The 57,671-nt window shown below is 37.9% G+C and carries 53 protein-coding genes and 4 tRNA genes (2 of these 57 running past the window's edge); 10 read left to right on the forward strand and 47 right to left on the reverse strand.

Features of this window, described 5'->3' with window-relative positions; genetic code table 11:
* The 3 genes from MKX82_RS19690 to MKX82_RS19700 form a co-directional block, all read right to left on the reverse strand.
* On the reverse strand, window positions 1–226 hold the start of the coding sequence (locus MKX82_RS19690; protein ID WP_251647657.1) for a YdeI/OmpD-associated family protein. Its footprint begins 455 nt before the window's first position; 226 of the gene's 681 nt are visible here — the first part of the coding sequence; the start codon lies at window positions 224–226; the stop codon falls past the left edge of the window.
* Window positions 227–334: 108 nt separating this feature from the next.
* Window positions 335–1,798 carry a protein adenylyltransferase SelO gene (locus MKX82_RS19695; protein WP_341079269.1) on the reverse strand — a complete coding sequence of 488 codons (1,464 nt, stop codon included), beginning with the start codon at window positions 1,796–1,798 and terminating at the stop codon, window positions 335–337.
* 182 nt (window positions 1,799–1,980) lie between these two features.
* On the reverse strand, window positions 1,981–3,009 hold the full coding sequence (locus MKX82_RS19700) for a polysaccharide pyruvyl transferase family protein (RefSeq protein WP_233316085.1): 1,029 nt from the start codon (window positions 3,007–3,009) through the stop codon (window positions 1,981–1,983).
* A gap of 416 nt (window positions 3,010–3,425) precedes the next feature.
* Between MKX82_RS19700 and MKX82_RS19705 the strand changes: the two genes are divergently transcribed.
* On the forward strand, window positions 3,426–3,824 hold the full coding sequence (locus tag MKX82_RS19705; RefSeq protein WP_233316164.1) for a DoxX family protein: 399 nt from the start codon (window positions 3,426–3,428) through the stop codon (window positions 3,822–3,824).
* A 38-nt stretch (window positions 3,825–3,862) separates the two neighbouring features.
* Here MKX82_RS19705 and MKX82_RS19710 read toward each other — a convergent pair whose 3' ends face one another.
* The 3 genes from MKX82_RS19710 to MKX82_RS19720 form a co-directional block, all read right to left on the reverse strand.
* Complete coding sequence (locus MKX82_RS19710; RefSeq protein WP_341079272.1) at window positions 3,863–5,788, reverse strand: FUSC family protein; 1,926 nt, start codon at window positions 5,786–5,788, stop codon at window positions 3,863–3,865.
* Window positions 5,789–5,988: 200 nt separating this feature from the next.
* On the reverse strand, window positions 5,989–6,642 hold the full coding sequence (locus MKX82_RS19715) for a PspA/IM30 family protein (RefSeq protein ID WP_341079274.1): 654 nt from the start codon (window positions 6,640–6,642) through the stop codon (window positions 5,989–5,991).
* Window position 6,643: 1 nt separating this feature from the next.
* Window positions 6,644–7,051, reverse strand: a complete 408-nt coding sequence (locus tag MKX82_RS19720) for a hypothetical protein (RefSeq protein ID WP_237942144.1) — start codon at window positions 7,049–7,051, stop codon at window positions 6,644–6,646.
* 209 nt (window positions 7,052–7,260) lie between these two features.
* Here MKX82_RS19720 and MKX82_RS19725 point away from each other — a divergent pair, with 209 nt between their 5' ends.
* Window positions 7,261–8,559, forward strand: a complete 1,299-nt coding sequence (locus tag MKX82_RS19725) for a globin-coupled sensor protein (protein WP_237942146.1) — start codon at window positions 7,261–7,263, stop codon at window positions 8,557–8,559.
* 66 nt (window positions 8,560–8,625) lie between these two features.
* Here MKX82_RS19725 and MKX82_RS19730 read toward each other — a convergent pair whose 3' ends face one another.
* From MKX82_RS19730 to MKX82_RS19765, 8 genes are all read right to left on the reverse strand, one after another.
* Window positions 8,626–9,048: a MarR family winged helix-turn-helix transcriptional regulator gene (locus MKX82_RS19730; protein WP_341079611.1), complete on the reverse strand. Its 423-nt coding sequence runs from the start codon at window positions 9,046–9,048 to the stop codon at window positions 8,626–8,628.
* Window positions 9,049–9,119: 71 nt separating this feature from the next.
* Window positions 9,120–9,854 (reverse strand): SDR family NAD(P)-dependent oxidoreductase, encoded by a 735-nt coding sequence (locus MKX82_RS19735; protein WP_341079277.1) that lies wholly within the window; start codon window positions 9,852–9,854, stop codon window positions 9,120–9,122.
* A gap of 223 nt (window positions 9,855–10,077) precedes the next feature.
* Window positions 10,078–11,883: a carbon starvation CstA family protein gene (cstA, locus tag MKX82_RS19740; protein ID WP_233316091.1), complete on the reverse strand. Its 1,806-nt coding sequence runs from the start codon at window positions 11,881–11,883 to the stop codon at window positions 10,078–10,080.
* Window positions 11,884–12,076: 193 nt separating this feature from the next.
* Window positions 12,077–12,871, reverse strand: a complete 795-nt coding sequence (locus tag MKX82_RS19745) for a tyrosine-protein phosphatase (protein WP_341079281.1) — start codon at window positions 12,869–12,871, stop codon at window positions 12,077–12,079.
* 25 nt (window positions 12,872–12,896) lie between these two features.
* Window positions 12,897–13,670, reverse strand: a complete 774-nt coding sequence (gene phnC / locus MKX82_RS19750) for a phosphonate ABC transporter ATP-binding protein (RefSeq protein ID WP_251647680.1) — start codon at window positions 13,668–13,670, stop codon at window positions 12,897–12,899.
* Between the two features lie 10 nt (window positions 13,671–13,680).
* A complete protein-coding gene (locus MKX82_RS19755) occupies window positions 13,681–14,526 on the reverse strand; it encodes a PhnE/PtxC family ABC transporter permease (RefSeq protein WP_341079283.1) in 846 nt (281 codons plus the stop codon).
* A 1-nt stretch (window position 14,527) separates the two neighbouring features.
* Window positions 14,528–15,325 carry a phosphonate ABC transporter, permease protein PhnE gene (phnE, locus tag MKX82_RS19760; protein WP_341079286.1) on the reverse strand — a complete coding sequence of 266 codons (798 nt, stop codon included), beginning with the start codon at window positions 15,323–15,325 and terminating at the stop codon, window positions 14,528–14,530.
* A gap of 12 nt (window positions 15,326–15,337) precedes the next feature.
* Window positions 15,338–16,255: a phosphate/phosphite/phosphonate ABC transporter substrate-binding protein gene (locus MKX82_RS19765; protein ID WP_341079288.1), complete on the reverse strand. Its 918-nt coding sequence runs from the start codon at window positions 16,253–16,255 to the stop codon at window positions 15,338–15,340.
* A gap of 274 nt (window positions 16,256–16,529) precedes the next feature.
* Here MKX82_RS19765 and MKX82_RS19770 point away from each other — a divergent pair, with 274 nt between their 5' ends.
* Window positions 16,530–17,171, forward strand: coding sequence for a GntR family transcriptional regulator (locus MKX82_RS19770; protein WP_233316098.1), 642 nt, complete (start codon window positions 16,530–16,532; stop codon window positions 17,169–17,171).
* 286 nt (window positions 17,172–17,457) lie between these two features.
* Here the strand turns inward: MKX82_RS19770 and MKX82_RS19775 are convergent, their stop codons facing one another.
* Window positions 17,458–18,174 (reverse strand): VCBS repeat-containing protein, encoded by a 717-nt coding sequence (locus tag MKX82_RS19775; protein WP_341079290.1) that lies wholly within the window; start codon window positions 18,172–18,174, stop codon window positions 17,458–17,460.
* A gap of 219 nt (window positions 18,175–18,393) precedes the next feature.
* Here MKX82_RS19775 and MKX82_RS19780 point away from each other — a divergent pair, with 219 nt between their 5' ends.
* Window positions 18,394–18,954 carry a hypothetical protein gene (locus MKX82_RS19780; RefSeq protein WP_341079291.1) on the forward strand — a complete coding sequence of 187 codons (561 nt, stop codon included), beginning with the start codon at window positions 18,394–18,396 and terminating at the stop codon, window positions 18,952–18,954.
* 9 nt (window positions 18,955–18,963) lie between these two features.
* Here the strand turns inward: MKX82_RS19780 and MKX82_RS19785 are convergent, their stop codons facing one another.
* The 4 genes from MKX82_RS19785 to MKX82_RS19800 all read right to left on the reverse strand — a co-directional run bounded on the left by MKX82_RS19785 (window position 18,964) and on the right by MKX82_RS19800 (window position 23,761).
* On the reverse strand, window positions 18,964–20,370 hold the full coding sequence (locus MKX82_RS19785) for a PQQ-dependent sugar dehydrogenase (RefSeq protein WP_341079292.1): 1,407 nt from the start codon (window positions 20,368–20,370) through the stop codon (window positions 18,964–18,966).
* 221 nt (window positions 20,371–20,591) lie between these two features.
* Complete coding sequence (locus tag MKX82_RS19790; protein ID WP_341079613.1) at window positions 20,592–21,290, reverse strand: response regulator transcription factor; 699 nt, start codon at window positions 21,288–21,290, stop codon at window positions 20,592–20,594.
* Window positions 21,291–21,302: 12 nt separating this feature from the next.
* Window positions 21,303–22,772: a sensor histidine kinase gene (locus tag MKX82_RS19795; protein ID WP_341079293.1), complete on the reverse strand. Its 1,470-nt coding sequence runs from the start codon at window positions 22,770–22,772 to the stop codon at window positions 21,303–21,305.
* Between the two features lie 26 nt (window positions 22,773–22,798).
* On the reverse strand, window positions 22,799–23,761 hold the full coding sequence (locus MKX82_RS19800; protein WP_341079296.1) for a DUF4822 domain-containing protein: 963 nt from the start codon (window positions 23,759–23,761) through the stop codon (window positions 22,799–22,801).
* A 206-nt stretch (window positions 23,762–23,967) separates the two neighbouring features.
* Here MKX82_RS19800 and adhP point away from each other — a divergent pair, with 206 nt between their 5' ends.
* The 3 genes from adhP to MKX82_RS19815 all read left to right on the forward strand — a co-directional run bounded on the left by adhP (window position 23,968) and on the right by MKX82_RS19815 (window position 27,466).
* Window positions 23,968–24,990, forward strand: a complete 1,023-nt coding sequence (adhP, locus tag MKX82_RS19805; protein WP_233316106.1) for an alcohol dehydrogenase AdhP — start codon at window positions 23,968–23,970, stop codon at window positions 24,988–24,990.
* 336 nt (window positions 24,991–25,326) lie between these two features.
* Window positions 25,327–26,322, forward strand: coding sequence for a metal-dependent hydrolase (locus MKX82_RS19810; protein ID WP_341079299.1), 996 nt, complete (start codon window positions 25,327–25,329; stop codon window positions 26,320–26,322).
* Between the two features lie 4 nt (window positions 26,323–26,326).
* Window positions 26,327–27,466 (forward strand): MGDG synthase family glycosyltransferase, encoded by a 1,140-nt coding sequence (locus tag MKX82_RS19815; protein WP_341079301.1) that lies wholly within the window; start codon window positions 26,327–26,329, stop codon window positions 27,464–27,466.
* Between the two features lie 46 nt (window positions 27,467–27,512).
* Here MKX82_RS19815 and MKX82_RS19820 read toward each other — a convergent pair whose 3' ends face one another.
* Together MKX82_RS19820 and MKX82_RS19825 are read right to left on the reverse strand one after the other, a co-directional pair.
* Window positions 27,513–28,334 carry an alpha/beta fold hydrolase gene (locus MKX82_RS19820; protein WP_192486411.1) on the reverse strand — a complete coding sequence of 274 codons (822 nt, stop codon included), beginning with the start codon at window positions 28,332–28,334 and terminating at the stop codon, window positions 27,513–27,515.
* Window positions 28,335–28,502: 168 nt separating this feature from the next.
* Window positions 28,503–29,381 carry a radical SAM/SPASM domain-containing protein gene (locus MKX82_RS19825; RefSeq protein WP_233316168.1) on the reverse strand — a complete coding sequence of 293 codons (879 nt, stop codon included), beginning with the start codon at window positions 29,379–29,381 and terminating at the stop codon, window positions 28,503–28,505.
* Between the two features lie 250 nt (window positions 29,382–29,631).
* Between MKX82_RS19825 and MKX82_RS19830 the strand changes: the two genes are divergently transcribed.
* Entirely contained in the window at window positions 29,632–30,117 is a 486-nt protein-coding gene (locus MKX82_RS19830) for a hypothetical protein (RefSeq protein ID WP_341079302.1), read from the forward strand.
* A 200-nt stretch (window positions 30,118–30,317) separates the two neighbouring features.
* On the opposite strand, the gene MKX82_RS19835 is transcribed toward MKX82_RS19830, so the two are convergent.
* The 4 genes from MKX82_RS19835 to MKX82_RS19850 all read right to left on the reverse strand — a co-directional run bounded on the left by MKX82_RS19835 (window position 30,318) and on the right by MKX82_RS19850 (window position 36,446).
* Window positions 30,318–31,226, reverse strand: coding sequence for a dihydrodipicolinate synthase family protein (locus MKX82_RS19835; protein ID WP_341079304.1), 909 nt, complete (start codon window positions 31,224–31,226; stop codon window positions 30,318–30,320).
* Window positions 31,227–31,277: 51 nt separating this feature from the next.
* The gene (locus MKX82_RS19840; RefSeq protein WP_192486407.1) at window positions 31,278–33,260 is read right to left on the reverse strand and encodes a YjhG/YagF family D-xylonate dehydratase; all 1,983 of its coding nucleotides are present in this window, start codon (window positions 33,258–33,260) and stop codon (window positions 31,278–31,280) included.
* Window positions 33,261–33,453: 193 nt separating this feature from the next.
* The gene (locus tag MKX82_RS19845) at window positions 33,454–35,058 is read right to left on the reverse strand and encodes a glycoside hydrolase family 43 protein (protein ID WP_341079305.1); all 1,605 of its coding nucleotides are present in this window, start codon (window positions 35,056–35,058) and stop codon (window positions 33,454–33,456) included.
* 5 nt (window positions 35,059–35,063) lie between these two features.
* Window positions 35,064–36,446: an MFS transporter gene (locus tag MKX82_RS19850; protein WP_341079307.1), complete on the reverse strand. Its 1,383-nt coding sequence runs from the start codon at window positions 36,444–36,446 to the stop codon at window positions 35,064–35,066.
* A gap of 360 nt (window positions 36,447–36,806) precedes the next feature.
* On the opposite strand from MKX82_RS19850, the gene MKX82_RS19855 reads away from it, so the two are divergent.
* Complete coding sequence (locus MKX82_RS19855; RefSeq protein ID WP_192486404.1) at window positions 36,807–37,568, forward strand: IclR family transcriptional regulator; 762 nt, start codon at window positions 36,807–36,809, stop codon at window positions 37,566–37,568.
* Between the two features lie 219 nt (window positions 37,569–37,787).
* Here MKX82_RS19855 and MKX82_RS19860 read toward each other — a convergent pair whose 3' ends face one another.
* The gene (locus MKX82_RS19860) at window positions 37,788–38,750 is read right to left on the reverse strand and encodes a helix-turn-helix transcriptional regulator (RefSeq protein ID WP_341079310.1); all 963 of its coding nucleotides are present in this window, start codon (window positions 38,748–38,750) and stop codon (window positions 37,788–37,790) included.
* A gap of 109 nt (window positions 38,751–38,859) precedes the next feature.
* Between MKX82_RS19860 and MKX82_RS19865 the strand changes: the two genes are divergently transcribed.
* A complete protein-coding gene (locus MKX82_RS19865) occupies window positions 38,860–39,342 on the forward strand; it encodes a GyrI-like domain-containing protein (protein WP_192486402.1) in 483 nt (160 codons plus the stop codon).
* Between the two features lie 329 nt (window positions 39,343–39,671).
* Here the strand turns inward: MKX82_RS19865 and rlmH are convergent, their stop codons facing one another.
* From rlmH to ychF, 21 genes are all read right to left on the reverse strand, one after another.
* A complete protein-coding gene (rlmH, locus tag MKX82_RS19870; protein ID WP_341079313.1) occupies window positions 39,672–40,151 on the reverse strand; it encodes a 23S rRNA (pseudouridine(1915)-N(3))-methyltransferase RlmH in 480 nt (159 codons plus the stop codon).
* Between the two features lie 80 nt (window positions 40,152–40,231).
* Entirely contained in the window at window positions 40,232–40,486 is a 255-nt protein-coding gene (locus MKX82_RS30425) for a CxxH/CxxC protein (protein WP_445738835.1), read from the reverse strand.
* 113 nt (window positions 40,487–40,599) lie between these two features.
* Window positions 40,600–41,805: a S1C family serine protease gene (locus MKX82_RS19880; protein ID WP_233319055.1), complete on the reverse strand. Its 1,206-nt coding sequence runs from the start codon at window positions 41,803–41,805 to the stop codon at window positions 40,600–40,602.
* 242 nt (window positions 41,806–42,047) lie between these two features.
* A complete protein-coding gene (locus tag MKX82_RS19885) occupies window positions 42,048–42,836 on the reverse strand; it encodes an MBL fold metallo-hydrolase (RefSeq protein ID WP_192486398.1) in 789 nt (262 codons plus the stop codon).
* 7 nt (window positions 42,837–42,843) lie between these two features.
* Complete coding sequence (locus MKX82_RS19890; protein ID WP_237942180.1) at window positions 42,844–43,656, reverse strand: two-component system regulatory protein YycI; 813 nt, start codon at window positions 43,654–43,656, stop codon at window positions 42,844–42,846.
* Window positions 43,643–44,962, reverse strand: coding sequence for a YycH family regulatory protein (locus tag MKX82_RS19895; protein WP_233319059.1), 1,320 nt, complete (start codon window positions 44,960–44,962; stop codon window positions 43,643–43,645). The genes MKX82_RS19890 and MKX82_RS19895 overlap by 14 nt, the downstream gene beginning before the upstream one ends.
* Window positions 44,959–46,791 carry a cell wall metabolism sensor histidine kinase WalK gene (gene walK, locus MKX82_RS19900; protein ID WP_233319061.1) on the reverse strand — a complete coding sequence of 611 codons (1,833 nt, stop codon included), beginning with the start codon at window positions 46,789–46,791 and terminating at the stop codon, window positions 44,959–44,961. The genes MKX82_RS19895 and walK overlap by 4 nt, the downstream gene beginning before the upstream one ends.
* Before the next feature lie 9 nt (window positions 46,792–46,800).
* On the reverse strand, window positions 46,801–47,511 hold the full coding sequence (gene yycF / locus MKX82_RS19905) for a response regulator YycF (protein WP_233319063.1): 711 nt from the start codon (window positions 47,509–47,511) through the stop codon (window positions 46,801–46,803).
* 465 nt (window positions 47,512–47,976) lie between these two features.
* Window positions 47,977–48,049: transfer RNA gene (locus tag MKX82_RS19910), tRNA-Phe, on the reverse strand.
* 58 nt (window positions 48,050–48,107) lie between these two features.
* Window positions 48,108–48,183 (reverse strand) — tRNA-Asp (locus MKX82_RS19915).
* 19 nt (window positions 48,184–48,202) lie between these two features.
* Window positions 48,203–48,274: transfer RNA gene (locus MKX82_RS19920), tRNA-Glu, on the reverse strand.
* Window positions 48,275–48,285: 11 nt separating this feature from the next.
* Window positions 48,286–48,361: transfer RNA gene (locus MKX82_RS19925), tRNA-Lys, on the reverse strand.
* Between the two features lie 174 nt (window positions 48,362–48,535).
* Window positions 48,536–49,828 carry an adenylosuccinate synthase gene (locus MKX82_RS19930; RefSeq protein ID WP_233319064.1) on the reverse strand — a complete coding sequence of 431 codons (1,293 nt, stop codon included), beginning with the start codon at window positions 49,826–49,828 and terminating at the stop codon, window positions 48,536–48,538.
* A 253-nt stretch (window positions 49,829–50,081) separates the two neighbouring features.
* Complete coding sequence (dnaB, locus tag MKX82_RS19935; protein ID WP_233319065.1) at window positions 50,082–51,446, reverse strand: replicative DNA helicase; 1,365 nt, start codon at window positions 51,444–51,446, stop codon at window positions 50,082–50,084.
* A 144-nt stretch (window positions 51,447–51,590) separates the two neighbouring features.
* Window positions 51,591–52,040, reverse strand: a complete 450-nt coding sequence (rplI, locus tag MKX82_RS19940; RefSeq protein ID WP_233319066.1) for a 50S ribosomal protein L9 — start codon at window positions 52,038–52,040, stop codon at window positions 51,591–51,593.
* A complete protein-coding gene (locus MKX82_RS19945) occupies window positions 52,037–54,010 on the reverse strand; it encodes a DHH family phosphoesterase (protein ID WP_233319067.1) in 1,974 nt (657 codons plus the stop codon). The genes rplI and MKX82_RS19945 overlap by 4 nt, the downstream gene beginning before the upstream one ends.
* A gap of 296 nt (window positions 54,011–54,306) precedes the next feature.
* On the reverse strand, window positions 54,307–54,543 hold the full coding sequence (rpsR, locus tag MKX82_RS19950) for a 30S ribosomal protein S18 (RefSeq protein ID WP_233319107.1): 237 nt from the start codon (window positions 54,541–54,543) through the stop codon (window positions 54,307–54,309).
* A gap of 41 nt (window positions 54,544–54,584) precedes the next feature.
* Window positions 54,585–55,103, reverse strand: coding sequence for a single-stranded DNA-binding protein (gene ssb, locus MKX82_RS19955; RefSeq protein WP_233319068.1), 519 nt, complete (start codon window positions 55,101–55,103; stop codon window positions 54,585–54,587).
* 54 nt (window positions 55,104–55,157) lie between these two features.
* Window positions 55,158–55,448: a 30S ribosomal protein S6 gene (rpsF, locus tag MKX82_RS19960; protein WP_233319109.1), complete on the reverse strand. Its 291-nt coding sequence runs from the start codon at window positions 55,446–55,448 to the stop codon at window positions 55,158–55,160.
* 146 nt (window positions 55,449–55,594) lie between these two features.
* Entirely contained in the window at window positions 55,595–56,746 is a 1,152-nt protein-coding gene (locus tag MKX82_RS19965) for a glycosyltransferase family 4 protein (RefSeq protein WP_237942188.1), read from the reverse strand.
* A gap of 262 nt (window positions 56,747–57,008) precedes the next feature.
* A protein-coding gene (gene ychF / locus MKX82_RS19970; protein WP_233319072.1) for a redox-regulated ATPase YchF crosses the window boundary here: on the reverse strand, window positions 57,009–57,671 show its 3' portion. The gene runs 438 nt beyond the window's last position; 663 of the gene's 1,101 nt are visible here — the last part of the coding sequence; the start codon falls outside the window, past its right edge; the stop codon is at window positions 57,009–57,011.

Below are 57,671 nucleotides of genomic sequence, written 5' to 3' on the forward strand. Positions count from 1 at the left end.
AGCCGCCTTTGTTAAGATAGCTGTTCTTTACAACTTCCAAAGCAAGCTGTTTCATGGAATCCATATTAAATACGAAGGCAAATATCAAGTCGTAAGATTCCTCAGGCACCAGCTCTGTCCCATAACTTTTAAGCTCGTCCAAATACGCGCTATCTTGAGGCATATGCAGCACTGCTTTTTTTTCGTATTTATGTAAGTTAAGTTTATCTGTAATCGATTTAGCCACTGCTTTCTACACTCCTTACTTATAAGAATAAATACAATTAAACAAAAGAAGTGATGCTGCCCTCATTATAGGCAGCATCACTTCATATATGCAAGGCATTACAGATGTTTAAGTGCCGCAGTAAGTCTGGTACGGTGCTTTCAGCGCAGGCAGCTCTGCATACTCAGCCTGCTCTGGAGTATGCGCATATGGTTCGGTAATGACAGCCACAAGCTTCTCCATAACTGTGTAATCACCACGCTCAACCGCTGCCTCTAACGCTTCCTCCACCCGGTGATTTCTAGGAATAACAGCCGGATTACTTTTTCGCATCAGCTCATCTGATTGAGCCTTTGTTTCCTCCTGCCTGTTGAGCCTTTCCTGCCAGCGCTTATGCCACTGCTCGTATTCCTCGCTTACCAGCAATGCAGAATCATCCTTTTTAGAAAAGGTAAGTGTCAGGAATGTATTTGTGTAATCTGCTTGATATTTCTCCATTAAATCAAGCAGACTGTTAACTAAAGCTTCGTCTTCCTTCTCCTCATTAAAGATTCCAAGCTTTGCCCTCATCCCAGCAAGCCAATTCTCTTTATACATATCCATATAGCCTGATATTTTTTGCTGCGCCATCTCAAGTGCAACAGCATCATCTTCATGAAGGAGCGGCAACAGACTTTCTGCTAACCGGGCTAAGTTCCAGCCGCCAATTACCGGCTGGTTTCCATAAGCATAGCGGCCCTCCACATCAATCGAGCTGAATACGGTGTTAGGATTATAAACATCCATAAACGCACAAGGTCCATAATCAATCGTTTCGCCGCTGATTGTCATGTTGTCTGTATTCATGACACCATGTATGAAACCGACAAGCTGCCATTGAGAGATAAGCTTAGCCTGCCTCTTAATCACTTCCTCAAGCAAAGCCAGATATCGGTTCTCTTCTTGTTCCAGCTCAGGGTAATGTCGTTTAATTGCATAATCAGCAAGAGAACGAATATCGTCTACAGTTCCCCACTGAGCAGCAAATTGGAAGGTCCCAACACGAAGATGGCTTGCTGCCGTTCTCGTTAAAATGGCACCAGGCAGCCTTGTTTCACGAAGGATGCGCTCACCTGTTTTCGTTACCGCCAGACTTCTCGTTGTCGGGATTTCAAGCGCATGCATTGCTTCGCTGATAATATACTCCCGAAGCATTGGTCCGACTGCTGCACGACCATCCCCACCGCGGGAATACGGTGTTCGGCCTGAGCCTTTCAGCTGAATATCAATCCTCTCTCCAGCTGGAGTAATCTGCTCTCCCAAAAGGATGGCACGACCATCTCCAAGTCTGTTAAAATAGCCGAATTGATGACCTGCATAAGCTTGAGCCAGCGGATCTGCTCCGTCAGGACTGACATTTCCGGCGAAAACCTCTGCGCCCTCTTGTTTTTGAAGCTCTTGAACATTTAATCCTAAATCTGCTGCTAGTCTTTCATTGAAAAAGATAACCTTGGGAGCTGCTACTGGGGTCGGCTTTGTTCTAGTAAAAAACATTTCTGGCAGTTGAGCATAGTTATTATCTAAGTTCCATCCAGCTTCATTGCTTTTTGTCATGATATCTCCTTTTTAATGAAGTAATATTCTTTACTAATGTTTACATCCATACACTTATTATACTGTTATCTAGGAGTGTTAGCTTTGATTCTGGCTTATTGATTGATATAACTTACACGGATGCTTTATTCCTATAATTCACCCACCAAAGAGGCCGCCTTTTGGCAGCCCCCTTTTTTATGTTAGTTCGCGAAGAAATCCTTTAAAGGCTGGAAATCGTCTGTTAGCTGAACACGATTCGGCTCTGCCTGCATAAGCTGCTCAACCAGCTTTTCCAGCTCACTAATATTCTGTGTATCTGTATATTCAATGAAGTTTAGCCCATGAAGCCAGTCTGTATAGGAATGCTTTGCTTTGCCGTAACTATTACCGAATACTAAGCATGGGGTTTTGGTAATGATGGAAAAAATCATCGCATGTAATCGGTCTGTTATTACTATTTTGCTCGAACCGATTTTCTCGAGTGTTTTCAGAAAATACTTCTCTCGTTCATCATAATCAATCATATCTACTTCTGAGAGCACAGTATCTGTTCGCTCCACAGGACCCTTTTTTTCTGCCCATGCCATCAATTCAGTAATAAAATTCTCATCGGTCACTTTTTCCTTATCTGCCCTTAATATAAACAATACTCCATCTCTGTCCAGCTCTTTCGGCACGATATCAAGGGAAAGAACCATATCTGGTGTATAAATAACATTCGAATCAAATGTTTCTTTAACAACATCAAGAGTTTGTGACTCTCTTGCCGCAATCGTTAAATTTCGGTTTTGATGATAGGCATCTTGGGATTTTTTCTTTTCCTCATTACCTGCCTCGTTGTCTTCAAAATAAACAGATTGTGGAAGGGAAATGGTTTTATAGTCCTTAAATACTTCAAATACCTTCCGTCTGTCTTCTTCAATTTCCAAATACAGACTGCCGAGATTTCCTCCGCCTGTAAAGCAAACTATATCATCCTCCTTGATTATCTCTTTGACTAGCTCTATCCCTTCTTCTGTTGCATAATCCATAATTTCAATATACTCATAATAAGGGAAATGATTTTTTATAAACTTTTCCTCCGCATAAGCAATCGCCTGATCACCAATGTTTGTATAGCTTGGTGAACCGAATAAGAACACCTTTCTTTTGTCATTTAACAAAGCTTGCGGATCAACATTCGGTGCAATTCCCTTTACTAATTTTCCTGTTAAAGTTTCTGTATTCATTGTTGCTACCTCCAATCAAACAAGTTGCTCATAGAAGCTCTTTACCCTTTAAGGGAGGAAGTATGCATTTTTTTTAAGAGGTGTGCTTCACTCGTTTTGATAATATATTAGTAAAATGTATCTATTTCCGACTAATTTTATTTACTTTCAAAAAAAGGAATGTTTATAATTACAACTGGTTATTTAAATAGCTTTTTGATTATGGGTATTAATGTGATTAGATTAAGGCTTATTAGGGAAAAGAATGGTGAATGAATTGCTTTTCTCAACTGGCGGAACATATTTTAGAAGAATAATGTTCTCCGGTCTATTAGTCGTATAATCTTGACCATTTGTCCATATACTAAGCTATCAGATCATTCTATAACGATAAACATATATTGGAAGAAGGTAGAGGCATGGCTCATAATATCGCAATGGTAAATATCGGGCTTTTAATTATTCGCCTTGTAGTTGGCTTGACCTTTGTCGGGCATGGTGCCCAGAAGCTGTTTGGCTGGTTTGGCGGTACTGGCATCACTGGAACTGGAAACTGGCTGAAGACGATTGGTCTTGAAAAAGGGGCGAGAGTTTGGGCAACCTTGGCAGGATTGTTCGAGCTTATCGGCGGACTCCTGTTTGCTTCAGGTGCTCTTACATGGCTCGGAGCAGCAATGATTGTCATCGTTATGATTGATGCCATAATCGCTGTTCATGGCAAAAATGGCTACTGGATGACGGAAGGTGGATTTGAATACAATTTCGTCTTAATTGCAGTCGCTATTGGTGTAGCTTTAACTGGACCTGGTGACTACGTTTTGTTCTATCAACCATAATACATAAAAAAAGCTGGCAGCCGCCAGCTTTTTATTTATTACTCAATATGTTGAAGCCCCTTCTGTAAATCAAGCATTTCGTTGCGCAGCTGAGCAAAGCCTGCAACAACAGGAAGTTGCTTTTGTGCCGGCACCATATTATTCTCAATAGACACTGCCATTGTTTCCATGACATAAAGCCATTGAGCGAGCTCCTTCTCAGGAAAATCCTCTTTCTGCTCAGACTTTAAACATACAATTAAATAATGGCTAATCTGCTTTATAGAGAAAATGACAGGCCATAATGCTTCCAGCCTACTTTTGTTTATAAACACTTCCCCTAATGCCGACTGGTAAACTGTCATTAAGTTTGTAAGATTTGTCTGCATTTTACTTCTCTCTTTGCTGTTTGCATATTCAAGCCCTCTGTTTTCAGCAAACAGTGCCACCAGTAATTGACTTTGGCTTCTGATTGTTTTGGCAATAAAGTGATTCAATAAATTTGAAGCTGATTTCCTGCCAATCAGCAGTGCCCCAGCAAGACCAATAAGACTTCCGATTAAAATATCAGTGGCTCTTACAACTGCAAAATAGGAGTAATCAAACATTTGAGAAGAATATTCTGCCATAGTCAGAGCTGAAGCTGTAAAGAATATGGCAGCTAATCCATAATTACGAACAATAAACAGTTCTGTTAAAAAGGTCAGACAGAGGATAAGAAGAGCAACTATATAGCCATTATGGACCGTCAAGAGAATACTTCCTGCAATAAACAGACCAAGGACTGTTCCAATCATTCTTTGGACTGCGCGATGAAATGTCGCAATTATTGTTGGACCTGACATGACTGCTGCACAGGACAGTGGAATCCAATAAGCTCTTTCAAAAGGAAAAGCATAAGCAATAAGCGCTGCTATCATCAAGACTGCTCCATATTTTATGGAGGATAGAAATACAATAGAGTTCTTATCAAAGGCTCCTAAAAGTACTGTCCTTAAAGGTGGTTTCACTAGCTTTACGTCATGCTGTAACTTTTCAACTGTTCGATTAAGGATACTATTGGCCTCATTAATTTTATGTACTAATTCCTCGAACTCTTGATTCCTATAATCAGGAAAATCTAAATTATTGCTGCTTCTCCCAGAACCTATCATTGCGCAGATAGACTGCACCGCTGCACTAAATTCAGGTGGAATTTTAGTTTGTGTAGATATACTGGCAAGATGGGAATAAATTGCGTTGGCATGCTCATTTAATAGAAATAATTGATTCCACAATAATGTCGCCGTCTTAGAAGAATAACCAGCAAACAGGACGGATTCCGCCTCGCTCAAAGCAGTAACAGCTTTATGCTTGGCATTATTAATACCACTTGTGCCGACAGCTTCCATTAATTCTGCAAGTGCACTATAAACTTTTTTCACCGCCTTTATTTCAGGGTCATGAGGCTGAAAGAACCAGCCAAACATTGCAATAGCCCACGATAAAGCACCTCCTAAAAATACAAAGCCTGCACGCATTAGAGCTAAAGACGGATCTACAGGCATGCCAGTTGCCATCGCAAAGCAAAGTACAAAAAACAGCGCAGATGGTCCGGTTATTTTCAGTGCACCAAAAATAAAGACAGAAACGGCACCGATTATACCCAGCATTAGCACAGACAAAGCTTGATATGGTGCTAATATGGTACCGATAAACACGGAAAATGTGATTCCTAACAGGGCAAAAAAGATTTTTTTTGCTCGCTGGACATATGGAATATCAAATACATATAAATAGGTGAATCCCCCTATTCCTGCCAGTAAACCATATTCAAAGCTGCCGAAAAGGACACCAATGAATACAGGCAAAGAAGCGGCCAAGCCGGCACAAAAAGCCTTCAGCCATGGAAATGGGTTTTTGCTCACCTTAAAGGATTGTTTAAAAACTGCAAACACCTTCTGAAAATAGATTTTAGAAGAAACTTTTTCATCAGAATTATTCATTTTTGCAAAACTCCTTTGTGTAAAAATACATATAGAAAGGATTATTAGAGGATTAAAGAGGTTATATTTAGTGTATCATAATGAGCGGCGAGCATATGGGTGAAAGCTTTGCGCCATGAGCTTAGTATTCCTTTTAACAGGAACGATATTCCAAAGTAATAAGGAAAGACCACTTCAAAATGAAGAGGTCTTTCCTTATTTTATGCCTTTAATTTCGCTAGTTCTTTTGAAACTTCCTCATCACTGACATTTGTGAAGCTTGTTGCAGCAAAGCTGTTAAGCGGAGCTTTTGTAAAGCCTCCTGCTTGTACTTCCGCTTCCATAAACAGGATTTTCTCCTCCGCTCTTGTAATGCCTCTAACTACATTGTCTGCGTTAAAGGAACTTGACACCTGTTGGATTTGCTTAATTGATTTTGCCACATTTGCACGGGATGCCAGCAGAATCTTTTTATGCTGAAGCTCATTATATGTTACTTGCAGTTCATTGTACTTGTCTTTGAGGATAATCGTTTGCTCCTTTATTGCTTCTAGCTGCTGCTCATACACACTAAGCTGGTGGTCATGGTTGATTTTTTCCTGTACAGCAAGCCTCGCAATCCCTTCCTCTCCCTTTTCAAGAGCAAGCTTAGCTTGATGTGTTCGTTTTTCTATTAACTCTTTCGTTTGTCCAATTAGTGCTGCTTGTTTATTTTCTACGAATATTTGGCGGGATAGTGCTGCTTGCGCCTTGCCAAGCTCCTGCTCCATTTCCCTCGTATATTCATTTAACATTGCTATTGGATCTTCCATATTATCCAGCAATCCGTTAATATCAGCACTTGCAATTGTTTTTATTCTTTTAAAAATACCCATTTTATAGTCTCTCCTTTGAGTTTGTGTTATTTTTTTCCCATTCATCTAAGATAGAAGCATTATTAACGTTCACTGACGGTTTAGGTGTACTCATAGCTGATGTATTAATGAAGTGCTCAACAGATGATGATTGTGATTTCTTTTTGAAAAGTTTAATCACAAATGTGATCACTGCAGCTGCTATGATTACGAAGAATAAAATGCCCAGCCAAGAAAAACTCGGTTCATGGTGGAAACCACCCATCATTTGGCCATGACCAAACCCGCCTTGTCTCATGCCTCCGCCGAATCCATAACCGTGTGCAAGTGCGGCGGCCCCTCCAATCAGATTTTTGATGATGCTAATTGCCAATAGGATGGAGGCAATTAACACACCCCAGAAAATACTTTTTTTAACTCTAGCATTCATTGTTTTCTTTCCACCTTTCCTGTTGATAGTTTGTAGTTTAATAGTCTTTGGTGAAAAGTCGGTGAAAGCAAAAAAGAATGTAAAAGTTTTTTCCGTTGATAGACAGGAGCAACGAGCTACTATTTAAAAATAATTATTTTTACCGATATATTACATGTAAATAATTCCTAATAGTTCGGACACATTTAATTTTCACAGGGGTGGTATACATGAATATTTTTGCAAAAAAACAAAAAGCAAGCAGTTTAAGAGAGGCTGCTGAGCAGGAACGGGACAATGTTTTAATAGATATAAAAAAAGAAGCTAATCTTCTTAAGCAGCTGGAAGTAATTAATCTCACATTAGACGATTTAGCAGTAGCAAGAGTACTGCAGCCCTTCATTCGAGAAAATATTGAGGCCATCTATAATCCTATTTATCATCATGCTAATCCAGGCATACGCAAGGTAGTGGACATGACTTCAATCGGTGTAGACTTGGCTGGATGTCAAGAATATGTAATTGGCTTTTTTGATGGAATCATAGATGACCAATTCGCAGAACGAAGAATGAACATCTCAAAATATTATTTAGCGGTAGGTGTAGAGGCTCGTTGGTATCTTTGTACAAATGCTGTATTTGTTAGCACCATTCTTGACCTTCTAAAGGAAGTTTATAAAGATGATGTAGACAGCCTTATCTTAGCTGCTAATGTCACTACAAAAATTTATAATCTGGAGCTGCAGCTGTGCCTTTCTTATCTACAAGAGCTGCAAAACGAAGCTTCTGCGAAGAAGGAAATGGAAGCAAAGCAGCAAGTAAAAGAAACAATTGGGTCTATTACAGAGGAGCTTGCAGCAATGTCAGAGGAAGTTGGCGCATCTGTTGCCGATGTTGTTGTCCGCTCTGAAAACATGAAAACAGAACTGGATGAAGGCTTGAAATCCTCTATCATTACATCCGAATCTTCTATAAAAGGAAGAAAGCAGCTCGATCAAGTTATAGAAGAAACGGTGGCATTGAAAGATAGTGTCAATGAAATTAAGACTAGTGTAGGTTCACTTGAAGCTAACTCAAGGGAAATTGGTGATATCGTGGCCGTAATTACATCCATTGCAGAGCAAACAAATCTTCTTGCTCTAAATGCTGCCATAGAAGCTGCAAGAGCTGGGGAACACGGAAAAGGATTTTCTGTCGTAGCAGCAGAGGTAAGAAAACTTGCTGAGCAGACTAAATTATCTTCAAGCAATATTACTAATTTAGTTCTTTCTACTACAAAGCAGATTGAAGATGTGGTGAAACAAATAAATGAAGTAAACTCTAAAACCTTATCAGCCAATCAGAATGTTCAAGAGACAGTGAACAGCTTTGATGAAATTCTGTCAGCAAGCATCGTAAGCACCGAAAAAAATGAGCAAAACAATAAAGAAATGAGTAATTTCTCTAATATTTTAAAAGAAATTGGCGAAGCCGGCTCTAAAGTAGCTGAACTGGCAGATGATTTAAACCAGACAATGCAAGGGTATTAATCTATATAAACAAAAGGAATAAATCAGCAGACGAATAATTGACTTTTATTCGTCTTTTCCCTTTCTCTAAGCTTGTGCGTCATTCAGCTTCTCAAATATCTTTAACATCTGTAATCGTTCTTCTTCTGTCAGTTTTTCAAACAAGTTTCGGCGGAGCATTTGCCCTTCTTGGTGGGCTTTAACTACTATCTCACTGCCTTTATCTGTAATTCCTAAATAAATGATTCGGCGATCCGTTTCATCTACAATTCTTATGGCCAATCCTTTGTGCACTAGTTTTTCTGATAAATGTGTCAAGGTGGGCGGAGTCAGACCTAGAGACTTCGCAATATCAGATGGACGGCTATTTCCCTTTTTCTCCAGATGGCTGAGAACAAGAATATGGGATATGCCAAGATCCTCATTAAACATTTTATTCCACTGAATGATTAAATTATTGGTAACCTTGTCCATGTTATGAATAATCTCGAAAATAGTTTGTTCTTCCATCAATCATATCCCTGCTTTCGATAAGTGTAAAAGCTCCTGAATTTATTCAGGAGCTCTCTTATCATACATTACTACTGAGCTGAGAATCCACCGTCAATCACTAATTCTGCACCTGTAATGTAATCCGAGTCGTCTGAGGCAAAGAACAATGCGGCTTTCGCGATATCGTTAGGCTGTCCCAACCGTTGAAGAGGTGTTGCCTGGATTAATCGGTCAAGCAATTCTCTAGAAGTGCTCAAGGACTGTGTCATTGGTGTTTCAATGATGCCCGGAAAAAGTGCATTTACACGTACACCATCATGTCCAAAGGTTGTAGCCGCTGCTTTAGAGAAAGCACGAACTGCCCCTTTAGATGCAGAATAATGATTAAATCCTTGACCAATTTGAGCTGTATAGGATGAGATATTGATAATAGAACCTTTCTTTTGAGCTGCCATGTATGGAGCAACATGCTTAATCCCTGCAAAAGGACCATATCCATTAATGGAAAGCATTTTATGCCAGTCGTCAAAATTAATATCCTTATACATTTTTTCAGAAGAAATACCCGCATTATTTACGAGAATATCAATCTTTCCAAACTTGGTTATCACTTCTTTCACCAACGCCTGCCAATTTTCATCGGAAGCTACATTTAATTTCAGCCCATACACATTTTCCTTTTGGCTTACCTTTTCTAGTGCTGCCTCATTAATATCTGCAGCAATTACCACCGCACCTTCTTGCTGGAATAAATCGACCATGCATTCACCAATGCCTGATGCTCCACCAGTGATGATTGCTACTTTATTTTCTAATCTTCCCATCTTTATATACACTCCTAACTGTCATTCGTTTTTTATTTAGACATCTAAATATTATTTCTAATCTTCTTTAACAGCGGAGATTAACTGCCTCCGTATTATTATTTAGATATCTAAATAATAGACATCTAAATAATAACAGAATGACTTTTCTTCAGCAATTAATTTAAACTAGCCAAATAAAATGAAGAGAGCCTGCTTAAATGAATGCAGGCTCTCCTCTAAATTAAGCAGAAAGGTATTTATCTCCTCTTAAACTTGGAGTCTTCCAAATTTCCACCCACTTCTTAATGGCTGCCACTACAATTATAATTCCGAGAATAAGCATAATAATCGACAAAACACCGTTGACGACATTATAACCAGCCGCTTCTGGGTTCAAATAGACATTAGTAATCATCCAGTAGCCTGCCACATTTACTGTAGCAAAAAGATAAGCAAGCGGGATAAGACATGTAAGCATATAAGAGCGTTTATCAGCTATTTTCAAGATAACAGTAGCTCCAACAATTAAGCCAATTGATGCCATCAGCTGGTTAGACACACCAAATAATGCCCAAACAGAACCGATATCCCCTGAATACAATAAGTACCCCCAAGCTACACATGCTAATGCACTGGCAAAGATATTTCCAGGCATCCAATCGACCCTTTTCAGCGGCTTATAAACTTCACCGAAAAAGTCTTGAATTAAATAGCGGGCCACACGAGTACCAGCATCAATAGCGGTTAAAATGAATACCGCTTCAAACATAATAACAAATTGGAAAAAGTGCGGTGCTAAATTATCAAACCAAGGAATGCTGGTGAAAATATAGGTCATTCCGACAGCTAACGAAACAGCCCCTCCCGTTCTGCCTTCCAAATCCAGACCAATTTCCTGGCTCAATTCTGGCAAATGAACGGCAGACATTCCTAATGTTTTAAAAACCTCTGGTGTTGAGTTAATGGCAAAATAATCTCCTGGATGCAGGGAAACGGCTGCAATCAAAGCCATAATTGCTACTAAGCATTCAACAAGCATGCCGCCGAACCCGACTATTTTTATATCCTGCCAGCGATCAAGCATTTTCGGAGTCGTTCCAGAACCTACGAAGGCATGGAAACCGGATATGGCACCACAAGCAATGGTGATAGAAATAAACGGCCAAACAGGTCCTGCAATGATTGGACCGCCGCCGTGAATAAATTCAGTAAAGGCAGGCATTTGTACATCTGGATTTATAATGAACACACCGATAATTAAAGCGATAAAAACACCAATTTTCATAAAGCTGCTTAAATAATCCCTTGGAGCCAACAGCAGCCATACTGGCAGAGCAGCTGCAAAAAAAGCATAAATCGGCAGGATGATTGCCAATGTTTTTGAGTCAAATGTCAAGAACTCTCCTAATGCAGTCTCTTGGATAGAGGGACCGATAAAAACACCGATCATAAGGAGAATAAAGCCCACTGTGCTGGCCAGCTTTAAATTTCCTGTCTTTTTATAAAATAAACCAACACCCATCGCAATCGGAATAGTGATACCTACTGCGAATGTTCCCCACGGATTTCTCTCAAGAGCATGAAGGACAACCATTGAAAGACCTGCCATCGTAATTGTAATAATGAACAGCATGGCAAGTCCTGTACAGAAGCCGGCAACTGGACCTAGCTCCTCTTTGGCAACCTCGGACAAAGACTTTCCTTGCTTACGCATGGAGGCCATAAGCACAACTGCATCATGAACCGCTCCCCCGATAACTGCCCCAATTAACAGCCAAAGCAATCCTGGCAAATAACCAAATTGAGCAGCCAAAATGGGACCAACAAGGGGGCCAGCTGCCGCAATTGCCGCAAAATGGTGCCCAAAGGTAACCCACTTATTTGTCGGCACATAATCCTTCCCATCATTGAGCTCATGAGCAGGAGTCTTTTTTCTTTCTTCCATTTCCTTTAGCTTCATTACCTTAACCGCCATGAAAGTACCATATAAACGATACGCAATCATTAAGAAACACATCGTCCCAATTACAATCGTAATTGCATTCATTTCATTTCAGCCTCCTTCAGTAATTATTGCTATTACATGTATATACTACCTTATAGTAAACGTTTTCATTTTTTATTTCAATATCGAGTATTGTCATATTTTAGGGATTAGGACAAACGGACTTAAGACTGCTAAGACAGAATAACTAATCAACAAAAAAAGGCCCTTTTAAAGCGCCTTTTTTCAGAAACTCTTATTCTAACCATAGATTTTGCAGTGCTACTCGGTCTGCTGCAGTCAAGTTCAATTCCTTCTCAAAGTAAATGTCCATGTTTCCATAAGTATCCTTAATAACCGTAAATACTGCTTGTAAATATTCTTCTTTCGCCGCCATCATTACATCAAACAACAAGAGTTCTTCCTCTGTCAGCTGTCCAGACAGCTCTGCTTTGATTATTTCCTGGAATTCTCGCATGGTTTCGTTTGTAATTAAGTAATCCTCTATGATTGTTTCTTTAGGAACACCCAATGCTGATAAAATCAAAGCAGCTCCTACCCCAGTCCTGTCCTTGCCTGCTGCACAATGATGAACAATCCCTAGATTTTCAGGGTTTTGGATAACTTCGAACAATCTTTTGTAGGAAGAATTATTTAAGGTCATTTTTCCGTACATTTCAGCTAATCCAGTTATATTTATATTTTTAAATAATTCACTTTTTACTATATCCTCCATTGATTGAACAAGCCCCTGTACTTCTCCAGCAATTGCAGGAATTCTCTCGTTTATGATTCCCTCTATAACAGGATCTGGTTTGACGGAAGCTTCCCCATCATCACGATAATCAAATATATACTTTATTCCCAGTGTGCTGAAAATCTCTTTATCTCTTTCCGTCATTCCCGTCAATTCGGCTGAACGGTAAAACACTCCATATTTAACTGTTCTTCCATCCGTGGTTTTATATCCACCCATATCGCGAAAATTGCGGATTCCTTCAAATGGAATAATTCTGCTTTTTGGACTTGCTGTTACTCCTTGTTTCTCCATTTACAACTACACCCCTTCTTTTAGCTTAATTGGCTTGCTCCAACATCTCTTGCTCTTTTCCTTCATAAAGGTATTTAATCATTGCATCTGTTAATTCACTTGCCTCTCCATCAAAGATAATGGTGCCTGCTTTTACTGCTACAATTCTAGTTGCATATCTTTTGGCCACATCGACTTGATGGAGGTTTACTAAGCAGGCAATTCCTTGCTCCTTACAGTTTTTATAAATAGCGTCCATCACAACAGTTGATGATTTAGGATCTAGGGAAGCGATTGGCTCATCTGCCAAGATAAGCTCAGGATTTTGCGCCAAAGCACGGCATACGCCAACGCGCTGTTTTTGGCCACCTGACAGCTCGTCCGCCCGCTTGTAAATTTCAGCTTCTAATCCTACCTTTTCAAGGAGCATGATTGCCTCCCTTTTATCCGCTTCCTTATAGCGGTTAAAGACTCCTGCCAGTGAACCCATATATCCTAATCGGCCATGAAGAACATTTTCGAGGACACTTGATCGGTAAATCAGGTTATAATGTTGAAAAATCATGCCCATTTTTGATCTGATTTTTCTCAATTCATTTTTATTTACTTTTTCAATATGCTGATTAAGGAACTCAATCGTCCCTTCTGTCGGTTCAATTAAACGATTGATACTGCGCAGTAAAGTTGATTTTCCAGCACCGCTTGGTCCAATTACGGCTATAAATTCCCCTTTTTTCACCTCAAGATTAATATCTTTTAACGCTAATGTGCCGCCATTATATGTTTTTGCTAGATTCGTAATTTTAAGGATGGTTTCCATCATATTCCTCCTAATTAGACATGCGCTTGCGAATTTGAGTTGTCATGAATTCAAGCATAAACATTGTGATAAAGACCATTACTATTCCTAAGCTTAGACTACTGAAATCATAGAAGGATATATATCCTTGAATTAATAGTCCTATACCGCCAGCACCAACCATTCCCAAAATAACAGATTCAGCTACATTCATTTCAAATCGAAAGGCTGTAATAGCCAGAAAGCTAGTGAGAAGTGTAGGAATTAAGCCTCTAAAAACAATATGCCACCATGTTGCCCCAACTGATTGCAGTGCTTCAATTGTTTCTTGGCCCACTTCTTCAATTTGAGCAGAAAAGGATTTCACTAAATAAGAGCAGGTTGGAAAAATAAGACCTAACACACCTGCCATCGTTCCAAACCCAATGCTGGCTACAGCAATTAAGACCCACACAGTTGCTGGGATAGCACGGATAACCATAAAGAGGAAACGGAGCAGCATTCCAAAGTATCTGTTCGGAGTAGTGTTTCTTGCTGCGAGAAATGCAAGTACAACTGCAAAGATAATACTAAGAACAAGACTTAAAAAGGCTGTTACTAAGGAAACTACCATTTCACTTGCCAGCTCAGGAAATTCGGCAAAAGACATTTGCAGCATCATGGACAGAACAGATGGAATTCTTGCTACTCCCTCTTGAAACTGGGAGAAGCTTATATCTATCTGAAAAACACAAACAATAAATAAGATACCGACTGTTGTGAAAAAGTATTGTTGCTGCCTCTTAGTCTGTTTATGTGCTATTGGTATTTTTTTCTTCGTTAGCATACTTTCTTTCATTACTAATGTATTAGGGATCGGCATTTGGCTTTTTGACATGTTAAATTAATCTCTCCCTTACCCGGTTTGTTACATACTCGACCATTAAAATCAGGATGACCATTATGGCAATGACGGTAGAGGTTTTGCCATATTGAAACAAATCCATCGTTTGCTTTAAGATGCTTCCCATTCCCCCTGCTCCTACCAGCCCAAGAATGGCGGAAGCGCGGATGTTAATTTCGAACATAAACAGCGTCCATGAATAAAAGCCCGGCAGGAACTGCGGAATAATTCCATGTTTAATCTTTTGGAAATAGGAAGCACCACAAGCATCAAGAGCCTCGATGCCTTCCTTGTTCAGCTCTTCAATCGATTCTGCATAGACACGGGATAAAAAGCTTGTCCCAAACAAGACTAGCGCAAACAGCCCTGGCATTGTTCCAACCCCAAATATTACTACCAAAATAGATGCCCATACTAAGAAGGGAATATTTCTTAAAAAGGCAATTATCCCTCTGAAAAACAGCCGAACAGCTGAATGCGGCGTCGTATTGTGCGCCATACAAAATCCAATGACAATTCCCAACAAGGATGACAAACATGTCGTCACTACGGCAAAGATAAGTGTATCGACAACAGGTCCAAGGTATGTGCTCAGATCACTAATATTCGGTGGAAAAAAATCTGTAAATAAAAACTGAAAAAATAAAGGGATGCTTTGGATAAGCTCAAATATATCCATTTCTACAAACCAAACGGAAAAAGCAATCAGGATGGCGAAGAATATAAGGGACAATGTCCCTTTCATTTTGCGCATTTCAGCTGTTTTCAGCGCAGGGTTATTGTGTGCTGGCATATCAGTTCCTCCTTAGCTTTCCAATAGTTGCTCAGGACTTAAGTTAAGCATTTCAGCTATATCACGCAATTGGTCATAATCACTATCAGATGCTTCCATAAACTTTGCATTTTCCGTACCCAAAATATTTTTAAAATACTGCGGATCATCGTAGCTCAATAAAAACTTTTTAATATTGTCTTTCATTTCTTGATCTAAGCCGCTTCTTACTGCAAATGGTGCTCCAACAGGAATTGATTCAGACTCTGCAATAACACGGTAGGAACCTTTTTCAATTATTCCTTTTTCCTCTAGCATTGCCGGCATCATCGCAGAAACCCCGGCAGCATCATATTGGCCGCGCACAACACCTATAAGAGCCTTATCATGTCCTCCAGCGAATTGCACACTTTTAAAGAAACTTTTTTCCAGATCTTCTACACCAATGCCCAGCTCTTTAACAATCGTTGATTTAGGAAGCAAATGCCCTGTTGTGGATACTGGATCAGCAAATCCAATTGTTTTGCCTTCCAAATCGGCAATTGTTTGAATGTCTGAATCTTTAGGAACAACAATAACAGATGGCGCCTGTCCTTCTAATTCTGGATTATTTAGATTAGCAATAAGCTCTGCATCTGCTCTTTCCTCCGCAACTATGTAGGAGAACGGACCAAACATAGCCATATCTGCTTTATTATTCTTCATCGCTTCGATTGCAGCATTATAGCTGTTGGCCTGATAAGCCTCCACTTTAACGCCAATTTTTTCAGAGAGTTCCTTTTCAAAATTACTGTATGTTTTTTGCATTTGTTCATCAGACTCCTGTGGCAGATAAGCAATAACAAACTTATCCTTTTTTGCAGAACCTGACGAACTGCTTGTCCCACAGCCAGCTAAAATCCCCGATATGATAAGCATGAACACTAAAAATGAAAGAAGTTTTTTCATCATTTCCTCCTGAAATTATCGATTTTTTTCCTGTATGGCCACATCTTTATTTTTATAAGGACTAAGAACATCACTTCAAAAAACCGGAAAGACAACCTCCTTTGAATGCAACTTGTATACAACTTGAATGCAATAATAGAATAACGCCTTAACGTAAAGTCCATATTAACGAACTATTAAGTTAATGTAAGTAAATCACTTAGCTTTTGTTTGTTGCGGTTGCATAAAGTATCAGGTAAGATAAGTGTGCAATCCTATTTTGAAAGGAAATGGAAATATGTCCTCCTTAGTTGACATCGCCTACAACAAAATCAGGGAAAACATTATGACTGGTATTTATATGCCTGGATCCCTTTTATCAGAAAATGAACTAGCTGAACTGCTGAACATGAGCCGGACACCTATTAGAAGTGCCATCTCCCGTTTAGAAACAGAAGGGTTCGTCTCCTCACTAAAAAACAGGGGCATTTTCGTAAAAGAAATATCTTTCAAAGAAATGTTAGATGTAATGGAAGTATTCCTATTTTTAGAAGAGTTTTCCGTGGATTCCGTTAAGGAAAAAGGCCTTACCTTTAATATAGAAGAATTAAAAACCCATTTAGATCAGCAGCTTGAAGCGGAAGAAAGGGATGATTATCCTTCCTATGTGCACTCATCCATGATGTTCACACGAAGTATGATCACTTCAGCTAATAACCACAGAATGCTGCAAATCATGGATTCTGTTAAGGATAAGCTTATCCATTTCGGCATTATCAATTGGAAGCTGACACCTCATCAAAAACATTACTCTGCCAATCTACTAAACAAGGCTATTTATGAAGCGGTTTGTGCCGAAAATTATGCGGAGGTCAAGCGGTTATGTAAAGAGGCTTATGGGAGAAATCGGGAACGATTTATTCGATCTGGAATTCAGTAAAATCAGGAAACGGCCGTTGTTGCGGCTGTTTATTTTTATTTTGGAACAAACAAAAAGAAAAGCTATTCTAGCTTCTCTTGTACGGCACTTTTTAGTTTTACCCATTAACCTTCAGCTTTCTCTTTAATCGAATTGCAACTGCAAAGATTAACACCTATAATACTGTCGGCACAGCCCTTATAAAAGCAACCACTCCTACTATCACAGTTTTAAGGGTAACTTGGTGCCAAGTTGGTTGTGTTAATTGGAGATAAATTGTTTGTAAAAAGAAGGGAGAGATGCTAGTTTAAAATCCCAAAATAGCAACATACTGATTTTGCAGCGCAAATCTATTATTTGACCAGCCTAAAGTATTCAGCACATAACCTAAAGAATCGGCATTATATCTGCCTGCGACTTTTTGATAGGCTAATAGTTCATAAACATTATTTAAATCAAAATCTACAGGATACAAACCGCTTAAAGGATTTACAAAACCAGTGATAGGACTCTTCAATTTACCATTAGGATCATAAATTTCATTTAAATAATCTGCATCTCTTGTTGATATATCGATTATATAATTTTGATTATTAAACTTGCTGAAAACCTTCACTTTATAATGATCTAAATACGTAACCTCGTACTGGTATTGTTCATTATAGACATTGAAATCAAATAACAGTTTTGCAGTATTCCCTGCCAAAGAATATATATAATGATACATAATTCCACCGCTGCCGCCGGTGGCAATACTTATAAAAATATCGTCGATGCCATCTCCAGTGAAATCTCCTAAAAATAACACAGGATTGTAGCCTGCATTTTCACGTAGGGAAACACTTATTACCTGGCCAGTTCTTCCATCTTGAACATGAAGCGTAATATTTTGAATAAATGGACTGTCTGCTGTCTTCGTTCCAGTTAAATAGACATTATCAGGCATTCCATCCCCATTAACATCACCACGTGCAAAGGAAACAACTTCCGGCTGATTAACCCCAGTCCTATAATAATGATACATACTATCCCTCTTTTCAGCTTGGCGATTCCTTATATATCTCGTTTTTACTTCGTTCCTACAGTCTATGGTGTTTGATGACAATAGAGTCTGTACGATAAAATATATCTCCTAAAATAACGAAACTAAAAGGAGGCAAATGTCTCCTTTTAGTTTCGTTTATTAATATTAAATTCACCTCTTCTATATAATGTATAGACGAATATAAAATGAGGTGAAATTGTGTACCATTTCAAACCTGTTTCTAATGAGGTTCGTTTAGCTCAAAAAACATTTATAACCTATAAAAAGACGAAAAAGCTTATTTTAGGAGCGATTTTTGCTTGTATAGCAGCTGTTCTCCAATCTGCGGGCGGCTTTATTCCCGGAATAGGCTATCTTTTAAGCCCCCTTGCCACAGCACCTATTCTGTTATATTCGATGCTTTCTACTCCATTTGGAATTCTGGCTTATTTTCAAACAATTTTATTGCTATTCATCCTTCAGCCAACAGAACTGATTGTATTTCCTTTTACAACAGGATTACTAGGGCTTGGCATTGGGGCAGCCTTTTACTTCTTTAAACACAGATTAAGTATTATTGCTGCTGGAACTTTGTCTTTAATGCTAGGCATAAGCACTCTGTTGTTTTTACTGCACTATCCTATTCTAGGGCCAGCCTTCTCAAACTCCCTTTCCTATCTTACTATTGGCCTTATTTTTTTCTGTTGCTTCCTTTACAGCTGGATATGGGTCGAAATTGCCTTAATTATTTTTAAACGATTAAAAGTGTTTGCTAGCTAGCTATAAAGGTTATGGAATTATTTCAAAAACAGTGCCCTGGTTATAATCAGCTACCTTCATAGACCCATATACTCCTAAATATAAGGTAGTTTGATTTAGATTTGATCCTAAGCTAACATAGTATGCTGACTGCGGCCCAAAGTCATAATTAATATCAATGACATGAAAATCATTTTGTTTCCCATCTGGTCTTGCACTTGTATATGCTAAAGCACCTCTTTTTCGTGCAGAGTTCTTGCGCATAACATCAGTAAAGATAACTCTTCCCGTTAAACTAGGAATTTCATTTCCTAAGTATGGCTGAACTCCAGTTAGTGCTGTTCCACTAAATTTATCCGGTCTAGGGTCTTGATGAAAGTAACTGGTTAAAGGCGGAAGTCGACTTCCTGAGAGTGTCACAGCTTCCTTATAAAAGCTCCATATTTGCTCCTTAGTTTCTGGGTTAATCGTACAATCTCTTATAATGGATGTAGGAAAATCTCCTTCCCAACCCCGCCAGCCGAAATTTATCAGTCCTTTTTGGCTTGATTTGATATTTCTATCATAAGCTTTAACAAGCTGAGTAACCGCTATTGGCTTATAATGGACAAATGCAAAAATAGACTCTACCAAATCTTGTCCGACATTTCCTGCATATTTAATAAACTGATGATAATAACTTTGAAATGAAATACCTGTTATATTTCGAACTCCTTTTGCCATAACAGTGAGCATCTCCTGAATGTCTGAAGGCAGTTCATGAAAACGAGTAACGACAGGTTGATTATTGGTAGATGTATACTTATTTATATCCACTTCAATAATTTTACCGGCGATTTCCATATCATCTTGACTTAAATTATATGGGTCATAACCTGATCCACCATCCCCAGTTGTTAAAATAAGTTTGCCTGTTTCAGGTGAAAAGTTTAAGCTGTTGACACCATTATGATTTGAAAAAGGCCTTCTTAAGTTAAGCAATGTCCGTCTTTTTTTAGGTTGGCCACTAGATTGTAAACCCCATTCTTCTACCTTATCTATATGGTCATACTGAGATTCTCGATTCGTCCACCTTAACTTTAAAGTTTCAGGCTTGCATGGGTCAGGTTTAAAATCTTCTAGTTGAACACCTGGCCCCTGTGTTCCAGCTGCAGAATAATGAAGGTAAAACAAACCGTTATACCTAAAATTAGGATGAAAAGCTAGCCCAAGCAATCCTCTTTCATCATATCCGCCACTATTGCCTAATTGTATGATGAGCGGGCGAATATCTAAAAAAGTGTTAATCCTCCCGTTACCCACATAAAAGATTTCTCCTACCTGGGTTGCAATAAATAAACTTTCAACAGAATCACCTGGAAGTACAGCTGTTTTCATTACAGTGGGCAAATTTATCTTACTTACAATCGGGCGTAAACCAACTTTAACTTTTTTCAACTGCTTTGACCTCCCCCCATTTTCTTTTATAAGAATATGTTTTGAGCTGTTTTATAAGTACTAAATTAAGATGGGAGATTTTATGAGAAAAAGGATCGCACTTAGCTACCTCCTCTAAACAAAAAAAATGAGTTCGATATATAACGAACTCATTTTAACCAAGCTGTCTAATGAAACTAAGCACTAATAGAAGTTAAAATGTTTCATGTGAAACATTTCTGCTAGCTATTAAAGCGATAACCACTTCCCCAAATAGTCTCTATCGGCAACTCTGATAATTTCCCTTTTTTTAACTTTTCTCGAATACGCCCAACATGAACTACAACTGTAAATACATCACCATCTAAATCATCCATATACCAAACTTGCCTGAAAAGCTGCTCTTTTGTCCATACGCGGTTTGGATGCTCCATAAAGAACACAAGTAAATCAAATTCCTTCGTAGGAAAAATAAACTCCTGCCCTAAAATAAATACTTTACGTGCACCTTTATCGACTAGAATATCCTTCACTTCTAGAATATCCTGTGAATATTCAGCACCTGTCAGCTGCTTAAACCGTTTTATATGGGCCTGTACACGTGCAACGAGCTCACTCGGGCTGAATGGTTTGGTCATATAATCATCTGCACCTAAGCCGAGTCCCCTTATTTTATCAATATCTTCCTTTTTCGCCGAAACAATCATAAGAGGAATATTTTTCTTTTCACGAATCCGCCGGCAGATTTCAAAACCATCCAAAGAAGGCAGCATCAAGTCAATAACAATTAAGTCAAAGGGTTCATTTAATGCCCGATTTACACCTTCTAAACCATCTACTACAATCTCAGCCTCCATTTGATGTATCTCTAAATAATCTCTTTGCAGCTCAGCAATACTAATATCATCTTCAATAATTAATACTCTTGGTGACAGTATGATAGACACCTCCCTTTAAGCCCTTGCCAATATTATTGTTACAGTCGTGCCTAATTGCAACTTACTTTGAATCTGCACTTTTCCATGGTGTTTATCGACGATTTGTTTAACGATAGCAAGCCCTAAGCCGCTGCCTCCTGTCGTCGTTGTACGCGCTGCTTCTCCACGGTAAAAATGGTTAAATACATAAGGAAGCTGAAAATCTGCAATTCCCTGTCCATTATCTGTGACATATACCTCAACATTATCAGCAGCTGCCAATGCTTCTATTGTTATAGATAATGGCTCTGCTAGCTTCTTAAACTTTAAGCTATTTTCAAATAGATTATTAAATGCCCGATTCATTTGCATACGGTCAATAGAAACATATACCTCATCAGCCGCATTTATCTGGAACTTAACATCTTGGTTGTATAATTGAAACTCTTCTGCCATATGCACAAGAAAATCGGAAAGCTGAATACGTTCAAATTGGAAAGGAACTGCTTCTGCATCAAGCTTGGAGTACAGAAAGAGCTCTTCTATTAACTGATTCAAAGCAAGTGATTTAGAATGAATTGTTCTCAAATACTTTTCCTGCTTTTCAGGAGTATCAGCAACCCCCTCTCGCAAGCCTTCTATATAACCGATAATAGATGTAATTGGAGTTTTTAAATCATGAGATATACTCGCAATTAATTCTTTTCGATTATTTTCAAGACCTTGCTTTTCCTTTTTAGAGGCTAAAAGTGTTGCGCGCATACTCTCAAAATTTTCTTTCAGCTGCTGCACTTCCTTTGCAGTACTCTCCGGTAAGGCTGGTGTTTCAATTATTAAGTTTTCCTCGCGCAGCTCAGACATGAACTGTCCTAAATTTTCTAAAGGCTTAATAATAGTCCTGCGTAATAGCTGATTCAAAAACAGCACAGCTCCAAATGATGCAAGTAGGATAATGATAATAATAGCAATTCCCCATTTAGTAAAAAACTCTAATAGATTATTTTCCTTTTTTAACACGAGAATACTTCCCTTTGTCTGATCACTATAATAAAAATCAAACTTAATAAAACGATATAATCTTCCTGCGTTATCTATTGTTCCTTTTGTTTCAATATTATTTGCATCAAAAACTGGAAAATGAACAACTAGCGATTTTTCAACTAAGCCTTTGGAATAATACAAAATATCCTTATCATGGCGTATGACAACACCGAGTGACTTTTTCTCAATATCTTGGAAATTTGTTTGCACATCTTCTACTAAAAGCTGGTCTGGATCTGTTTTTGCAATATTGCGCAGCTCAACGTAAGCAAGCTCCTCTTCTGGACTCAAGGAGCGCTGCTTCGTAAAGGTTTGATACCATGTTTTCGGTGTCGGAACAGTACCGGTCATTACATAAAACAAAATACATAGGATTGCGAGAATAGAGATACTCGCAATCACAATACCGCCAATATATGAAATTAAAAACCGATTTTTAATGGTCATCTTGATTCCCTTCTCCATTTATAAAGGAGATAGTCAATGCTTTCTTAAAAGCTAAAGGACGGTTTTGATTCTCCTTTATATGGTTCATGCTCTACAAAAATGGTAATGTCTTTTCCTTCAGCATCCTTCCCGACACGTTTATAAGTAAATCTATTTTCATTCAACTCAGTAAGCTCTAACGCTGCACCATATTTATTTTCACCGATTGAAACATGTGCACGGATTTTATTATCATTGGTTACATCAAAGTAACCAAAATCGCCGCGGCTTTCCCCTGTTTCCAGATTAAAAAATTCATATTGATTTGTATATTTATCAAACTTTGCTAAGCTGATAAAGTTTTCATTATACATAGTAACATCATTGCCTTCTTCATCAACAGCCTTTGTACCTTGCCATAACGTACTGCCAAGAATATTATCTCCATCTTCCTCTGTAACAATATCCCCTGTAGAAGCCGTTAAATTTTGCGCTGGTGTTGTGAAGGTTAGCTCATTTTCATCATACGGTATATGCTCAACAAAAACTTCTATATCATTGTTATCCGCATCTTTCCCCATGCGTTTATAAGTAAATATATCCGCTTCCAATTCTGTTATATCAACAACTGCCTGATAATTCATTGTACTGGAAATAAGTATACGCTTTGCACCATCATTTGTCATAAAGAACGTGCCTTCATCACCGCGTGTCTCACCAGTTTCGGCATTAAAAAATTCATAATGTCCAGTCACTGAATCATACTTTGCTAAGCCAATAAAGTTAGCATTCTCCTTTGTAAGATCATTATTATCTTTATCATAAACACGAGTACCCTGCCAATTTGTGCTGCCTAGTATATCGGCCATCTCTTGACCTTTTGTTTGTTGGACCACACTTTCCTGTTCTGTCTGCTGATTCTTTGCAGAGTCTGATTTCGCTTCATTATTTGTTGTATCACTGCATGCCGCAAGAATAGTAATTGAGCTTAAAAAAGCTGCTGCTGCCAATTTAAATTTTTTCTCCATATTTATTCCTCTCCTTTATCATTTGCTTACCTTTATTTTAGAGACCAATACTAAACTCCTTATATCGCAAATATAAACAAAATATAAATTCATAAATTGTTCAATATTTCACAATTTTATGGTGGATTTCCGTGTTATGATGAACCCGTAATAAGGTTAAAGGAAACTAGTAATATTCTTAATCACTAAAGGAGTGAATCACATTTATGAAAGCAGTAGTAGTTAATCCAAAATCTAAAGCAAACATTGAGATTATTGAAAAGGAATTGCGACCGCTAAAATCTGGTGAAGCCTTGGTAGATGTTGAATACTGCGGAGTATGTCATACTGACCTGCACGTGGCTGCTGGTGATTTTGGTAATGTGGAAGGCAGAATCCTTGGACATGAAGGGATTGGAGTTGTATCAAAAATTGCAGATGACGTCACTGGCTTAAAGATTGGCGATAGAGTCAGTATTGCCTGGATGTTCCAAGCCTGCGGCAGATGTGAATACTGCACAACAGGCAGAGAAACATTTTGCCGCAACGTCCAAAACGCTGGCTACAGTGTCGATGGAGGGATGGCTGAACAGTGCATCGTAACAGCCGATTACGCAGTTAAAGTGCCTGAAGGACTAGACCCTGCACAAGCTAGCAGCATCACGTGCGCAGGTGTTACTACCTACAAAGCGATTAAAGTTTCCGACATAAAAGCTGGTCAGTGGATTGTAATATATGGCTGTGGCGGATTAGGAAATCTTGCTATCCAATATGCTAAACATGTATTTAACGCAAAAGTTATTGCAGTAGATATTAATGATGATAAATTAACATTAGCTAAAGAAATAGGAGCAGATATGACAATCAATCCTGTCACACAGGGGGATGCTGATAAAATCATTCAAGCACAACTCGGTGGAGCATATGCAGCAGTTGTAACAGCTGTTTCAAAAACAGCATTTAACTCTGCCGTCAACGCAGTCCGCGCCTGTGGTAAAGTTGTCGCAGTCGGCCTGCCATCAGAGACGATGGACTTAAATATTCCACGCCTTGTACTTGATGGGATAGAAGTAGTCGGATCATTAGTTGGCACACGCAGAGATTTAGAAGAAGCGTTCCAATTCGGAGCAGAAGGAAAAGTAGTTCCAATTGTGCAATCTCGCTGCTTAGAGGAAGTACAGGATGTCTTTGAGGAAATGGCGCATGGTAAGATTCAAGGACGGATGGTGATTGATTTTAAACAGTGCTAGTGTGATTGCTGAAACCATGAATACGTGCATTCTGACATAAGCTTAGGTTATATATTCCCAATATTTATCAACAAAAAAGGCAGGCGGTTTACAAGTAAAAAGATTGTAACCTCTGCCTTCCCCTATTTAACTCCTTTTATCAATCCAAAATCATAGACTCACCGTTTGAAATACTATCCTTACTTTCTATCAATCTTTAAAAAGCCATTTTTCATACAGAATCTCTACATAATCTTTACATTAAATCACGAATGAAGGAACACATACCAAATATAATGAAGAGGACTTACCTATATACAAAGTGGTTTATATTGAAAAATGATAAGGAGTGATTATATGGATACAAGTTCTCACATTATTATGGGTTTTGGATTAGCTGCCCTTGCTCATATTGATCCTGTTATTGCTAATCAACCTGCCCTGTCACAAGCTGTTATGTTTGGAACAGTAATTGGTTCAAATGCTCCTGACTTTGACTTCATCTATCGTATGAAGGGCAAAGGAAGTTATATCCGAAATCACCGTTCCTTATCCCATTCTCTCCCAGCATTGCCATTATGGAGTCTCGCTGTTTCAGGTATTATTTATGCCTTTTTCCCGGAATCTTCCTTCCTTCATTTACTTTTATGGACATTTTTAGCTGTTATTTTGCATGTGCTTTTTGATTTATTCAATGTTCATGGAACTCAAGTTTTACTGCCCTTCTCGAAAAAATGGATTGCCTTTGACTCCATTCCATTAGTAGATCCTACTATCCTATTCGTACATTTGCTGGGCTTTTGCCTGCTGCCGTTTTATGAAATGGGCAAAGTGTTTTTAATTATTTATATCTTTATTATTCTATATCTTACTGTTCGAACTCTGTCGACCGTTTTAATTAAGAGAACGTTGCATCTGCATTTTCATCACTCTATTCGAATTAAATTAATCCCACGTATTTCCTTGTTTCATTGGGACGTTATCATTGAGACGAAAGAAGACTTTTTATTTGGGGTTTACTCAAATGGCATTCTTAAGGTCGATCACTCTCTTGTAAAGAAAATAGAATATCCAAAAATAGTCACAGACAGTAAAAGCCACCCGCTTATTTCCGATTTTCTTTCTAGCACCCAATATGCATACCCATTTGTTCTTAAAAGAAAGAATGGATATTTGGTCTATTGGAAGGATCTGCGTTTTCGTACCAATAAGTTTTTTCCCATTCTTGCCATCCTTTCTGTATCATCCGATCACAAGATTAGAGACTGTTTTATCGGTACACTGTACTCCTTGAAACAATATAAGCAAGTTATAAAACAATTAAAAAATACAACAATCTTAAAGAAGGGCTGATTCTATGGAAAAGACATTACTGATAATCTCCTCTGATATTACAGGACATGGGCATAAAAGCATCACAGAATCATTGTGTGAAAAAGTTCAATCTCATAATGATGTGAAAATTTTTGTAGTAGATGGATTTTCTCTCGGTAAACGGTTGCTTTTAAAAATTGGCCAATCCTATGGCCCTATCACAAGAAACTCTGAAAATCTTTGGAAAATGATTTGGAAACTATCTGCATTGAAGCCCCATCTAGTAGACAATTTTATTGAATCACTAATTAGAGATAATTTTCTAAAATTACTGGAAGATGTAAAACCAGACATGATTTTATCGGTTCATCCTAACTTTAATGGTTCTATCTTAAATATTTTAGAAAAGCAGGATATTCATATTCCTTTCTTTACTCTCATTGCTGATCTTGTGAATATTTTTCCTCTTTGGGCAGACAAAAGAGCACACTATATTATCAGCCCTACCTCTGAAGCTCAAAATAAATGCATTGAATTTGGGATTCCAGATGAAAAAATAAAGGTTTCCGGTTTTCCTGTCCGATCCCGATTTTTCCCTAAAAGTTATAATCATCGTAAATTTTATAAAAAAGGCCAATCTTTAACATGCTTAATTATGAGCGGTGGTGAAGGTGTTGGTAATATGAAGAAAATAGCTGAAAATTTACTGAACCATTTTGATTGTAACGTTAAAATAGTAGCTGGAAAAAATCTCAATCTAAAAACCAAGCTGGAAATGTCCCTTAAGGCCAAATATGGTGATCGAGTAGAGATTTATGGTTTCACGAAAAACATCCAAGATCTCATGCTTTCAGCAGATATTGCCTTTACTAGAGGAAGTCCTAACGTCATGTTTGAAGCAATAGCTACCAATACGCCACTTATTATTACGGGAGCATTGCCAGGTCAGGAAGAGGATAATCCAACCTTTGCAGAGAACTTTAATTTAGGCGTAGTCTGTAAAAAACCAAGGGAAATTAAATATACGTTAACAAGTTTACTTGAAAATAATGGTGAGAAACTAAATGAAATGATTGTTAGTCAACGCAATTTTATCAATACAAAAGCAGCAGAAGACATTCTGCAATTTATTCTAGAGGTTGGCGACCCTTACTATGAAGCAGCCAAAGAAAAACTATCTTAATGAATTAACAAAAAAGGTGCTTAATCAAGCACCTTTTTTTCCTTTATCAGTTTATATGCATCATGATATTCTTAAAAACAAGCTCTGGACGTTCCTCTGTAATTAAATGTCCTGTCTTTTCATAGGTAATTAACTGTGCATCGGGTAAATCACTAACAAGGCGTTTTCCTACCCCCACTGGAACAACACGGTCTTCCTCGCCCCATATCAATAATGTTGGCACTTGTATATCATTCAGCTGTTTTGGCAGTAAATCTCCCTCACGATGTCGCAGGAGTCGGATTAAAGCCTTATAAAATCCCATATCATCCAGCGGTTTACCGAATTCTCGAATCATTTCATCATTGATTAATGTTTGGTCAAAAAAGACATTTTTCAAATGATGTATGACACCCCTTCTTTGAATATAATGATAAACAAGCTTCTCAAAGTAAGGTAAATATGAAGTGAAAACGAGCGGTTTTTTCGCCCGTTTCAAATATCCAGAACTACATAATAAAACTAATTTATTAACTTTCTCAGGAGCCATCATGGCCATATAAAGCGCTATTTGACCTCCCATCGAATGAGCAACAATATGAGCATTAGAGTATCCAAACTGTTCCATGCATTCTAACATTAGCTTCGCATAATTTTGAAAACTGTATATAAACGAAGTCGATTTCTCGCTTTTCCCAAATCCAGGGAGGTCAACAGCAACGACAGAATAATGCTCTTGCAATAAAGGTACAATGCGTCGAAACGTATAAGTTGAGGATGCAAAGCCGTGGATCAAAAGAATTGGTGGTTTATCATTCAATATGTATTCACAGTATAAGTTGATACCAGATACTTTAAGATAGGTTTGTTTTAATCCACTGACAGTCATTGTGTTCCACTCCTCCAGCTCCAATTGATTTTATTATTAATCAATTGGAGCTGGAGGATACAGGAAACATTATTTTTTCCAAATATATTCACCTGTTTTTAGTCTATAAAATCTAAAGGAGGTAGTGAGTTATCTAACTAACTCACTACCTCCTACTCAATTGCCTCTCTATTTTCCAAATCTTTTACGATATCCGCATTTTCTGCAGAGTTCCTCTACTGCCACTCTTCGTGAAAAACCCTCTACAAGATTTTTTGCTCTATCCATTTCGATAATATCAGAAAATGAATTATCATTAATGTTACCAAGGTTAATAACTCCCTCACCATCTAAACAACAAGGAATAACCGTTCCGTTTGCTAAAATACCTGCTTGATTACGCATACCATAGCAAAAGCCCTTTCCATCATCTTCTTCCTCATGTAATGCAGGCCACTGAAACTCGTAATCTTGATTAATAAAGATGCGTTCCGCTAGTTTAACACCACTTCCTGGTGTGACCTTCTCTTCAATTTTGAAGTCTAACTCAAATTCTTTCTCAATAATTTCAAGCAACTCTCTGTTTCGTTTTCTTTCCAAATTCGTCGTATTATCTTGAGTGAGATTCCATAATCTCAGGGAAACTATCATATCAGATTGGCTCGTAGCTTCTTTAATAAAGGAAAGAATACTTCTCACATACCCTTCCTTATCTTTAGAACCAATATGGCCATCAAAGCTATGGAGTGAGAAATTCATTTGTCTTAGCGCAGGCTTATTTAGTAATTTTTCTCTCTTTTTATTAATTAATGTTCCATTTGTTGTAATATTAACTTTAAACCCTTTTTCATGGCTTACGTCTAACAAATCGCCTATTTTAGGATGAAGCAGCGGCTCACCCTTTACGTGTAAATAAATATAGTCTGTGTGCGGTTTAATTTGGTCTAATCGCTTAGAAAAATCCTCCACAGAAATGAATTGCTTCTGTCGTTCTGTTGGCGGACAAAAGCTGCATGCAAGATTACATACACTTGTAATCTCTAAGTAAAACTTCTTGAATTTTTTCACCATTAATTCCTCACTTCTTTAACTACTCACATCTGTATGAACTATTATCTATCCCTATTAGAGCATATTTGTTCATAAATAGAAACATACTTATTCATGGAAACTAGCGTTATTATTTTTGTTATGTATAGATTCCATTATATATGGAATCACAATTATATTTTAGTTACTTTTAAAGGATGCATCCGAATAAATATAAGAACCGAGAGCAACACTAATCATAAAACTATTGTGTGAGGTATTAATAAACATGAAACAGATCATCCTCTGGTCACTCTTGATAGTGCCTTGGCTTTCCTTGTTTTTTTTGAAAATGGATACTGTCCGCAGATACATGCCGGTCGCTCTTTTTATGACCGTTATTCATACCTTGGCCTATCAAGCGGCTCATCATTATGGATGGTGGAATGAGACAGGTTCTAGTCTGTTCGGATGGGATAAAATCATTCCGGTTCCTTGGGTATATGGAGCCTATTTAGTGATTGTTATCTGGGTATTTCATTTTACTTATGAGAAGTTTTGGATATATTTGATTGTTAATATCCTTTTGGACGGGGGATTTATGTACATAGTTTACCCAATATGGCAACGGCTAGGAATGGTTTCAAGTAAATCGAGTTTGCCTACAATAGCTGTTGTCGCTATGATGGTCGGTTTTTCGTTAATCATCTATTTGTTTCAACTGTGGCAGGACGGCGGGTTTAAACGGTCTAGTGCAAAACGTGTAGATGATTAAGAACTGACTTAGTGTCACATTTTAAAAATGGATTTTGAACTCTTAATTCTCTAAACGATTTCCATTTGTTTAATAAATGCTTAATTTGAGTATTGAAATATATTTAGAATAAATAATTTTCAACAGCTAATGGCTCTAAACTAGTTAAAAATAAGCCAAACTGATAATAATCAATTTGGCTTATAAATTCGACTTACAATTTATTCTATAGTAATCAATCCATCTATTTCTTTTATTAGAGATTCAATTACTTCTGTCTGTTTTTGATTAGGACTAATTAATGGCTTCTGACAAAATTCTTGTAAGGAGATACCTCTAATCATCATCGCCTTTTTTGTAATAGGGATAAACGGATTACCAATATCGTATAGCTCCATCATTTTATTAACGATCTTTTGTATAAAGGCTATTTTTTCAAAATTATTCGCGTCAACTGCCTTTACCCATTTTGAAAAGATTTCTGGATATACATTTGAAAGTCCACCGATGCATCCATTTCCTCCACTGAGAATATTGTGGGCAAAATTCTCATCAAAACCAGAATAAATGATAAAGTCAGGAAATTCATTTCGTACTGTTTGAATTAACTTTCTCGTATGGGCCATCTCTGTAACTGTATCTTTGTATCCTTTAATATTTTCATGCTTCCGTAGGAGACTAAGAGTAACCTCTGGGGACAAATCATGACCAGTTCTTACAGGGAAATTATATAAATAAATGTCACCTTTTACTGCATTTGCAACTTGATCATAATAATATTCAATACTTTCATCTGAGAGTGCAAAATAGTATGGGCTAATAATCATGACTCCATCCGCACCAGCATCTATTGCATAATTAGAAAGAGCAATCGTTTCTTCCAAGCACATACAAGTAGTTCCTATATATATTTTTGTTTGATGCCTTACATGGTTAACCACTAGGTCAATTAGTTCAACCCTTTGATTGTACTGCATAGAGAAAAATTCCCCGGTACTCCCCATAATAACTAAGCCGTCTATTCCCCCGTTAATTAAGAAATCATAAATACTTTTGTTCGCCTGATGATCCAAATTCCCTTCAGCATCAAAAGCAGTAACTACAGGTGTTAAAAACTGAGCTTTTTTCATAGGTCTCTCCTTTTTCTTATTCTTAACCCCATAACTCCTAACATCTATTTTTTATACTTCTTTCTCAATCTTTTCATTTAAAGCTTTCATACCAGCATTTAAAACTTCGATGATTCGATTCGTATCGTAAACACTACCCTTCCAAGTACCTCCGCTAGCCGCTTGAAGCGCAGCCCATAAACGTGTGTCATCTGGCAAACCAGGATTCGGTTTAAGGTCTGGATGCAGCTTACGTGCTTCTAAAAGACTTTCTGCCTCTTCATTATTCAAACTTTTGTCTTTTGTTCCAACGAAGTTAACAGATCCAACTAAATTTTCCCGATCTACAATAATCTCAATCATATCCCCATGGCGTAACTTACCTATCGGCCCCCCTGCTAGGGCCTCTGGTCCAACATGACCAATGCATGCCCCTGTTGAAACACCAGAAAATCGTGCATCTGTTATCAAGGAAACATGCTTTCCATAAGACAAGTGCTTTAAAGCAGATGTTAATTGATACGTTTCTTCCATCCCTGTTCCTAATGGGCCCCCACCCATCACAACCATAATGTCCCCAGCTTCAATTTCACCTAACTTAATTGCTCTTATAGCAGATTTTTCAGTGGTAAAAACTTTAGCTGGTCCTGTATGGCGATATACGCCATCTTCCCCAACTACAGTTGGATCAATAGATGTTGACTTTATAACAGAACCCTCTGGTACTAAGTTTCCTTTTGGGAACGTTACCGTTGAAGTTAAGCCCCTGTTTTTAGCCTGAACGGGACTCATGATGACATCATCCGGTTGAACTCCATCATGTTCGAATAATAGGTTTCTAAATATTTGACGGCGTTCAGATGTTTCCCACCAATCAAGATTTGCTCTAAGCGTTTCTCCCGTCACTGTAAGAACCCCTTCGTGAAGGAGTCCTAATTTTCTTAGTTGAAGCATAACCTCAGGTACCCCTCCAGCTAAGAAAACCCGAACAGTTGGGTGATTAGTTGGCCCATTTGGCAATACACTAACTAAACGAGGAACTTTTTTATTAATTCTTTCCCAATCATCGACTGTCGGTACTTTACATCCAGCTGCATGTGCAATAGCTGGGAGATGCAGCAACAAGTTTGTAGATCCTCCAAAGGCAGCGTGAATAACCATCGCATTTTCAATTGCATTATCTGTAATAATATCCTTCGTAGTAACTCTTTTCTTTTCCATTTCCAATGCCGCTCTTGCTGACTGTTTTGCAATTTCTTCCCAGACCTGCTGACCAGAAGGTGCCAAAGCAGAGTGGGGCAATGCCAATCCCAGTGCTTCTGCAACAACTTGGGCTGTTCCTGCTGTTCCTAAGAATTGACATCCTCCTCCAGAAGATCCGCATGCTACACAACCAAGTCTTGCAGCCTCCTCCAATGAAAGCTCATTATTTGCAAATCTCGCACCAATTGTTTGAACTTGTCCAGCATCCTCTCCTTTTGTAGGAGGGAGAGTAGAACCACCTGGAACAAGGATAGTTGTACGGTTATGCATGGAAGCGAGCGCCATCATTGTCGCCGGCAAGCCCTTGTCACAAGTAGCAACACCTATTACAGTACGTCCAGTTGGGAGGGAGCGAATTAACCGTCTCATTACGATAGCTGCATCATTACGGTAAGGAAGCGAGTCAAACATTCCTGGTGTTCCTTGAGACCGACCATCACATGGGTCACTTACGAAAGATGCAAAAGGCACCCCGCCCAACTTAGAAATTTCTTCAGCAGCAGCCCTCATTTGAAGTCCTAATTCGTAATTACCGGTGTGGAAGCCTAAAGCAATCGGTGTGCCGTCTTGATCACGAATGCCACCCAATGTTCCTATGATCAATACTTCTTTTCCAAGTAATTTGGCAGGGTCCCACCCCATACCAGCATTCATAGTCATCCCAAAAATATCTCCGCTCGGACGTTCTCTTAACATTTCAGGAGTTAATGGTAAGGAACCCTCTGGTCCAGCTGCATGTGTCCTTATTTTATAAATTGCTTTATTGGTACCGAAAATAGAATCTATCGCCATAGTAAACCTCCTCTGATTTTTTTATTTAATGAACGTAACAGAGAATGCTGATTTAAAAATGACTATAATACCTTTTGTAATCAGCATTTTTATAATCAACCACTATTATTGGATTTTTTATTTCGTTTGCTTTTTTAAGATATTTAGAATGATAAGATAAATCACTTCTTCTACCTAAATGACCAGCTAACTACTATAATTCTTCATAGGCAAAATAATCAAAATCAGCAGGTACACTTCCCCCGCTCGTGTCCTGACAGTGTAAACCAACAAATGCTCCAGTAAATCCATTAAGTCTGACATAATCATCTGACAACTTATAAGACTCAAAGATTGCAGGAATATCCGTCCAAGTTTTGTTGTCAAAAGAGTAGGAAAAATGGTAGGTATGCACCCTAACTTTTACTCTTAAATGAACATACTCAACCGTATCTGGAACTTGAATTTCTGTACCTTCAAGCGGTTGTGAGAAAATAAAGTTATCGCATCTAACAATATCAAGAATTCTTCCCTTTTCTTCATTCCAAGTGATTTGTATAGATGTCCAGTTCTCGGTATTGTAATAACAAACTAAACCTGCAGCCTGCTGGTAAGTAGTAGGTTGGAAAGAAACTGCTGTACTCGCATTGAAGTGAAGCGACTGCCAGCGACGGGCAACCATTGCTTGCGTAAAGCAGGACGTTAACGATTCTTTACCATAAAGTCGTAGATTTCCTGGTTTATCTGTCAAGGACATTATATCTTCTGTTAAAGGAATCCGTAGTGACTGAAAGTGATGATTAAGGGTAGTGCTATCAAAGTGGTCAATTGGTTTAAAATCCTGCTCCCACTTTACTTCCTCCATTTTTGGTGCTTCTACGTCATTTGAGCCTTGTTTTCCACCAACAACATATGGCCAACCGTCTCTCCATTCCAGTTTTTGAATAGCCGTTTCTCTTCCAAGTGGGCAAAACCCACGAAAATCCAACACAGGTTTATCATCATGTGGCAGTGGTCTACCAGTCAGGTGGGCTAAATACCATTCATTTGTATGTGTTTGTACAATTGAAGCATGACCACATTTTTGCAATAGGTTTCTTGGGTCGTGCCAAGAAGTAAGAAACGGGTGATCTGGATGCAGTTCATATGGTCCATCAATATTTTTAGACCTGACTAGAGTTGCAGTATGCGCATATCTTGTTCCACCTTCTGCTGTTAGTAAATAGTAATAACCGTCAATGTAGTATAAATGCGGTCCTTCTGTCAGCTTGATGTCTGTACCTTCAAAAATCACCTGTGACTTCCCAATTAAACGTTTTTTCTCAGGGGAGTATTCTTGCATAACAATACCGCCAAATGAGTGTTTATAGGTCCTCTGATCCCAAAGCATATTAACAATATATTTTCTTCCATCTATATTATGGAAAAGAGAAGGATCAAAGCCTGAACTATTTAAATAAATCGGGTCTGCCCACTCACCATCAATTGTTTCACAGGTTGTTAAATAATTATGGGTATCTTTCCATGCACCTGAATGCATTTTTACATCAGAGTAAATAAGCCAGAATTTCCCGTCGGCAAAAGTTAAGCACGGTGCCCATACGCCGCCTGAATTTGGATTTCCTTTCATATCAATTAATGAAACTCGATTTAACGGGCGCGAAATAATATGCCAGTTGACTAAATCCTTTGAATGATAGATTTGTACTCCAGGAAACCATTCAAATGTTGATACTGCAATATAATAGTCCTCGTCAACCCTACAAATACTTGGATCTGGATTGAAGCCTTTTAATACTGGATTCTTTATCGTTGTCATGTTCATCATCCTCTCTTATTTAATTCAGCAAGCACTCTTTTGTGTTCTTTTTCATCTAACTTATAGAAGAAAATTGCAACAAGCTCGATGATAACAAACACTGCAGGTATCACAGTCATTGTTATTAAAATACCGTTTAATGCTGTTAAAGTTTGAGCTTGATTAGCGACATAACCAAACTTTGATAAGATTAAGCCCGGAACAATTCCTCCTATTGCCATACCAAACTTGAAGAAAAATCCAACCAATGCATAAATGACACCACTCGCCCGTTTACCTGTTTTATACTCCCCATAATCAATGGTTTCCGGAATTAATGCCCAAGTAAATGCACCTGCTGTTATGGTACCTAATGCCGATACTAAACGCCCTGCAAACACAAGTGGAACCATTGTTGCAGGAATCATGAATAAGGCAATTAAGCCAACTGCCTTCAAAGCTAGAGCAGTGAATAGCAACTTTTTCTTTCCCATCCATTTGTATAGCATTGGCATTAATGGCATTAGAACAAGAGCTGGAAGCGTTCCCATTAAACCGTACCACTTTACTAAATCTGGTCTTGCAACATTATAAGTGACATAGTAAATTCCAACTGAATTGACAATTGAGTTAACACCAAAATTTAAAATAAAGAAAAAGCAAACAATTAGTAGCGGACGATTTACCTTTAGTTGAAGAAAAATATCTTTCACATTAACCTTTGCTTCTTTCGAGTGATTTATTGGAACTCGTTCTTTTGTATTCTTGAAGCTATAAATTAGCAGTAAAGCTCCTAAAATACCCATGAGTGACATTGTAATTTGCCAGCCACTGCTTGTTTTCCCAGTCATAGTAGTAAAAATCCCAGCCAAGAGAGGTACTCCAAAGGAGACAATTAATCCACCAGTATTTGAAAATAGCATTCTAATAGACGTTAAACTGACAACTTCTTTATTGTCTTGAGTAATTGCTGAAGTAAGTGCTGCATAAGGAATGTTTATTACAGAATACGTGATTGATAATAGTGTATATGTTATATAGGCATACACTAACTTCATAGGGTCAGAAAACCCTGGAGTTGTGAAACAAAGGATGGCTACACCTGCAAATGGAAAAGCTCCGTATAAAAGGTAGGGACGAAATCTTCCATATTTCGTATTCGTTTTATCCACAAAAATTCCAATAAGTGGGTCTGCAATTGCATCAATCATACGAACAATGAGGAACATTAATCCAGCTGCTGCAGCAGTAATCCCAAAAACATCCGTATAGAAAAATAACAAGTAACTGCTTACTGTTTGATAAATGAAGTTGCAAGCTAAATCTCCGGTTGCATAACCAACCTTTTCCTTCATTTTAATTTTTCCCTTAGGTACTGCTGGTATTTTCTCAGCAAGACTTGTATTCATCCTAATCCCCCTTATAAACCTTATTTTTACTTGAAGCAAATAACATTTAGGTACATGAGGTAAATCGACTTAGTTCGTTTATTAGACGAACTAAGTTTACAAAATGATTACTTCTTTTGCTGTTCCCCTCTTTCTTGTAAAATACTGTTCCATTCTAAACTATGTTCAAACAGCTTTATTTTGTTTTATATTATAAAACAGCATTTTATTATTTAGATTATTCGTCCAAATTATAACACCTTCTTAAAAAGAAAGCCATTTCATTTCTGAATTTTTAGTTAAATATTTGCTTAATATATAATTTACTTTTATAATAACGATACTTTGTTTTATATTATAAAACTAAAAGGAGAGTTGACTATGCCCCTTATTCAATCGGTCCAACGGGCACTTAAGATACTAGATTTATTCAATGAACATACAACAGAACTGAAAATTACGGAAATAAGTGAACGAACGGGTCTTCATAAAAGTACTCTTCATTCTTTGCTGAAGACCCTGTTGGAAGAGCGTTATATTAGTCAGAATAACGAAAATGGAAAGTACAGATTAGGACTTAAACTGGTGGAACGAGGTAATGTTGTTGTTAATACATTGGATATAAGACAAACTGCTAGAAAATATCTTCTATATTTATCAATGGAAACCGGTCAAACTGCACATCTCGGAATTTTAGATGGTCAATATAGTGTGTATATTGATAAGGTAGAGGGTAAAAAGGCGGTAATCCGCTATTCCCAAATAGGAAAAAGAATCCCCCTTCACTCTACAGCACTTGGTAAAACCCTTTTGGCTTATCAGTTGCCTGAAGATATTAAACGTTTGTTAAATAGTTACGAATACACCCAACCAACTGAAAATACCATTACGAATGAAGCAAACCTATTAAAAGAACTTGAAAAGGTACGTGCCCAATATTATGCTGTTGATAATCAGGAAAATGAACAAGGTGTACGCTGTATTGCTGTACCACTTTTAAACCATGAGAATAAAGTAATTGCTGGCATCAGTATCTCCACCTTAACTGCTAGGGTTAATGATAGTGAATTGGATGAATATATTACCTTACTGAAAAAATCCGGGCAAGAACTATCAAAGCAATTGGGTTATCATGGACTATAGCCTTGAAGGAGTCTATTATCTTACTACAGTAAAAGAGTGATTTGATTATAGCTTAGCTTTTTAAAAGGTAGCTAAACATTAAAGATAATGATTATGTCTAGCTACCTTATTCTCAATAATTAAAATCTGATAAACTTCTACGCTATTTATATTACTCCATCTTACGTATAGTTATTTGTCGTAATGCACCGCTCGAGATATATTGATAACTAGCACCGCTTATGCATCAAATAACCATAATCTCTCTCGCAAATCATCTAAAACCTCTTCAGGCAATTCCTTGACCTTGATATCTCTACCTAAAAAAAGCAACCAGTTTGTCCATTCAGTTAATTCCTCTGGGTTTTTAACGTTAATAAAAACCTTTAGAATAGCTGCAGTTTGATAAGGATTCGTATAAGAAATGGATACCTTTAGTGGATGGTATTTTTTATATTGTGCAATCGCCCTTGGACCAAGTTCCAAGACAATATTGTATACTTCCTGCTGTTTACTTAGTTTTTCTAAAATTTTTTTCTTACTTACTCTATTTTTTGTAGGATATGGTTCTACATTGGTGAGATTGTCGACAGGAATAATTCTCCTCTTTTCGTCTTTTAAATCAAAGCATTCAATTATCCATAGACTTTTTTCACGGTATAGATGCAGGAGAAAAATTGGATAAGAGCTTATTTCCTTCTCCTCTTTAATGCTAATCAGTAAATAGCTATCCAAAAGTAGTGTTTGGATAAGTTTCTCCAATGTTGGATGAGGAAGGTCCGATAAATCAAGGAGATCAGGATTATGAGGGTTGGTTCCTTCAAACAGTAAAATTTGATTTAAAAGCACTAAATCATCTTGTTGATTTTCTGAAAGAAGGCCAAGTAACTTTTCAGCCAAAGACTGTCTGCTCTTAAGATATGGAAGCTGTTGATTTCTTGTTGCCATGAAGGCAATAAAAAGAGCTTTGATTTCACTATCGGTAAAGTGAACATTAGGCAAAACAGAGTTGTTCATTACATAATATCCTCCGTCCCTTCCAACCTCAGCAACAAGCGGCATTCCCATACTTTCAATTTCTTTGATATCTCTGGTAGCTGTTGAACGAGAGATATTAAATTCTTGCATGATTTCAGAAATTGTAAAATGGGCACGATTATTAATATAGCGCATAACAGTATTAATCCGTTCAACTTTTTTCATAAAGGATCTCCTAAACAGTATCATTTTTTGACATGATTAAAGGTTATTATAAACACATCAAGTGAAAACACAAGTCATTTGAAAAATTTCAAGAAGGAAGGTTTTGAATATGGCAGAGTATACTTTAGAAGAAAAAGAAAGCTTTACGGTTTTAGGTTTGGGAATTGAGCTAAAAAGCGATTATACAGACTATGCCGGTATAAATAAAGAAAAGTCAGATTTTTGGGAAGCTGTCAAACAAGATGGAAGACTTAACACTTTAAAAGCACTCGCTACAAATGACTATATTTTTGCTGTTAACGAGGCAGTGAATAACAAAATGATGCATTATGCCGGTGTCATGTCAGAGGAAACCTTACCAGAAGAGGAATCTAGAGTTATCCAATTTCCTAAAGGATTCTATTTAATTGTCAAAGGAGAAGCACTGACAGCTGAGGAGCTAAGCAATAAACTTACTGGGATTGCCTTTGGTCAAGTCTTGCCAGAAGTACAGAATATCGCTTATGTTGGTGGACCAAACGCAAGTGTTGAGATGGAGCAGCGAAACGGTTTAATATATGGTGAAATGTGGATTCCGGTTGTTAAGAAATAAAAGCTAATAGCAAATGTGATTACAATTGACTTAGAGTGCTGTAATTTGTATTTGTTCAGTCAGGATATTCCTTCTAATAAGATTATCCTGAATGAACAAAAAATTAGCTTTTAATGTTTTATAAGCGTTTTTAACTCTTTTTAGTTGAGAAGCTGTTAAATGCTTCTCTTTTCCCGGTAACTATTTCTACCATACCATCATGATATTCTACTTGAACAAGCTTATGTGCCAGTTCATTACTTCGACCTAGCTAAGAAGCTAACACATTTAGTCCTGACATGATTATTCCTCACGTTTTACATACACTTGCTTGCGAACGAGAGAATCATTCACTTATGATACGGTTCCCCCCGATTAATCCGAAACGCCCGATAAACCTGCTCCACCAATATCAAGCGCATAAGCTGATGGGGAAAAGTCATCTTACTGAAGGAAAGCTTGTCGTCTGCCCTTTTTAATACTTGGCTGCTCAAGCCTAGCGAACCACCAATAATGAAGGTTACTTTGCTTTTTCCATAGGTTGCGAGCTTATCCAATGTTTCGGCAAGCTCTTCGGAGGATTTTTGTTTACCTTCTATGGATAATGCGATGACATGAGCGTCAGCCGGCACTTTTGCAAGTATCCTTTCCCCCTCTTTGTCCTTAACTTGAATCATCTCTGCCTCACTTAAAACCTCTGGGGCTTTTTCATCTGGCACTTCAATTATTTCTATTTTAGAATAACTTGATAGTCGCTTTGTATATTCTTCTATTCCTTGTTTTAAATATTTTTCTTTTAATTTCCCAACAGTTATAATCGAGATATTCACAGTTATTCCTCACTTTACAAACAATATATCCACAGAAGTTATCCACATATCCACATTTTTAATCCACATATAGTATGGAATCACTTGTTCGCCACAATATATATTGCGTTATTTTTACAATATTCACAGGTTGTTGATAACTTTTTTTCTTCGTCTATTTTCTCTAAAGACGGGAATGTTTCATACTCATTAACGATTGTATCTATTGCTATATCAACATGTTCCTCGCAGCTGTATATCATACTCATAAACTCCTTTGTTCTGTTCAGTTCATTTATTTCTTTTTTAGTCTGTGGATATTTTTGCTTTTTATAATCAAAACAAGTTATCCACACTCCATCTTACCATTCCTTGCTGAAACTGCAACTTCTTCAGGAAATAATTGTCCACAATTAATAATCAATACCTTTTTTAATAAAACAAAAAAGGAGGGACAATCTCCCCTCCTTTACATCTTATCTTCTGCTAATGTAAGTTCTGTTGTTTTCTCTTTACCTTCACGATAATATTTAATTTTAAGCTTATCGCCGACTTTTTTATCTGTATACAAATGCTTGCGAAGTTCTACTAAATCGGTAATCTCCTCACCATCCAGTTCAACAATAACATCCAATTCTTTTAAGCCTGCCTTTTCTGCAGGAGAATTAGGAGAGACTGATTTAATGGCAACACCTGTAGTTAAGTCTTTTGGCAGCTTAAGCGCCTCTTCTTGATAATACCCTGGTATATCGCTCACAGACTCAAGCTCAACTCCCATATAAGGGCGTTGTACTTCACCATTCTGCTCGAGGTCTTCTATTATGGGAATGGCAGAATTAATAGGGATAGCCAAACCTATTCCCTCTACAGAGGATTCAGAGATTTTCATACTGTTAATGCCAATAAGCTGACCCTTAATATTAACTAGTGCTCCTCCACTGTTACCTGGATTGATTGCCGCATCGGTTTGAATAACCTCTGATTGCCAGTCAGCAACTCCATCATTATTGATATCAACTGGAATTGTCCTGTCGAGCCCAGAGACGATTCCTTGTGTAACCGAACCAGAAAAGGTTAGACCGAGGGGATTTCCGATAGCTATAACTGGTTCGCCTGACTTAAGCGCGTCTGAATTCCCGAACTCAGCAACCTTCGTAATTTCCTGTGAACTCACCTTAAGCACTGCCAAGTCAGTCCATATATCGCTACCGATAAGCTCAGCACTAATTTTTTTACCGTTTGCAAGGGTAACCTCAAGCTCTGAAGCTCCTTCTACAACATGGTTATTTGTTACGATATAAGCAGCATTTCCGCTTTTGCGATAAATAACTCCAGAACCTGTGCCTGCCTCGGATTCACTTGCATCTGCCCAAAAACCTGACTCTTGTAAATTTGTTATTCCGACAACTGCATCAGCAGCAATATCAACTGCTTTTGTAACATCTGTATCAACATCAACAGTTACACCTTGTGTGATTCCACTGTAATTTGTTCCGCTGTTTGAACCTTGCAGCATGGACAGTATTCCTAATTGGGATAAACGGGGAAGCAACAGGACAATGATTAATGCCCCAATAATTGCACCAACTAAGCCAGCAAAAAAGTAGCCTCTGCGTTTTCGCTGAGGTCTGCTCCGTTTATATTCTTCATAACGAAATTCCTCATCATTTGCCATCTTTAATACCGCCCTTCCTTCTTTAACAATGTTTTTCTTAGTATGTCCTTATTCTTTAAAGACAACGCTATCTTAGCAAAGCTGCACCTATAATTACCTTATTAATTTTTCCTATTTCTCGTAAAAACAAACTAAGTAATGAAGGAAGTTGTAGTCCATAACCATTTTATTAAGCTGAAATCTTGCTTATGACTTAAAAGCTGAACAAAAAAAGCAAGCAGAATAATTCTGCTTGCTTTCATTTAGATGGCCATTAAGTTTGTCGGTTTTTTAGGATCTGTATCAAACAGGCCTAACTGATCTGATAACTCAATACCACGCTGTTCTAAAGTTTGTGTCACTGACATCCTTGCCAAATCTTTAATGTTATTATCCATGCTTAAATGTGCCAAATAAATGTGCTTGGTGCGGTCACCGATGACCTCACTCATTGCAATAGCAGCATCTTCATTGGAAACATGGCCAACATCACTCAATATCCTTCTTTTAATATTCCACGGATATCTTCCCATTCTGAGCATTTGTACATCATGATTGCTTTCAAAAACGTAGGAGTCAGCATTGCGGATAATCCCTTTCATGCGGTCACTCACATAGCCAGTGTCCGTTATAAGCACAAGCTTTTTATCTCCTTGATGAAAAATATAAAACATTGGCTCTGCCGCATCATGGGAAACGCCAAATGATTCAATGGAGACATCTCCAAATGTTTTGACTGTTTCCATATCAAATTGAAACTTCTGTTCAACCGGTATTTCCCCAATTAGAGGCTCCATTGCCCTCCACGTCTTTTCATTAGCGTAAATTGGCAGCTTATACTTTCTCGCTATAATGCCAACACCTTTAATATGATCACTATGCTCATGTGTAACGAATATACCAGACAGCTTGTCCATTTTTCGGTCGATGCCTTGGAACAGTGTTTCCATCTGCTTTCCGCTCAAGCCTGCATCAACTAAAAAAGCATGTTCCCCTGATTCTACATATATAGCATTGCCTGTACTCCCACTCGCGAGAACACTAAAATGCATGTTTTGTTCACTCCAATTTCGTCTCTTCCATCTCTGGCTTAATAATCTCCCCATTCAATGCATTGACATAAAGGTTTTTCTGTCCTTTGATCGTAATCTTCCAAGTTGGCGCCAGCAGCTGTACAGATGGCGCATTTTGCTGTGAATAATAGCCGAGCTCCACATTTGAGATATAAGTACCCATTTCTAAATAGGCATTCTTATAGAGGGCAAAAATGGCCTCTAACGGCTTTACGAGCATTTCCTTTTCATCGAATTCTTTAATGTCCTGCAGATAGGTTTGATTATAGGATACGATATTATTTTCTTCATTCACTAAAAAGGTCAATTCTCCTTTTAAATTGTGATATAAAGTCTTGCCATTATATTGCTGATAATAGGTAATCGTATTATCCTTCTTCTCCCAGAATACATATTGATCACCATTTAAAATATTATTCTTAATAAAATCAGCCAATTCTTCTTTCTTAAATTCATCACTTAGCTTTATTGGTTTTTCTAATATAGACTGTAGCATAGTAGAATCTTGAACTCTAATACTTTGACCGCTTAGCCTGCTTTTTTCAAGCTCCTCAACATCCTCATCACTGAAAGTCATAGATTTTGCTGTTAAATACTGACCTTTTTCTACATTTGATGGAAACTTGTCTTCATCATACTTAATGCCATCAAGTGCCAATGTTTTTGCGATTGGTGTTTCTGGCTCTTCTGTCTCAAACTGTTCATTATCCTTTTTTAACTGTGTGTACTCATATATCAAATATATATCCAACAGTAAGAAGGCTACAATAAAAATAGTCTTAATTTTACTCCAATCCACTTTTTGTGCCCCCTGTCTTCACTTCCCCTAATTGACGCCATTGCCCATTATATAAGTAAAACCAGCTTGGCTCTAAATAAACATAGCTCGGGTTGGTTATGACCATATCATAGCCTGGCACAATAGCCTCCAGCTTATCAGGATCGAAGTTTTCCGAGGACTTAATTTCCTTTAACACAGAACTTCCTGAATCTAGCTTTTGAGTTGTTGTATCAATTGGTTTTGCTGTTATCGTCAGGTTGCTTGTAATGAATTGCTCTATCTTATTATTTTCCCAGCTAACCTTTATAGAAGAAAGGCCGTTCTTCAAGTTAAAGACTGGGAAGCCTGTTTCATTATAAATACGGAAATTAATCGTACTTTGATCATTATCATTGCCTACATATAAAAAGCTGTTAACCCAGCCTCCATGGCTATTCACAAAGTCAATGCTATTCTCGATGATTTGATTTGGACTAAGCTCATTTACGGTAATCCCAGATGTGCTTTTAAAATTAACCACATGTGTATCCTTTATTACTCTCAAGATACTAGTATCATCTGTATAAACTTCCTGATTTGTCTCAACGCTCTTTTGAGCTAAACTTGAGTTAGTAAAAATAGCATTTTTAAGTCTAGATGAATCAACTGTCTCGCTCTTATATATATATCTATTTATTTCAGTTTCTTCTGTTGGCAAATAGATCAGCTTACTTCCTGCCTGATAGCTGAAATAAGCGTTGTAAGGCGTTTCTTCAGCAGTAATATTTTTCTGGAGGTCTTTAATGTTATTGATATAACTAACAGAAATATTGCTTTTATAAACCTTGTTTTCTTTCTCTGAAATAAAGTAAACCGTTCCTTCATCTTCATTCACAAGATTATAGGATACAAGAATCGTGTCAAAATTAAAAAGATTGCTCTCTTCGATATGAAGAATATCCCTATATAGACTGAAAGGTGTCTGACCTGGGAAACGAATTTCCATACTATCTGTTTCTTGTTTAATAAAAGAAGGTATATCATTTATTTCTTCGGAAATATTCTCAAGACTTCCGTATTCGACCGTTTTTAACACTTCTAGAACTGAATTTATTTCGTCCATTGAAATTGTACCATAAGTTTCACCATCTACATGCTGGAAAATTCTATCGGGTCGAACAATATCAGCTACCTCTTTTTTGCTGCCGATTTTTTCAGGCTCCACAATATTATCAGTTGGAAGCTCTGTTGTGTTACCTTGATCTGTCCAAAGCAAATAATACATGAGCAGACTTAACATCACTAAAATTGTCAGTACTAAACTTTTTATATTTTCATAATTCATACCCAATCATCCTCTTCAGATTGAATATAAGGAAGTGTAAAGGAAATCTTCGTGCCTTTTCCTTCTTTACTTGATGCCCAAATTCTTCCCCCGTGTGCTTCAACCATTTCTTTCGCAATAGCTAAGCCAAGACCAGTTCCACCGAGCCTTCTTGTTCTCGCTTTGTCTACACGGTAAAAACGGTCAAAGATTTTGCTTATATTTTCCTTCGGTATGCCAACACCATTATCTGCTACACTCACAATGATTTGCTGCTCCTGTTCTTTTATAGAAAACGTAATTTTCCCACCTTCAGGAGAATACTTCATTGCATTTGAAATGATATTATCGAGCACTTGTGTTAATTTATCTTCATCAATTTCCACAAATGCTGCGTGTTTTGGCAGCTTCCGTTCAAAGACAACGTTTTGTTCCTTTGTCAATTCGAAACGATCAATGATTCTATTATAAAACACCATAAAATCAACTAGTTCTTTATTCAGCTTGTAATCTCTGCTGTCGAGCTTGGACAGCTGTAACAAATCATTTACAAGGCGAATCATTCGCTCTGTTTCGTTTTGAGTCACTTCCAGAAACTTTGGAGCAAGTCCATCATCCTGCCATGCACCCTCTGCCAATGCTTCCACATAGCTTCGCATCGTCGTTAATGGGGTCCTGAGCTCATGAGAAACATTCGCCACAAACTCTTTTCTTTCCATATCAATTTTCTCTTGTTCCGTAATATCATGAAGTACAGTAATTAAGCCATTTACAAAGCCTGTTTCTTTTTGAATGACAGAAAAATTCGCTCGAAGAATATATGGTTCATAATTTGTACTATAATCCAAAATAACAGATTCCCGTTCCTCAAGCAGTTCATCAAAAGTATATTTATCCTTTAAACCAAGCAACTGAATAATCGGTTCCGATAAGACTGTTTCACGTGAAACATCCAGCATTTTCGCAGCAGGTTCATTGATAAGAATAATTCTCCCTTTTCTGTCTGTGGCGATAACGCCATCAGTCATATAAGAAAGGACAGAGGACAACTTTCTTCTTTCACTTTCTGTAGATGCCTGAGATTCTTGGAGCTTTTTTGTCAAATTATTAAAAGTGATTGCCAGCTGTCCAATTTCATCAAATCCGTACACTTTAACCTTCTGTGAAAAGTTTCCCTTAGAAAGTGCAAAAGCATGTTTCTGCATATCAGAAATTGGTCTTGTAATTGTTCTTGCTAATAAAATCCCCAGTACTGCTGTGACAATTAAAGTGATAGCTGTCCCTTTTTGAAAGATACTGTTTATACTGTCCAGACTGTCATACACTTGCTGAATCTTACCTACAGTATAAATTACCCCAACAGTTTCGCCGCCCTGCTGCCTGATTGGCGTAATTAACACATATTCTTTTTTATTGGATGTAACTCTAATATAGGAAGTCGGTTGCGAAGAATTGGACATAGCCCTTCTAACTTTACTTTGCACCATTTTCTGTCCGACTAAATTTTGTTTTTCAGGATCTGAGGTACCAATAATAATGGAGTTATTATTTATTACCCTTATCTCCTGAATATCTGTTGCATTATTATGCTCGCTTAACAGTCTTCTCACATCTTCTTCAAGAGTTGTATCGGCATTTTCTACTGGCCGCTCTTTTACAAACTGTTCCTCCATATATATAGAAACTATATTTACCTTTTCCTGAATAGAGGTCTTAAAGTTTTCGATTAAAGTGGACTGCAGCTTTTGTACAAAGTATACACCGATAATCTGTATCGATATGAGTATGAGCAATACAATTATTATCATTAGCTTTACATGAATTGATCTAAAAAAACTAACTTTTTTCATTAATATCTATTACTCCTGTTCAGGATTACGCAAGTAATACCCTACCCCTCTTCTCGTTACAATCCAGGTTGGATGGCTTGGGTTATCCTCTATTTTTTCTCTCAATCTTCTCACCGTCACATCCACTGTACGAACATCACCGTAATAATCATAGCCCCAAACCGTTTGGAGCAAATGCTCTCTTGTCATTACTTGACCGATATGTTTTGCCAAATAATGAAGAAGCTCAAACTCACGATGTGTCAGCTCAATCATTTCCCCTCTTTTTGAAACAATATAAGCATCCGGGTGAATAATTAAGGAGCCAACTTCAATCTCATTTGATTCATTCTCTTCCTCTGCAGCAGCAGGAACCTGCTGATGACGTCTCAAGTTAGCTTTAACGCGAGCAATAAGTTCTCTCGTACTAAAAGGCTTCGTTACATAATCATCTGCGCCAAGCTCAAGACCAAGCACTTTGTCGATTTCAGAATCCTTTGCTGTAAGCATAATGATTGGCATCTCATACTTTTTGCGAATTTCACGGCAAACTTCCATTCCATCTCGCTGCGGAAGCATGATATCAAGCAAAACTAAATCGGGCTGCACTTCTTCTACCATTTCCAATGCAGCATTGCCATCATAAGCACAATGTACTTCAAAGCCTTCCTTCTTTAAATTAAATTGCAGAATATCAGCAATCGGTTTTTCATCATCTACTACAAGTATCTTTTTATTCATGCATTTCTATCTCCTTCATTGTTCTATCTATTCAAATTGTTGGTATTTCTACTATAGCTCTACTTTACCATTTTCATTTTATATATTCACTTTTTTTCTATTCTTCTATTCTTCCGCATTTTCATTGCATTTATTTAGACATTTCCTAAAACCTATTTGAAAAACCCTCCTAAATAGAGGGTTAAAAATTTCAATATAAAATGAAACCTTTTAGGACTCTCATCCGTTTAATAACATGTAGTTTCATTTTCCTTTATTTGTGGTTGAGAGGTATTTTTTTCGCTTGCCTCTCGCCTCTTTTTTTGTATTCAAATACCCAATGCTTCCTCTAATTGCAGAATCCGCCTTATATCATTTTATCATAACTCCATTAATTATCTGCAAACGTTGCAAGAATGTAATAGAATTGTATTACTGTTGGAATAAAAAAAACAACCATGCAAAATGCATAGTTGTTTTTAAGGATGGCTCAGGACGGAATCGAACCGCCGACACAAGGATTTTCAGTCCTTTGCTCTACCGACTGAGCTACTGAGCCATATTTATATTTTCTATATAATATATGTAAAATATGCATATTGCATATGAAACAAAAATGGCGGTCCCGACGGGAATCGAACCCGCGATCTCCTGCGTGACAGGCAGGCATGTTAACCGCTACACCACGGGACCAGCTAATCTATATATAAAATGACCCATACGGGATTCGAACCCGTGTTACCGCCGTGAAAGGGCGGTGTCTTAACCGCTTGACCAATGGGCCATATTAAAAAATGGTGAGTCATGCAGGATTCGAACCTGCGACCCTCTGATTAAAAGTCAGATGCTCTACCAACTGAGCTAATGACTCGCTTTTAAAAGTAAACTTGCAGACCGTTTATTTTGCTGCTTTATTCGCTTCATTTGCGACGCTTTTTATATTATCATGCATTTAGTATATATGGCAATACTTTTTTTAAAAAAAATTAAAAAAATATTTAGGAGCCGCTCTTAAAAGCGGCTCCTTCCTACTAAATCAGCTCTTTTAGCTTTGTCTCCATGGGCTATGAACCACATTTGTCTGACTTCTGTCTGGCCCTACTGAGAAAATAGATAATGGAATACCTGTAAGCTGCGCAACTCTTTCTAAGTAGTGTCGTGCATTTGCAGGTAATTCACTTAGTGATTTACAACCTGTAATGTCCTCTGTCCAGCCTGGAAGCTCTTCATAAACTGGTTCACATTGTGACAATACTTTTAGGCTTGCAGGGAACTCTTCCATAACTTCCCCTTTATATTTATATGCAACACAGATTTTCAATGTCTCAATGCCTGTAAGCACATCAATAGAGTTAAGAGAAAGATCTGTAATGCCGCTTACTCTGCGGGCATGGCGTACTACCACACTGTCAAACCAGCCGACACGGCGCGGTCTTCCAGTAGTTGTACCGTACTCACGGCCGACTTCTCTGATTTGGTGGCCAATTTCATTATCAAGCTCTGTAGGGAAAGGACCATCTCCAACCCTAGTAGTGTAAGCTTTAGAAACTCCGACAACGTGCTTAATCTTCGTTGGACCAACACCAGATCCGATTGTAACACCGCCGGCAACTGGATTAGAAGATGTAACGAACGGGTACGTACCTTGGTCAATATCAAGCATTACGCCTTGTGCCCCTTCAAACAACACTCTTCTCCCCTCATCCAATGAATCGTTTAGAACAACAGATGTATCACAAACATACTGTTTAATCAGCTGGCCGTATTCGTAATACTCATCCAGGATATCCTCCATTTTAAAGCCGTCTGTTTCATAGATGCGCTCAAGCAAACGGTTTTTCTCTACCAAGTTACGCTCAAGCTTCTCTTCGAAAATTTCTCTGTCCAAAAGGTCAGCAATTCGAATACCAATTCGAGCAGCTTTGTCCATATAAGCAGGACCAATTCCCTTTTTAGTTGTCCCAATCTTATTAGCGCCTTTGCTTTCCTCTTCCACTTCATCAAGCTTTAAGTGATACGGAAGAATAACATGAGCACGGTTGCTTATTCTCAAGTTATCCGTAGTTACGCCTTTATCATGCAAGTATTTCAATTCTGTAAGTAGCGCTTTTGGATCGACTACCATTCCATTGCCAATAACGCAAATTTTATCGCTATAAAAAATTCCAGACGGAATTAAGTGTAATTTATATGTTTCACCGTTAAATTTAATCGTATGACCTGCATTGTTCCCGCCTTGGTAACGAGCAATGACCTCTGCATTCTCTGACAAGAAGTCAGTAATCTTTCCTTTTCCTTCATCTCCCCATTGTGTTCCAACAACCACGACTGATGACATATTCCCAAAGCACCTCCAAAGGTTACTATAAATTATTTAGATTCATTACCAAACAATCTTATTTTACCAATTTACGCATACAAAAGTCAACAAAACCCGAACATTCAAAACTAGAAAATAAATATATGTTCGTAATCATTCTACTAATATAGGGTTTTTTCAATAGACTTTAATCTTAAAAAATTTGAGTTTAGTTCCTAATTTCGGGCATAAAAAAAGGCAGATTGGCTGTTTAAAGCCAATCTGCCTATATTTAAGCTCCCGGCGGCATTGATGGGTCATCAAACCGCCTTTCCAAGTTAACAAATTTATTATATTCCTTAACGAAGGCGAGCTGGACTGTTCCCGTTGGACCATTCCGCTGCTTTGCTATAATAATTTCAATAATATTTTTACTTTCCGATTCTTTGTCATAATAATCGTCACGATATAAGAAGGCTACTATATCAGCATCCTGCTCAATACTTCCTGATTCCCTTATATCAGACATCATCGGTCTCTTATCCTGTCTCTGCTCCACTCCGCGGGATAGCTGAGACAAAGCAATAACTGGCACTTGCAGTTCACGAGCAAGCTGTTTAAGAGAACGGGAGATTTCCGATACTTCCTGCTGTCTGTTCTCTCCAGAGCGCCCGCTTCCAAGGATGAGTTGCAAGTAATCGATTAGGATCATACCTAAACCATGCTCCTGCTTCAATCTGCGGCATTTAGAGCGAATATCAGTGATTTTTACACCTGGTGTATCATCAATGAATATACCGGCATTAGAGAGGCTTCCCATCGCCATAGTGAGCTTACCCCAATCTTCGTCTGTCAATGACCCTGTACGTAGGCGCTGTGCATCAATATTACCTTCTGCACACAGCATACGCATGACAAGCTGCTCTGCCCCCATCTCAAGACTGAATATCGCTACATTTTCCCCAGTTGTTGTAGCTACGTTTTGAGCGATATTCAAAGCAAATGCCGTCTTACCAACAGAAGGACGGGCACCGACAATGATTAAATCATTTCGCTGAAAACCGGCTGTCATTTTATCGAGCTCAGCAAACCCTGTAGCAATACCTGTTATATCCCCTTGACGGTTATGCATGACCTCAATATTATCATATGTCCGTACTAAAACATCCTTAATATTGTGGAATGCCCCAGCGTTCTTTCTTTGGGCAACCTCAAGAATGTTTTTTTCTGCCTCACTCAGCAATACCTCTACTTCATCTTCCCTCGCATAGCCGTCCTGTGCTATATCAGTGGCTGTCCGTATAAGTCTGCGCAGCAAGGATTTCTCCTCAACAATCTTCGCATAATACTCAATATTCGCTGCTGTAGGTACAGATGCTGCCAACTCACTTAAGTAGCTGACGCCACCAGTATCCTCAAGATTATTGCCTGCTGAAAGCTCTGCTGTAACGGTAATAAGGTCAACCGCTTTTCCTGCATCGTTCAGCTTTAGCATTGCTGTATAAATCTTCTGATGGGCACCTCTGTAAAAATCCTCTGGTATGAGAATTTCTGAAGCCATCGTCAAGCTTTGCGGTTCTAAAAAGATTGCCCCTAGTACAGCTTGTTCTGCTTCGATATTTTGTGGTGGAATTCTATCATGGAGCATTTCACTCATAAAATTTTAAAACCTCCTTATTTTAAGAGGATAATGTCAAATTAGTACATGCCAAAAGAAAAAATGTGATCAGTTTGCCTGTATCACATTTCTCTCAAATCTATTCTATTTTATCATGTTTAAGCTTAAAAAGAACTTCCAATATTAGCTTAATTCTTTTACATGCACATTTAGTGTAGCAGATACCTCTTGATGAAGCTTCACAGGAACCTTCGTTACCCCTAATGAACGAATAGCATCATTTAATTCTATTTTACGCTTATCAATTTTGATTTTATGCTTTTTATTCAACTCATCAGCAATTTGTTTGCTAGTAATTGAACCAAATAGTCTGCCGCCTTCTCCTGATTTTGCCGTTAGCTCAACAGTAATTTGTTCCATTTTTTCTTTTAATACTTTTGCTTCTGCTAACTCATCAGCAGCTTGTTTTTCTTCTTTTTTCTTTTGAGCATTTAATGTGCTGACAGCTGCTGAGTTTGCTTCAACAGCAAGTCCTTGCTTTAATAGGAAGTTATGTGCATAACCGTCTGCTACATTTTTTACTTCGCCTTTTTTCCCTTTACCTTTAACGTCTTTTAAAAAGATTACTTTCATTCCTTTTTTCTCCCTTCAAAATACTCATCGATTGCCAGCTTCAGCCGCGCTTCTGCTTCTGCCATTGTCATGTTAGAAAGCTGTGTCGCAGCATTAGTTAAATGGCCGCCGCCTTTGAGGCTTTCCATTATAATCTGGACATTTATTTCCCCTAATGATCTTGCACTGATACCAATCTGTCCATCTCCTCTTGGCGAGATGACAAATGACGCATAAATGCCGTCCATCGTCAGTAAGGTGTCTGCTGTTTGCGCGATAAGGACATTATCACTATTTTCATTAGATTGAGCTTTAGCAATGGCAACGCCAGGTTTATAAAAAATTACATTTTCAATAATTTTAGCCTTTTTCACATAGTTACTGATATCTTCTTTTAAGAATTTCTGTACTAATACAGTATCAGCTCCCTGCCCCCGCAAGTAGGAAGCAGCATCAAAGGTTCTTGCCCCAGTTCTAAGCGTAAAGCTTTTTGTATCAACAATAATTCCTGCTAATAAAGCAGTTGCTTCAAGCATCTCAATTTTAGCTGTCTTTGGCTGATATTCCAGTAGCTCTGTGACAAGCTCAGCTGTTGATGATGCATATGGCTCCATATAAACGAGCAGTGGATTATCAATGAACTCTTCTGCTCGCCTGTGATGGTCAATGACGACAACATCTTCAATCTTATGAATAAGCTTTTCCTCAATAACCAATGATGGTTTATGGGTATCTACGACAACGAGCAAACTTTCCTCTGTATCCATTTCCAGCGCTTGTTCTGGAGTGATGAAACGATCAAACAATGTTTCATGTTTTTTTATTTCTTCGAGCAGTCTTCTTACACCTAAATCAATTTCATTAGGATTTAAAATAATATAAGCTTCCTTTTTGTTCATCTGAGCTATCTTATGAATACCAATGGAAGCACCAATTGCATCCATATCAGGATGCTTATGACCCATGATGAAGACTTTATCACTTGCCGTTATCAATTCTTTTAAGGCATGGGATATGACTCTCGCTCTTACTCTTGTTCTCTTTTCAACAGGGTTTGTTTTTCCGCCATAGAATTTCACTTTTCCATTTGGCTGTTTGATAGCAACCTGATCTCCACCACGACCTAGTGCCAAATCTAGACTTGACTGCGCAATCGTTCCTAACTCAGGGAGTGAGGAAACTCCCGAACCAACGCCAATACTTAACGTTAGCTGAACATTTTGTTTAGAGGTTAACTCTCTCACTTCATCTAAGATTGTGAATTTATCTTTTTCAAGATGCTGCAGAATGTTTTCATTGAATACTGCAAAGAAGCGATCGGAAGATACCCGTTTCAATAAGACGCCATTGTCTGTTGCCCATTTGTTGAGAATAGAGGTAACACTGTTATTCAAACTGCTGCGAGTCTGATCGTCCATACCTTGTGTTAGATCATCATAATTGTCTAAAAAGATGATTGCAATTGCAGTTCTTTCATCCTCATACAACTTTTCAATTTCCGTTTGTTCTGTTACATCAAAAAAGTATAGGAGGCGCTCCTCTTTTTTATGGATAACACGAAACTTACGATTATGAAGCGTAATAATTTCTGTTTCGACCTCTTGCTTAATCAGAGGGATAACGGAAGGAGACACATCATATAATGATCTTCCGACTAAGCTGTCTTCTGTAAAACAGTAAGCTAAATATGGATTTGTCCACTCAATAAAGTACTCATCATTAATGAGCATAATCCCAATCGGCATTTCCATTAATGCTTCTTCTCCGACCTTTTTCACACGGTAGGAAAGGGTCGTAATATATTCTTCTGTTTCCTTTCTTTGTCGCAAATTCATCTGAATGATGAAATAAAAAGGGATAACAGAAAGGAGTAACCCCACCAAGGCAAAAAGCCAATTATAATAGGAGATGATACCAAGGAGGATCAGAGTAATGCCAATTAGACAAACTAATGGATAGCGAATTGATCCCTTTTCCAAAAAAGCAGGCAAAATTTATTCAACTCCTAATATAGTTAATTTAATATGTATACGGTTGTTTGTTCTTATTATTTACCGTATTTCGATATTTACGAAACAAGAGAATGTACTTTGCATCTTTTAGTATTTCCACTAACCCTTATATTCATAAACACGATTTTGCAGCCAATACATATAAAGAATATAGAGATACCCTCTATATCATTTTACTATTTTATAGAAGCTCATTCAAACATATAATTTGTATAGACTGTATTATATAAGGTATAAAAAAACACATTAGGATTTAACCCTAATGTGTTTTTTTATTATTCACCAGTTACGTATGGAAGTAAAGCCATAGTACGTGAACGTTTGATTGCAATAGTCAACTTACGTTGATATTTTGCACTTGTACCAGTTACACGACGAGGTAAGATTTTACCGCGCTCAGAGATGAATTTTTTAAGAAGATCTACATCTTTATAATCGATATGCGTAATGCCGTTAGCTGTAAAGTAGCATACTTTACGGCGTTTAGCACGTCCGCCTCTGCGTCCGCCCATTGCCATGTCAATTTCCCTCCTTTATAACTTATTTCCGATTATTAGAACGGTAAGTCATCATCTGAAATATCGATTTGACCGCTATTTGCAAATGGATCCTCGTCCATTCTCGTATAATCGTTATTTCTATTTTGGTTTTGAGGTCGCTGATTCTGATAATTATTAGAGCCTCCAAAAGGATTATCTTGTTCCCTTGGCGCACCATAATTCATGTTGTCATTTCTATTTCCAGAGCTGCTGTTTCTAGGTTCAAGAAATTGAACACTTTCCGCCTGCACTTCTGTTACATAGACACGTTTCCCATCTTGTCCCTCATAACTGCGCGTTTGAAGTCTGCCGTCAACGCCAGCTAAGCTTCCTTTCTTCAAGAAATTAGCTACGTTCTCTGCAGGTTTCCTCCAGACTACACAATTGATAAAGTCTGCTTCTCTTTCACCTTGTTGGTTCGTAAAAGTACGGTTGACCGCAAGAGTGAAAGTTGCAACAGCAGCTCCACTTGGTGTGTATCGCAGTTCAGGATCCTTCGTCAATCGGCCAACAAGAACAACACGGTTCATCATCAGTTTCAACTCCCTTCATCATGTTTCACGTGGAACATGAATTCATTCTATTTATTATTTAGCTTCTTCTTTAATAACAATATGACGGATAATATCCTCGCTAATTTTAGCTAGACGAGTGAACTCCTCAACTGCTACTGGTGCAGCGTTAACTTTCACTAGTTGGTAGTAGCCATCACGGAAATCATTGATTTCGTATGCAAGACGACGTTTACCCCACTCTTTCGCTTCAGTAACTTCCGCTCCATTATCAGCAAGAATACCGTTAAAACGCTCAACTAGAGCTTTTTTAGCTTCATCTTCAATATTTGGACGGATGATGTACATAATTTCGTACTTTTTCATCACTTTCACCTCCTTTTGGTCTAAACGGCCCGATTGGGCAAGGAGCAATATATACATTACTCACAAGATGAAATTATAGCATATTGAAAAACAATTTGCAATGAATACTAAAAAGAATTGCCACAGTTAATGTTTTAAGCAATACCTTACGCATATATTCTTTGATCTTCTCTGCTATTCATTATCACTTCTTCATATTCGCCAATCAAACCGTCAAGTATACTCTCCCAAGATTGGCTTAACGCATATTTCCTGGCTGCTGTACCAAACATATTTCTCATCATTGTTTGATTTAATAATTCAATGATAGCAGCAGTGAAATGTTCTGTGCTTTTTGCTGGGCAAATTCTTCCCGTTACACCATCCTCCACCATTTCCTTAACACCGCCTGAATTGGAGACGATAGCAGGTGTTCCTGAAGCTAAGGATTCCAGTACGACATTTCCAAATGTTTCAGTTGTGGAAGGAAATACAAATAAATCTGCACTTGCATACACCTGTGATAATTCCGCACCTTTTAAATAACCGGTTAAAGTCATATTTTTTCTTTCTGCAGCTTTGCGCTTCCATTCAGGCAAGCATGGTCCGTCTCCTGCCAGCAGCCAATGAACTCTATTATTCCAGCTTTCAGGGAGGGAATCCATTATCGCTGAAAGGGTGGCTAAATCTTTCTCTGGAGCAAATCTGCCAACATACAAAAGAATATATTCTTCTTGTATATTGTATTTTTCTCTAATGGGTTGGTTTACTGCAATAGGATGGAATTGAGAGCAATCTACCCCTCTTCCCCATATTGACAAGGAATGGAAGCCAAGCTCAGCCAGCTTTGATTTAGTCTCTTTTGAAGGTACAAAGGTTCTTTCTGTGGACTCATGAAACCATTTTAAGTACTTATGAAGAACAGGCAGCAGCCATGATGCTCGATAATACTCCAAATATTGGTCAAAATGAGTATGGTAGGAGGAAACAACTGGTATGTGAAGTTTTTTAGCACAAAACAGGCCGTAGAGCCCCATCATATACGGTGTTGCAATATGTATGATATCTGGGTTAAATTCTTGAACTTTAGCCTTAATCCGTTTAGGGTTTGCTAATGCGGTCCTACATTCAGGATATAAAAAAACAGGAATGCTAAAAAATTGATTAATATTTGGGTATGCTGGAGTATCCTCCACTTCCGGTGCAAAAATCTGATATTGAATCTGCCTTTTTTCCAGATGATCTGTTAACCTCTTTAAAGAGTTGGCTACTCCATTCACTTGCGGAAAATAGGTGTCTGTAAAAATTGCAATTTTCACTTGTGAATCCCCCTTTGGAACATGTATTATGATCCCTCTAAAGAAATGATAGCACCGGTTTGAAAGGGGCATGTAAAGGCACTGTAAAAGTATTTTCTTTATCACACTGTCGAAATAAGCTTATTATTCATAAGCTATTTTTCTGGACTTTTCCTACTTGCTAAACTCTTTTCCAAGTGCTTGTGTCGAATAAGCTAAAGAAAATGTAAAAAACCGCCCTTACTTGTATAAGGGCGGTTTTTCTCTCATATATATACAGCTATTAAACATTAAAGCGGAAGTGAATAATATCTCCGTCTTTAACTACGTAATCTTTTCCTTCTAGACGAACTTTACCTGCCTCTTTTGCCGCAACCATATTTCCACTTACCATTAAATCTTCATAAGAAACAGTCTCTGCTCTAATAAAGCCTCTTTCAAAGTCAGAATGGATGATACCAGCACATTGCGGAGCTTTCATTCCTTGAACAAATGTCCAAGCACGAACTTCTTGCACTCCAGCTGTAAAGTATGTTGCTAGACCAAGCAAGTGGTAAGCAGCTCTAATTAGCTGATCAAGACCAGATTCTTCAATGCCAAGCTCTTCAAGGAACATTGCTTTTTCTTCCCCTTCAAGCTCTGCAATTTCTTCTTCAATTTTTGCACAGATTACGATTACTTCTGCATTCTCATTAGAAGCAAATTCTCTAACTTTCTGCACATATTCATTATTATCTGTATCGCCAACCTCATCTTCGCCGACATTCGCCACATAAAGAACTGGCTTGATTGTCAGCAAGTGAAGATTCTTCGCTAATTTAGCCTGCTCTTCCGTAAATTCAACAGCTCTTGCTGGCTTTTCTTCTTCAAATGCTGCTTTTAGAATTTCAAGAACTTCCAATTCTGCCACTGCATCTTTATCTTTTTGTTTAGCCATTTTCCCTAC

The organism is Niallia sp. FSL R7-0271 (assembly GCF_038005785.1).
In the GTDB taxonomy this organism is placed as follows: Bacteria; Bacillota; Bacilli; order Bacillales; family Cytobacillaceae; genus Niallia.

Coding starts and splice junctions, on each gene's coding strand:
- MKX82_RS19895 (WP_233319059.1), bottom strand. CDS start 44,962: ATGAATTATGAAAATATAAAAAGTTTAGTACTGACAATTTTAGTGATG.
- walK (WP_233319061.1), bottom strand. CDS start 46,791: ATGAAAAAAGTTAGTTTTTTTAGATCAATTCATGTAAAGCTAATGATA.
- MKX82_RS19770 (WP_233316098.1), top strand. CDS start 16,530: ATGTCCTCCTTAGTTGACATCGCCTACAACAAAATCAGGGAAAACATT.
- dnaB (WP_233319065.1), bottom strand. CDS start 51,446: ATGAGTGAAATGCTCCATGATAGAATTCCACCACAAAATATCGAAGCA.
- MKX82_RS19840 (WP_192486407.1), bottom strand. CDS start 33,260: ATGGCGATAGATTCTATTTTCGGTACCAATAAAGCAATTTATAAAATA.
- phnC (WP_251647680.1), bottom strand. CDS start 13,670: ATGGAAACCATCCTTAAAATTACGAATCTAGCAAAAACATATAATGGC.
- MKX82_RS19810 (WP_341079299.1), top strand. CDS start 25,327: ATGGATACAAGTTCTCACATTATTATGGGTTTTGGATTAGCTGCCCTT.
- MKX82_RS19755 (WP_341079283.1), bottom strand. CDS start 14,526: ATGTCAAAAAGCCAAATGCCGATCCCTAATACATTAGTAATGAAAGAA.
- MKX82_RS19765 (WP_341079288.1), bottom strand. CDS start 16,255: ATGATGAAAAAACTTCTTTCATTTTTAGTGTTCATGCTTATCATATCG.
- rplI (WP_233319066.1), bottom strand. CDS start 52,040: ATGAAAGTAATCTTTTTAAAAGACGTTAAAGGTAAAGGGAAAAAAGGC.
- MKX82_RS19885 (WP_192486398.1), bottom strand. CDS start 42,836: ATGCATTTTAGTGTTCTCGCGAGTGGGAGTACAGGCAATGCTATATAT.
- adhP (WP_233316106.1), top strand. CDS start 23,968: ATGAAAGCAGTAGTAGTTAATCCAAAATCTAAAGCAAACATTGAGATT.
- MKX82_RS19695 (WP_341079269.1), bottom strand. CDS start 1,798: ATGACAAAAAGCAATGAAGCTGGATGGAACTTAGATAATAACTATGCT.
- MKX82_RS19930 (WP_233319064.1), bottom strand. CDS start 49,828: ATGTCATCAGTCGTGGTTGTTGGAACACAATGGGGAGATGAAGGAAAA.
- ssb (WP_233319068.1), bottom strand. CDS start 55,103: ATGATGAACCGTGTTGTTCTTGTTGGCCGATTGACGAAGGATCCTGAA.
- MKX82_RS19855 (WP_192486404.1), top strand. CDS start 36,807: ATGCCCCTTATTCAATCGGTCCAACGGGCACTTAAGATACTAGATTTA.
- MKX82_RS19850 (WP_341079307.1), bottom strand. CDS start 36,446: ATGAATACAAGTCTTGCTGAGAAAATACCAGCAGTACCTAAGGGAAAA.
- MKX82_RS19715 (WP_341079274.1), bottom strand. CDS start 6,642: ATGGGTATTTTTAAAAGAATAAAAACAATTGCAAGTGCTGATATTAAC.
- MKX82_RS19815 (WP_341079301.1), top strand. CDS start 26,327: ATGGAAAAGACATTACTGATAATCTCCTCTGATATTACAGGACATGGG.
- MKX82_RS19720 (WP_237942144.1), bottom strand. CDS start 7,051: ATGAATGCTAGAGTTAAAAAAAGTATTTTCTGGGGTGTGTTAATTGCC.
- MKX82_RS19705 (WP_233316164.1), top strand. CDS start 3,426: ATGGTAAATATCGGGCTTTTAATTATTCGCCTTGTAGTTGGCTTGACC.
- rpsR (WP_233319107.1), bottom strand. CDS start 54,543: ATGGGCGGACGCAGAGGCGGACGTGCTAAACGCCGTAAAGTATGCTAC.
- MKX82_RS19820 (WP_192486411.1), bottom strand. CDS start 28,334: ATGACTGTCAGTGGATTAAAACAAACCTATCTTAAAGTATCTGGTATC.
- MKX82_RS19735 (WP_341079277.1), bottom strand. CDS start 9,854: ATGGGAAGATTAGAAAATAAAGTAGCAATCATCACTGGTGGAGCATCA.
- phnE (WP_341079286.1), bottom strand. CDS start 15,325: ATGCCAGCACACAATAACCCTGCGCTGAAAACAGCTGAAATGCGCAAA.
- MKX82_RS19775 (WP_341079290.1), bottom strand. CDS start 18,174: ATGTATCATTATTATAGGACTGGGGTTAATCAGCCGGAAGTTGTTTCC.
- cstA (WP_233316091.1), bottom strand. CDS start 11,883: ATGAATGCAATTACGATTGTAATTGGGACGATGTGTTTCTTAATGATT.
- MKX82_RS19730 (WP_341079611.1), bottom strand. CDS start 9,048: ATGGAAGAACAAACTATTTTCGAGATTATTCATAACATGGACAAGGTT.
- MKX82_RS19700 (WP_233316085.1), bottom strand. CDS start 3,009: ATGAATACAGAAACTTTAACAGGAAAATTAGTAAAGGGAATTGCACCG.
- MKX82_RS19830 (WP_341079302.1), top strand. CDS start 29,632: ATGAAACAGATCATCCTCTGGTCACTCTTGATAGTGCCTTGGCTTTCC.
- MKX82_RS19745 (WP_341079281.1), bottom strand. CDS start 12,871: ATGGAGAAACAAGGAGTAACAGCAAGTCCAAAAAGCAGAATTATTCCA.
- yycF (WP_233319063.1), bottom strand. CDS start 47,511: ATGAATAAAAAGATACTTGTAGTAGATGATGAAAAACCGATTGCTGAT.
- MKX82_RS19880 (WP_233319055.1), bottom strand. CDS start 41,805: ATGGCAAATGATGAGGAATTTCGTTATGAAGAATATAAACGGAGCAGA.
- MKX82_RS19865 (WP_192486402.1), top strand. CDS start 38,860: ATGGCAGAGTATACTTTAGAAGAAAAAGAAAGCTTTACGGTTTTAGGT.
- MKX82_RS19800 (WP_341079296.1), bottom strand. CDS start 23,761: ATGGAGAAAAAATTTAAATTGGCAGCAGCAGCTTTTTTAAGCTCAATT.
- rpsF (WP_233319109.1), bottom strand. CDS start 55,448: ATGAAAAAGTACGAAATTATGTACATCATCCGTCCAAATATTGAAGAT.
- MKX82_RS19725 (WP_237942146.1), top strand. CDS start 7,261: ATGAATATTTTTGCAAAAAAACAAAAAGCAAGCAGTTTAAGAGAGGCT.
- MKX82_RS19845 (WP_341079305.1), bottom strand. CDS start 35,058: ATGACAACGATAAAGAATCCAGTATTAAAAGGCTTCAATCCAGATCCA.
- MKX82_RS19860 (WP_341079310.1), bottom strand. CDS start 38,750: ATGAAAAAAGTTGAACGGATTAATACTGTTATGCGCTATATTAATAAT.
- MKX82_RS19795 (WP_341079293.1), bottom strand. CDS start 22,772: ATGGAGAAGGGAATCAAGATGACCATTAAAAATCGGTTTTTAATTTCA.
- MKX82_RS19835 (WP_341079304.1), bottom strand. CDS start 31,226: ATGAAAAAAGCTCAGTTTTTAACACCTGTAGTTACTGCTTTTGATGCT.
- MKX82_RS19710 (WP_341079272.1), bottom strand. CDS start 5,788: ATGAATAATTCTGATGAAAAAGTTTCTTCTAAAATCTATTTTCAGAAG.